The organism is Agrobacterium sp. GD03872 (genome assembly GCF_029840625.1).
Classification (GTDB): domain Bacteria; phylum Pseudomonadota; class Alphaproteobacteria; order Rhizobiales; family Rhizobiaceae; genus Agrobacterium; species Agrobacterium fabrum_A.
The window spans coordinates 451,198-508,868 of sequence record NZ_JAOCCY010000002.1; the positions used below are offsets into that span (position 1 = coordinate 451,198).

Below are 57,671 nucleotides of genomic sequence, written 5' to 3' on the forward strand. Positions count from 1 at the left end.
ATCGAGAAGTTGAAGAGATGTGTCCACGGCGTCGCGAACCTCGCCCTTCGTCGATACGTTCACACCATCGCGGTTGTCGAACGCTGTTTCGATGATGGTTTCGAGGGAGGTGAGATCCGTAAGGCTCATGGAAAATTCCTTAAAGTCGCGTGGTGTTCGTGGTCACGGATGGTCCCGCGCCGCTGGAAGGCTTTGGTCATTTGATCTAAGGGAGTGTTGGAAAGGCGTCAATGTGATTTGGGTGATTTGGCGCGTCAGACGAAAGGCATGGAAATGACACGACTGAAGAACGGCAAGTTGCGGCGCAAGGACGGAGTATGGGACCCGTTAAAGCGCAGCGCCGTGGACAAGCAGCAGGCCGAGGTCGTTCAAAAGACGCCGCAGTCGGATTCCCCGTCCTATCGGCTCGCCTATGTGGACATGGATTTCCTCTGCCGTGAGGAATTGCGCCCCGTCAGGCTGCAGCTGGAACTTCTGAAGACGGAAATGGCTCTCACCGAGCGCGGCATCAAATCCACCGTCGTGATGTTCGGCGGCGCCCGTATTCCCGAACCCGGCGGCGAGGCCTGGGCGGCGCGCAACGAGACGCAGAAGCGCAATCTGGAACAATCCTCGGTCTATTACGATGAGGCGCGCAAATTCGCCCGTCTCTGCACCGACTATGCCGCGAAATCCGACCACCTCGAATATGTCGTGGTCACCGGCGGCGGTCCGGGCGTCATGGAGGCGGGCAATCGCGGCGCTGCCGATGCCGGCGGCCCGTCCATCGGCCTCAACATCGTCCTGCCGCACGAGCAGGCGCCGAACCCCTATGTGACGCCGGAGCTGAGCTTCAACTTCCACTATTTCGCCATTCGCAAGATGCATTTCCTGATGCGGGCGAAAGCGGTGGTGATCTTCCCCGGCGGCTTCGGCACGCTGGACGAATTGTTCGAAGCGCTGACCCTGATCCAGACGAAGCGCATGGAGCCCATTCCGCTCATCCTGTTCGGCGAAAAATTCTGGCGATCGGTGATCAATTTCGAGTTCCTGGCGGATTTCGGCACCATCGCACCTGAAGATATGGACCTTCTGCATTTCGCCGAAACGGCCGACGATGCATGGAAAATCATCTCGGCCCATTACGAACACTGATTTATGCTTGGCGCGGCGATGTAATTTTAGGGCTTAATTAGCAAAGATCTTCTAATTTTGCCCCGTCGCGCTGCAGCGCACTGTCCCATGTGGACGGGCCTCCATGACGGAGATTTTCATCCGTTGCCGTCGCCTTTTCGGGCGGACGATTTGATCGAGGCCAAAATGTTCAATCTCCAAGTGAAGTCGCTTGCGACCAAGCTTATCCTTGTGACCGGCTGTGCCATCACCACGGTTCTTGTCGCATCGAATTCCTTTCTCATTTCCCAGACCAGCGAACGCGTCCATGCGCTGACCATGGAGCAGGCCAATACCGAGGCGCGCGCCATCGCCAACGTGATCGCCGCCGATGTCGGTGAACTCGGCAGCGCCGCACGCTCCATGGCCGGCGTCATCGGCCGCGCGCATCAGGCCAAATCGATGGATCGCCCCGGCATCGTCAACATCCTCAAGGCCAATGTCGAACAGAATGCCTTCGCTTTCGGAAGCTGGTTCTGTGAGCAGCTCGGGCTGTTTGACGGCCAGACGACGGAGATCGCCAACAGGCTCGATCTCGGCACCAATGCGACCGGCGCCTTCGCTCCCTACTGGTCGAAGACCCAGAAGGGCGACATCCAGTTTTCGACCTTCAAGAATGACTATGCCGCGGAATGGTATTCGCTTGCCGCCAAATCCGGCAAGGGCGCCATCACCCAGCCTTATCTCGCCGAAGGCACGGAAGTGCCGACAACCATGACGTCGCTCGCCTATCCCGTCATGTCTGACGGCAAGATGATCGGCGTGGCGGGCGTCGATATTTCGCTGGCCTCGCTGTCGCAGAAGCTGCAGGCGCTGCATCCTTTCGAGACCGGCCGCGTGACGCTCGTGTCGCAGGGCGGCCAGTGGCTGGTGCCGCCGACACCCGAACAGAACATGAAGGCCTATGACGGAGAAGGCGCAGGCACCGTCCAGGCTGCCATTACCTCCGGCAAGCAGGGTCTCATCGAAAATCTCGGACTTGATACGGACGCGCCCTATAACCGTCTCGTCTATCCCTTCGCCGTTCCCGGCCTCAATGCGACCTGGGTTGTGCTGGTGGATATTCCCCATCAGGCCCTGAACGCGCCCGTGCAGGAACAGACCTATATGATGATCATCGGCGCGATCGTCATTCTCGCCGCCGTCATTTCCGCGCTTTATTTCGCTGTCCGGCATTTTGTCGGCAACCCGCTCGCCTCGCTGGTTTCCGATGTCCGTACCCTTAGCGATAGACGTTATGACGTGCCCGTATCCGGGCAGGACCGTCGGGATGAAACGGGCGCCGTTGCAACGGCGCTGGAAGGTTTTCGCGCGAAGCTTGCCGGCATTCGCGAAATGGAGGCCGAAGCCTCCGCCCAGCGCGGCCACGCCGAGACGGAACGCCAGCGGTCCGAATTCGAGCGCAATGAGAACAGCCGCATGCAGCAGCACATTGTTGGCGTGCTGGGCGCCGGCCTCAATGCGCTTTCGCAGGGCAATCTGACCTACCGTATCGAAGACGAATTCCCGGGCGAATATGCGAAACTGCGCGCCGACTTCAACCTGGCGCTCGCCAGCCTCGAGGAAACCGTTTCAACGGTCAACGCAACCGTCGTCAGTATCGGCAACGGCACCGGTGAGATCACCCGCGCCGCCAGCGATCTTTCCCACCGCACGGAACAGCAGGCCGCAAGCCTCGAAGAAACTGCTGCCGCCCTTAACGAACTCACCGCGCAGGTCAATTCCAGCGCGGAAAACGCCGCAGAAGCGGCCGGAGCCGTCAGCCATGCCTGCGATGACGCCGGCAAGTCGGGCGAGGTCGTGCAGCAGGCGGTGAATTCCATGCAAGGCATCGCGCAATCCTCGGCGGAAATTTCCCGCATCATCGGCGTGATCGACGAAATCGCCTTCCAGACCAATCTTCTGGCGCTGAATGCCGGCGTGGAAGCCGCCCGCGCCGGTGATGCCGGCAAGGGCTTCGCTGTCGTCGCACAGGAAGTGCGTGAACTGGCGCAACGTTCCGCGACTGCGGCCAAGGAGATCAAAGGCCTCATCAACACCTCCGCCACCCAGGTGGGCGAAGGTGTTCAGCTGGTCGGTAAGGCTGGCGAGACGATGAAGAAAATCGCCGATCAGGTCCTGCAGATCAACCAGCTGATACGGCAGATATCGGCTTCGGCCAGCGAGCAGGCGGTAGGCCTGAAGGAGATCAATTCCGCCGTTACCCAGATGGATCAGGTCACCCAGCAGAATGCGGCGATGGTGGAGGAAACCACGGCGGCCAGCGTGACGCTGAACAGCGAAGCCGAAACGCTGAAATCACTCGTTGCCGGTTTCTCCGTCTCCGGCGGCCATTCCAGCCAGCAATTGCGCGCCACCGCTGCGGCGATGCGCGCGCCCGCCGCTCCGGCGCAGGCATCGGGTCGCCCGGCCGCGCCGCGCGCGCGTCCAAGAACCAGCGGCGCAAACGCGCTGGCGCAGGATGACTGGACGGAATTCTGACGCGCCATTGCCGCAAAACAAAAGGGGCCGCTGGTATCGCCAGCGGCCCCTTTTTCTTGACTGTGTTCCGTCACAGGCGGGCGAAACGTTCCGTGAGCAACTCGAAGAAACCGTCCGCATCCACATTGCGCATCACGCGGGCATTGGCGGGACGTTCCGTCACGCGCCACCAGTCCACCACCGTCATGCCCATGGTCAGCTCGGAATGGACCTCGATCTCGACATTGCACTCGCGGCCCTGAAACAGTTCGGGCTTGATGAGATAGGCAATGACGCTCGGATCATGCAGCGGACCGCCATCCGAACCGTATTTCTCGATGTCGAAACGTTCAAAGAATTCCAGCATTTCCGCCATGGCGATGGCAGGGCGTGTGCCGATGTCGCGGATGCGGCTGACCCGCTCCTTGGTGGTAAGGAGCTTGTGGGTGACGTCGAGCGGCATCATGACAACAGGCATGCCGGACCGGAACACGATGTCGGCGGCCTGTGGATCGACATAGATGTTGAATTCCGCCGCCGGCGTGATGTTGCCGCCCTCGAAAAAGCCGCCGCCCATCATCACCAGTTCCTTGACGCGGTCGGCAATCTCAGGCGCCTTCAGCAGCGCCAGCGCCACATTGGTCAGCGCGCCGAGCGTGCAGAGCGTCACGGTGCCGGCGGGTTCCCGCATCACCGTTTCGATGATGAAATCGACCGCGTGCTGCTTTTGCGCCTCCATGGTCGGCTCATCGAGAACCGGGCCGTCGAGGCCGGTGCTGCCGTGAACGTGCTCGGCGGTGATGGGCTTGCGCACCAGCGGCTTCTCGGCGCCCTCATAGACGGGAACATCGGTGCGTCCGCACAATTCGCAGATGATGCGGATGTTGCGGCTGGTCAGCTTCAGCGGAACGTTGCCGGCGACGGCGCACAATCCGAGAATGTCGATTTCCTCCGGGCTTGCGAAAGCGAGCATGATTGCCGCCGCGTCGTCCTGGCCCGGATCGGTGTCGATGATGATTTTTCTGCGTTCTGCCATGTCTTGCCCGCCGTTGAGATGAGCGCTTTTTTCGAGCGGCGGGTGCTCACTTGTCAAGCCTCATTCCTCCGCCTCGCCTTTGCCCGGTGTTCCGCCTTGCGCAACGCGGCTTGGCTTCCCATATTGCCTGTGCCGGTGCAATTGACCGGCAAGGTTGCCGGAAGCGGGACCGCGAAACGTCGCTTGGTTGCAAGGACAGAAGAGATATGAGCCGCATGACGCCATTCACCCACCCGCTTTTGCTGGGTTTTGATGCCATGGAAAAAACGCTGGAGCGCATGGCGAAGGCCAATGACGGCTATCCTCCCTACAACATAGAGCGCCTGCCGGGCGCCGAAGATGTGCCGGAGCGCCTGCGCATCACCATCGCGGTCGCCGGTTTTTCGCAGGACGATCTGGATGTGACGACGGCCGATAACCAGCTCGTCATTCGCGGCCGTCAGCAGGAGCAGGAAAAGCGGGATTTCCTTTATCGCGGCATCGCGGCACGCCAGTTCCAGCGGGTTTTCGTGCTTGCCGATGGCATGCAGGTTCGGGAAGCGTGTATGCGCAACGGCCTTCTTTCCATCGATCTGGTTCGGCCCGAAATTTCAAACGTGGTGAAGAAAATTAATATTTCCGTCTCAGAGTAGAACGTGAACGCCGGAATCGGACATGAATCGCTCGGCGTGAAGAAGGAGGCTGAAATATGCTTTTGAAAGAAGCGCATGCGCGTCTCACCCAATCCCAGCTCGCCCATATCGGCGAAGGAGAAGTGGGATATATCCGCAAGATCCGCGCGGAAGACGTCAGCCGCTGTTTCCCGGAAGCGCCCGATCTCGATCCGCAACTGGATCTCTGGGCGCTGTTCGGTGCAGACGGAACGCCGATCCTCCTGACCGATAATCGTTCGAGCACCTTCTTCAAGGCGGCGGAAGACGATCTGAGAACCGTCAGTCTGCACTAGAGCATTTCCAGGAAAAGCGAATCTCGGTTTTCCGCCCGGACATGCGACAAGACAAAGAGCTGAAGCGTTTTCGCGATTCGAAGAAAAGCGAAAACGTGCTTAAAGAAAAAGCCCGCCGGTTGAGCGGGCTTTCTGTTTACCGGATCAAAGGAACGGGCGGTCCGGCATGTCGTCGATGGAGATGACGCCGTCCTTGTTCGTGTCCAGCCGTTCGAACATTTTTTCGCCGGCGGCGGTGAATTCGGCCTTGCAGACCTGACCGTTCTCGTCGGTATCGGCCCAGCGGATCAGCGCGTAGCCCGCACCCCTGCCGCCATTCTTGCCCCAGCCCTGATGGCCGTTGCGGCCGCCATGCTCACGCTCGGCACGTCTTTCGGCGTGTTTGCCTTCAGAACTCTTGTTGCCGTCTTCGGCCTGGGCATCCTCGCGCTCGGGGGGCGGATTGGCGGCGCGGAAGGCCTCCATCTTGGCCTGGCGATATTCACGCATCTCCTTCGGCGTGATCGAGCCATCCTTGTCCTTGTCGATCTCGGTGAAGAGCGTATCCTGACGGGCGGCGAATTCCTCCTTGGAAATCTTGCCGTCCTTGTTGGTGTCGGCGACTTTCAGCAGGTAAACGAAAGCCGCTTCCTGGCGGATCGGCATGCGATCCTTGGCGCCCCTGCCGGGTGCGGCAAAACTGGCCGTTGCGGTGGTGCTGAGCACAAGGGCTGCGCCAAGGGCAGACAGGGCGATTTTTCGTGTGGTCATCGTCATTACCTTTCTTTGGTGTCCCTGAAGAGAAGATAGTGACGTCCGGTGAGCCTCACCACTTAAACATCCGTAAGGTGGATGAAGCTTCGGTAATGTTCGCTGCTCAGCCGGCGATGGTTCTTGTCAGGAAACCGGTCAGATCGTCGGTGATGTAGTCGATATGTGCATCCGTAACGGCGGGGATTTCCCAGCGTTCCATGATGATGCCCTCGAGATTTGAAGGAACGAGCAGCACGGTCTTCATGCCGAGCGCCTTGGGCGCCGCGAGATTGCGCGGCAGATCCTCGAACATCGCTGCCTTTTTCGTGTCGAGTTTCGCAAGCGCCGCAAATTTCTCATAGGTCGCGCTGGCCGGTTTCGGCAGATAGCCCGCCGCGACGATATCGAAAATATCCTCGAAATGATCGAGAATACCGAGCGCGCCGGCGGCCGCCTGCGCATGTTTGACGCTGCCATTGGTGAGGATGAACTTGCGGCCCGGCAAGGCCTTGATTGCTTCCCCCAGTTCCGGATGCGGTTTCAGCGCCGAATAGTCGATGGCGTGGGCGCGTTCCAGAAACTCGTCCGGGCTGATGCCGTAATGGATCATCAGGCCCTGCAGCGTGGTGCCGTGGTCATGATAATAGCGCTTCTGCAACACCCGGGCTTCTTCGGGGTCGAGCTTCAGAAGCTCCGCCACATAGGCCGTCATGTTGCGGTCGATCTGCGAAAACAGATTGATGTGATGCGGATAGAGCGTGTTGTCGAGATCGAAAACCCATTCGCTCACATGGGCGAAATCGGCGGCTTCGGGCAGGTTTTTAGGCTTTGTGTCCATGGGCTGCTTTATGCCCGTTTCGAATGCCGAAGAAAATCGAAAAGACGACGATTGGCCAGAAAATCGGGCTTGGCTGCGGCCTGCGGCGCATGATACCGCCAAGGCCATGGAACTCTGGATAGGCATCACTTTCGCGAGCGCGTTCTTGCAGAACCTGCGCTCGACCCTGCAGAAGCACCTCAAGGGCATGATGGGCACCACGGGCGCGACCTTCGTGCGCTTCGTGTTCGGCATGCCTTTCGCTCTCGCCTATCTTGCTTTCCTGCATTTCGGGCTCGGCCGCCCGCTGCCGGTGCCCAACGTGTCCTTTGCCGTGTGGGCGACGGTGGGCGCCATGGCGCAGATTGCCGCCACCTTCCTGCTGGTGCACCTGTTTTCCTTCCGCAATTTTGCGGTGGGAACGGCCTATTCCCGTACAGAACCGGCGCAGGCGGCGTTGTTCGCGCTTATTTTCATCGGGGAAAGCGTCAATGGCGGCACATTGGCTGCTATCGCCATTTCCGTCGCTGGTGTCATGCTGATTTCGGTGGCGCGCACGGAAGTCACGCCCGCTTCCTTCCTCACTTCGATCTTCAGCCGGACGGCGGGTATCGGCCTTGCCTCGGGGGCTTTCTTCGGCCTCTCGTCGGTTGCCTACCGATCGGCGTCGCTGGCGCTTGCGCCGAGCCTTCCCGCCCCGGATGCGATGATGCAGGCGGGCTTCACGCTCGTTGTCGTCATCGTCATGCAGACGGTGTCGATGTTCCTGTGGATCGTCTGGCGCGAGCGGGAAGAGTTGCGGCGGATCGCCAGGGTGTGGAAACCGTCGCTTGCGGTCGGTTTCGTGGGCGCCACGGCCTCATTCGGCTGGTTCACGGCGATGACCCTGCAGCAGGCCGCCGTGGTGAAGGCGCTGGCGCAGGTGGAGATGCTCTTCGCCTTCGCTTCGACCGTGCTTTTCTTCAAGGAGAAAATCAACCGGCTCGAACTCGCCGGCTGCCTGCTGATTGTCGTGGGCGTGCTGTCGCTGCTGGCGTTCGGCTGAATGCCCATCGTGGCGGACAGGCTTGCCGTCCGCCACCTGAAGCACATCAGGGCACGATGAGCGTGCCGGCGCCTTCGGTGAAGATCTCCAGAAGGACGGAGTGGGGCGTCTTGCCGTTGAGGATCACCACGCCCTGAACGCCGGCCTTGATGGCCTCGATGCAGGTCTCGACCTTCGGGATCATGCCGCCGGAAATCGTGCCGTCCTTTATAAGCGCACGCGCCTGGGAGACCGTCAGTTCCTTGATGAGTTCCTTGTTCTTGTCGAGAACACCCGGCACGTCTGTGAGGAACAGAAGGCGCGTGGCGTTAAGCGCACCGGCAATGGCGCCGGCGAAAGTATCGGCGTTGATATTGTAGGTGGCGCCGTCGCGACCGGGAGCGACGGGGGCGATGACCGGGATCATCTCCGACTTGGCGAGCAGGTCGAGCAGCGTGCGGTCGACTTCCACGACTTCGCCGACGAAACCGAGATCGAGAACGCGCTCGATATTGCTGTCGGGATCAATGACGGTCTTTTTCGCCTTTTCGGCAAAGACCATGTTGCCGTCCTTGCCGCACAGGCCGATGGCCCATTCGCCCGTCTGGTTGATGAGCGCGACGATTTCCTTGTTGATCGAGCCAGCCAGAACCATTTCGACGATCTCGACCGTCTTGGCGTCGGTGACGCGCAGGCCGCCCTCGAATTTCGATTCGATGCCCATCTTCGTCAGCATCGCGCCGATCTGCGGGCCGCCGCCATGCACGACGATGGGGTTTATGCCTGATTGCTTCAACAGGGCGATGTCTTCCGCGAACGCCTTGCCGAGTGTGGAATCACCCATGGCGTGACCGCCATATTTCACCACGATGGTCTTGTTCTCGTATTTCTGCATGAAAGGCAGAGCCTGTGCGAGCAGCCGCGCCTGAGTTTCGCTTTCGGAAGACGTCATCTAAAAACCTCGGTCTGTGGTGGCGGCTGTTGAGAGCCTGTCACCGCTCTAAAGCAAGTCTTTGACGGATGAAATAACCTACTGGCCTTATTGTGTCGGCAGCGGTCAATTTTCTTTTTTTGGGCGGTCTCGGCCCTGTAATGCGATTGACATAAAGGCCCAATGGGACCAGCCTTGCAGATGAGAGGAGAGGGGTTAATTCAGGGCGATATGGGATGTCGCGCGCCGTGGAAACGATGCTGACCTGAACGACCGAGGAGCGAGAGACCAGATGACGGCACCCGATCGAGACAAGCAAAGCGGTTTGCGGGACGAAGTCCTTGCGGGCGAATATGTGCTGGGTGCCTTGCCGCCGGAAAGCATGGCCGAGCTTGCAAAACGCGTCAAGCGCGACCGCCAGTTCGCGGCCATGGTCAGGCGCTGGCGGGACAATCTGGCGGAAACGGAATATCGCGAAAACGCGACCGTCGCCGCGCTGCTCGAGCGGGACCCCACCCGCTCCGGACTGCCTTTCAGGAGCCAGCCGCTGCGCGGTGGCAGCATGTTTGCCGCCATGCTTTCGGAGGTCTGGCACTCCGTGCGTTTCTGGCGGCTTCTGGCGCTGACGGCGATGCTGTGGACCGCCGTTCTGCTTTTTACCATCGCCTGAGCCCGGTAATTTCCTAGAGCGAGACCGTTCTGACGATTTCCGCGCGCAGCTCGTCCAGCCCGAATGATTTTTCCGATGACGTGGCGAGAACTTCCGGATAGGCGGCGGGCCGCTTGCGGATTTTCTCCAGCGTTTCGCCGATCAGCCGCGGAACGCCGGCATCCTTGATCTTGTCCGTCTTCGTCAGCACGATCTGATAGGACACCGCCGCCTTGTCGAGCAGGCTCAGAACCTCTTCATCGTTCTTTTTCAGGCCATGACGGGAATCGATCAGCACATAGACACGCTTCAGCGTCGCGCGGCCGCGCAGGTAGTCGAACACGAGCTTGGTCCAGGTATCCACCTGGTCCTTCGGGGCCTGCGCATAACCGTAACCGGGCATGTCGACCAGCGCCATCGGCGGCAGGTCGCCCGCTTCGCCGGAATAACCTTCCGGCACGAAGTAGTTCAGTTCCTGCGTGCGGCCGGGCGTGTTGGAGGTGCGGGCAAGCCCCTTGTGGCCCACCAGCGCATTGATGAGCGAGGACTTGCCGACATTCGAACGACCGGCGAAGGCAATCTCCGGCGGGCCTTCGGGCGGCAGGAATTTCATTGCGGGAACGCCGCGAATGAAAATCCAGGGTCGCCCGAACAGGGGCTTTTCGGTTGCCGTGCCGGTCTCACTCATTTCGATTGCACCGGCTTTCGCTTGAACAGCCCCTTGATGTTATCGAACAGCTCGATCTTGGCGCCCTGGCGCTTCATGATGACGGCCTGCTGGGTGATGGAGAGCGTGTTGTTCCATGCCCAGTAGATGACGAGACCAGCCGGGAAGGAAGCCAGCATGAAGGTGAAGATCAGCGGCATCCAGTTGAAGATCATCGCCTGCGTCGGATCGGGCGGCGTCGGGTTCATGCGCATCTGCAGGAACATGGTGATGCCCATGATCAGCGGCCAGACGCCGATCATCAGGAAGTGCGGCACATCATAGGGCAGAAGGCCGAACAGGTTGAACAGCGATGTCGGATCGGGCGCGGAAAGGTCGTGAATCCAGCCGAAGAACGGTGCATGCCGCATTTCGATGGTAACGTAGATGACCTTGTAAAGCGCAAAGAAGACCGGAATCTGCAGCAGCATCGGCCAGCAGCCGGCAACAGGATTGATCTTCTCTTCCTTGTAGAGCTGCATCATCGCCTGCTGCATGGCCATGCGGTCATCGCCATGCTTGGCCTTCAGCTCTTCCATCTTCGGCTGCACGCGCTTCATGTTCGCCATGGAAGCATATTGCTTGCTGGCGAGCGGGAAGAAGAGCGCCTTGACGACGATGGTGGTGAGCAGGATCGCCACGCCGAAATTGCCAAAATAACGGAAGAAGAAATCCATCAGTTTGAACATCGGCTTGGTGATGAAGTAGAACCAGCCCCAGTCGATCAGAAGGTCGAACTTCGGAATGGAGTAGGCGGCCTCGTAACCGTCGATCAGCGGCACTTCCTTGGCGCCGGCGAAGACGAGGCTCTTCAGTTCGATGGACTGGCCGGGCTCGACCGTCATCGGGTCACCCTTGAAATCGGCCTGATAGCTCGGCTGATTACCGGCAATGTGCGAATAGCGGGTTTCGAACGGCGTCGTCTGCGGCGGAACGATGGCCGCGGCCCAATATTTGTCGGTGATGCCGAGCCAGCCGCCTGTCGCCTTCGCAACCGTCACGGGAGCCTCTTCAACATCCTTGTATTTCTCTTCCGTCAGGCTGCCGTCCTTGCCCGAGACGCCGAGGAAACCTTCATGGATGACGAAGACCGGGGGAACTGCCGGCTTGTTATTGCGCGTCACGCGCCCGTAGCTGGCGAGGGAGATTGCAGCCTGTCCCGGGTTCTCGACCTTGTCGGCGACCGAGATCATGTAATGCTCGTCGATCGAAATCGCACGGGAGAAAATAACGCCCTTGGAATTGGTATAGGTGAGGGTGACCGGGGTGGTTTCCGTCAGCTTGTCGCCGCTTGCGAGCGTCCAGACGGTGGTCGGGCCGGGAACGCCGCCGACGTCCTGTGCCGCAACGTAACCGAGTTCGGTGAAGTAGCCGTCCTTGGTGTCGGAGGGCGAGAACAGGGTGATGATCGGGCTCGAGTCATCGACGGTCTCATGGTAATCCTTGAGCCGGATGTCATCGAAGCGGGCGCCGGTGAGGTTGATCGAGCCGGCGATGGCGTTGGTGTCGATTGCCACGCGCTGGGTTCTTGCAATCGACTCTTCGCGGGTCGCCGTGGCGGCGGTCTGCGGCGAAGAAGCAGGCGGTGCGCCTTCGACGGTAGCACCAGGTGCGGCGCCCGGCGCCGGCTGCTGTTGCTGCGTCGTCTGCTGCTGCGCCTGGCGGGCCTCTTCGGCGCGGCGCTGCTGCTCGATACGCGGATTCATGTAAAGGAATTGCCAGGCGAGGACGATGACAACCGAAAGGGCTATCGCGATGAAGTAATTACGGTTCTTTTCCATCATTCTTTCCTGGAGCGGGTCTCCTGGGACCGTTTCGGTTTCGCCGTTCCTTCAATTCGCTCGCCAAGGAGAGACTGAAGTTTCGGGAAGGCCGCATCGAGCACGTCCCTGCGGGCGACAATCACATAGTCATGACCGGGCTTCATTGCGAATCCGGCAGAAAGCCTGACGGCTTCCTTGAGACGGCGGCGCATGCGATTTCGCTCGACCGCGTTGCCTTGTCTTTTCGTTACGGTAAAACCGACGCGAGGCTCGGTTTCCGGGGCTTTCCGGTCAAGCACTTCCAGAAGAAACGTGCTCCCCCGCCGTTTTTCCCCCGCCTGAACGGCAAGGAAATCCGACCGGTTTTTAAGCCGGCCGGGCAGTTTTTTCGTCTCGCTCATGTGCCGGCGACTTTCACCGGGTCACAGAGGCGGCAATTAAGCCGAAAGACGAGCGCGGCCGCGCGCACGGCGGGCTGCGAGAACCTTGCGGCCGCCAGCGGTAGCCATGCGGGCACGGAAGCCATGGCGACGCTTGCGGACAAGCTTGGACGGTTGGTAAGTACGCTTCGACATTTATTTAATACCGCGGTGTGCGGCCCTTCTTGAATTTGCAACTATTTGCAAGAGCGTTTCGTTTTTTGCACGGCGAACCCCGCCTGGGCGAGCTTTCAATGGCCGAGCGTGCGCGGCTTATAAGGGCATAGGCCGAGCAAAGTCAATTGCCGAAGGGGTTTTCGCACTTCACCTTTTGCGGAAAAGCTCATGAAATTCGTTTCTCTGACGGGCGCAGCCGGCGCATTTCCAATCGCAATCGATAAAATCCGAAATTCTTTCTTAATGCGGCATTGATAAATCTTGTTACGCGAAAGTTATGCCAGCTTCCCATTTTCATCGCGCGGCTGGTTTTTGTTGGGGGAACGAAGTTGAGAATTCGCGGTCGTATCAATCTACTTGTCGGGCTGATGAGCCTCGTGGCCTGTACCATAGGCGGGCTGTCCATCTATGCGATCAACGAATTCTGGGTTCGTTCGCATCATTTCGAGGAAACGGCGGAAAGGGCCTACAAGGGTGAGGCGCTCAACCGTCTGGTGACCGCAGTCGTCATGGAGGCGCGCGGGGTCTATGCGGCAGCCGATGTGGCCGCAGCCGCGCCCTTTGCCGACGGTATGGTGAAAAACCTCGATGCCATGGAAAAGCTCATTGCCGACTGGGCGCCGCTCGTGCCTGCGGAGCAACAGGCGAGTTTCGACAAGCTTGTCGGCCGGTCGAAGGAGTTCCGGACCTTCCGTCTGGAAACCGTCCGGCTGGCGAAGGAAAGCGGGCCGCAGGCAGCGAGCCAGCAGGGCAACAACGAGGCGAACCGCGCCAACCGCAAGGCCTATCAGGCCGAGATCGACAGCATCGTGAAAAACGACCTTGCCGAACTGGACGTCGTTAAGACGGGCGTCGATTCTTTCAGTACCGCCATATTCTGGGCGATCGTTGCGGTAACGATTGCAGGCGTCGGCGCGGGAGCCGCGTTCGGCCTCTACATCGGCGCGCGGCAGCTCAGCGCGCCCATCCGCAGGGTTTCGCAAGTGATGAATGCCGTGGCCGATGGAAATCTGGATGCGGAAGTTCCTTATCTCGGACGCAACGATGAGATCGGCGAAATGGCTTCGGCCGTCGAGGTCTTCAAGAAGAACGGCCGCGAGGTGCGCCGCATGAATGCGCAGGAGACCGCCATGCGGGCCAAGAGCGATGACCTGCAGGCCGGCATGGCCGTTGTCGTCGACGCCGCCGCCCAGGGCGATTTCAGCCGCCGCATCAACAAGGATTATGGCGACGATAATCTCAATCGCTTTGCCGCATCCATCAATGCCCTGCTCACCGGGGTCGATAATGGCGTCTCCGAAACCAGCCGCGTTATCGAAGGCCTGGCGCGAGGCGATCTGACGGAGAGGATGGATGGCGAGTTCCGCGGCGTGTTCGCCGAACTTCAGGGGAACGTCAACGAGACGCTGACCAAGCTGCGCGAGACGATGCGCGAGGTGCGCGGCAGCACGGAAGGCATCAGCGGCAACGCCAACGAATTGCGCTCGGCGGCCGACGACCTGTCGAAGCGCACGGAACAGCAGGCGGCGGCGCTGGAGGAAACTTCGGCCGCCCTGGACGAGATCACTGCCGTTGTTCGCAACTCCACCGATCGTGCGCAGGAGGCCAGCGCCATGGTCGCCGAGACCAAGCGGAAGACGGAAGAATCCGCCAGTGTCGTGCGCGACGCCGTCTCCGCCATGGATCGCATCGAACATGCCTCGCGCGAAATCAGTCAGATCATCAATGTCATTGACGAGATCGCCTTCCAGACAAACCTTCTGGCACTGAATGCCGGGGTGGAAGCTGCCCGTGCGGGCGAGGCGGGCAAGGGCTTCGCCGTTGTCGCGCAGGAAGTGCGGGAACTGGCGCAAAGGTCCGCGACCGCTGCCAAGGACATCAAGGCGCTGATTACCAAATCCGGTGAAGAGGTCGGGCGCGGCGTGTCGCTGGTGCAGAGAACAGGTAGTGCATTGGGCGAGATCGAAACCCGTGTTCTCGCCATCAACGAGCACATCCATTCGATCGCCACGGCCGCCAGGGAACAGTCCACCGGCCTGCATGAGGTGAATACCGCCATCAACCAGATGGATCAGGTGACACAGCGCAACGCCGCCATGGTTGAGGAGACCTCGGCCGCGACCCACAAGCTGAGCGGCGAGGCGGACCATCTCGTGACGCTGCTGGGGCGCTTCAATGTCGGCGCCGAGACTGGACAGCGCAGCCATCGTATCGAGCAGCCCCTGAGGCCGATGACGGTCTCCACCGGGCCGGTGGCGGTCTCCGGCAGGACGCCGGCGGTGGCGTCTCCGGCCCGCAAATTGATGAACAGCGTCAGCCGCGCCCTCAATGCCCAGCCCGCCGCCGCATCGGCGCAGGGCGACTGGCAGGAGTTCTAAGCGGCCTCTGGTTCAAACCGGCTTACCTTTTAACGCCGCCCCTGCCGGGCGGCGTTTGTTTTTTCGACGATGAAAACGTTTGTTTTGCAGTGCATTGGAAAAATATCCATTAGGTCCTATTATCGTTATTGCATATAAACCGAGCCGTTTCATGCAAGCGGCGGCACGCATACAGGATCATGGCCCGGTGTTTTCTAAAGGCGTAGACAGCTTGGACCGCACGCAAGACGATCCGGTGCATTGCATGCCGGGATTGACCGCCGGTCTTTCTGGCCGGCTGCTGCTGCTGACCGTCATTTTCGTAATGATCGCGGAAGTGCTGATCTTCGTGCCTTCCGTCGCCAATATGCGTCTTTCATGGCTGCGCGACCGTCTGAATACGGCCGCCGCCGCCGGTGCCGTCATTGACGGTCTGCAGGCCGAACTGCCGCGAAACGTACAGAACGACACGCTGATGGCGACGGGGGCGAAACTTATCGCGCTGCGCAAGGACGGCACCTCGCGCCTGCTCGCCGTGGCGGAAACACCGCCTGGTGTCGATGAGCAATATGATCTTTCCGATGTTTCGCAGCTGGCGGCGGTGCGTGATGCCTTTTCCACCCTGCTGTTCGGCGGCAACCGCGTCATCCGCGTTTTCGATGTGGTCGGAGACAGCGACACCATCATCGAGCTGGTGATCGGCGAAAACAAGCTGCGGGCGGCGATGCTTGCCTATGCCCGCAACGTTTTCCTCATCTCCATCGTCCTGTCGCTGATAACGGCCGGCCTGATCTTCATCTCCATCAACCGCATCATGATCCGGCCGATACGCCGGCTGACGCTCGGCATGCAGAACTTCTCCGAGGATCCTGGCAATCCCGAGCGGATTTTCGTGCCAGAGGAGGGAACCGACGAACTGGCGGTTGCGGGCCGCCACCTCGCCGACATGCAGGCCGAGCTGCAGAAGACCCTGCGTCAGCAGAAGAACCTCGTGGATCTCGGCCTTGCCGTATCGAAGATCAACCATGACATGCGCAACATCCTGTCGTCCGCGCAGCTCATGTCGGACCGGCTTGTGGATGCCAAGGATCCTATGGTCAGGAGTTTCGCGCCGAAACTGCTGCGCACCATCGACCGCGCCGTGGCCTATACGGGCGAGGTTCTGGCCTATGGCCAGGCGACCGAAGGCGCGCCGAAACGCAAGATGGTGCAGTTGAGCCTGCTGGTGCGCGATGTGCGCGATATTCTGGCGCTCGACCCGGACGGCGGCATCGAGTTTCAGGACAGCGTGCCCCCGGAGCTCACGATCGATGCGGATTCCGAACAGCTCTTCCGGGTCATCCACAATCTCTGTCGCAACGCCGTGCAGGCGCTGCAATCCGATACGGTGGGTACCGCGTCCCGGCATCTTTCCATTTCGGCGCAGAGGGCCGGCAGCGTCGTCAGCATCGTCATCGACGACAACGGGCCGGGAATGCCGCGCAAGGCCAGGGAGAACCTGTTTTCCGCCTTCAGGGGATCGGCCCGCTCCGGCGGCACCGGTCTCGGGCTGGCCATTGCCCGCGAACTCGTGCTTGCCCATGGCGGCACGATCGCACTTGTCGAAAAGCCCGGCCCCGGCACGCAGTTCCGCATCGAAATCGCCGACCGCGCCACCCCGGTACAGGCGGCGAGAACCGCCTGAAAAACCCGCGCTGCGGCGCCCCCGCGCAATCATTCTGCGCGCCGGAATGGACACGGTATCAGGCCCGTGGAAAATGACCCTCATGGAATATTTAATATAATCAATATGATACGTGAATTGCTGCGGAAAAATGACAATTTCGGAGCGAAATCGCTTGCATTCGGAATAAGGACGTTTTAGAGGATCGCCACGCCACCGGAAACGACCGGAACGGCACGCACCCGTAGCTCAGCTGGATAGAGCACCAGACTACGAATCTGGGGGTCAGGAGTTCGAATCTCTTCGGGTGCGCCATTTCTCTTCCCCTGAAATCAAGTCCAGAAGTGCTGTTTTCGATCCCGCCTTCCGCAAGTTCGGCGTGACGGTTTTTGGTGATCGCTTGTCGGCCTGCCGTCAGAATTCAGGGACATATGATTCTCATCGCCGGCCAAACCGGCGTTGCCAGCCATATTCTCGGTGCCTGCAAATACGAGCTCCGAATATTTGCAAATGACCCCCAAAATATTAGTGGTTTTGTGTAGAGGCCTGTACCGCAGGGTTTTCCGATAGCCCGAGATTACCGGGCTTTCTTGTGTCATCGAAGTTTCCGCAAACCTTCGTCATATTGTCATACAATATAAGCATATGCGCTCCAGAAAAGGAGCGCAGAATGACGCCACAATCACTTGAACTTTCGGGCATCGGCAAAGGCTTCGGGGCTGACGATGTTTTGAAGGAGATCGATCTCTCCATCCGTCCCGGAGAGTTTTTGTCCCTTGTCGGCATGTCGGGCTGCGGCAAGTCCACACTTTTGCGCATCATCGCGGGGCTGGAAACGCCGGATCGCGGTTCGGTCTCGATCGGCGACCAGGATGTGACCGAGGTTGATCCGAGCGACCGCAATCTGGCGATGGTGTTCCAGTCCTATGCCCTCTATCCGCATATGAGCGTGCGCCAGAACATTGCGACACCGCTCAGAATGCGTCGTCTGCCCCTTGCCGCGCGCCTGCCGCTGGTCGGGCGGTTTGCGGCCCCGGCGGAAACGCTGAGGCAGATCGACGCCGCTGTCGAGCAGGCGGCCGAGACGCTGCAGATCGCGCATCTGCTGGATCGCAAGCCGGCGCAGCTTTCCGGTGGCCAGCGCCAGCGCGTGGCGCTCGCCCGGGCGCTGGTGCGTTCGCCTGCCGCCTTTCTGATGGACGAACCGCTCTCCAACCTCGATGCGAAGCTTCGCGCCCATATGCGTGAGGAACTGGCGGGCCTGCACCGCCGGCTTGGGGCAACCTTCATCTATGTCACCCACGACCAGATCGAAGCCATGACCATGTCCGACCGCATCGCGCTGATGTCGGAAGGCCGCATCGAGCAGCTCGGTACTCCGGACGAGCTTTACCGCAAACCGGCGACACTGACGGTCGCGCGTTTCATCGGCACGCCCTCGATCAACCTGGTGCCGGTCGAAATCGATACGCAGGGCAAGGTCACGGCTTTTGGACGCGATCTCGGCATCGAAGGCGCAGGCCGCGACGCCGGCCCGGCGACGCTCGGCCTTCGTGCCGAGGACCTGCATCCGGGCGAAGAAGGTTTCGCCGTGCGCGTGGTGCGCAGTGAAACCCACGGCGCTGACCGCTTTGTGAGCTGCCGCCTGCTGAGCGACGAGACCGTCGCCATCACCTTGCGTCAAGGTGCCGGCGAGGCGCTGGGCGCGGATGCGGGTGGTGTGATGACCCTTGGCTTTGCGCCGGAACGCGCGCATCTTTTCGCGGCCGATGGGCTGCGCCGCAAGGTGACGACGCGTGAACGGGTGCCGGCATGACGGCGGTCGATTTTTCCACGGCGGCGCGCGCGAAGGCCCGACGGCGACTGTCGAAGGCCGACCGGCGGATGATCTGGCGCGGCCTGATGTTTGCAGCGCCCGCAAGCCTGCTTCTCCTGGCTGTCTATATTGTGCCGATGCTCGTTCTGGCGGTCTTTTCGCTTACCGACTACCAGCTCGGTGGACTATCCGCCGGCTTTGTCGGTCTCGGAAACTTCTTCAAGGCGTTTCAGGATCCGGTTTTTCTACGAGCACTGATGAATACAGTCATCTATGCAGCCATCGTCATTCCCTTCGGCGTGTTTCTGGCGCTCGGCGCGGCTTTGCTCGTCTATCATCGCAAGCGCAGCCGCGCCTTCTGGGAAGTGGCCTATTTCCTTCCTGTCACCGCAACGCTTGTCGCCATGGCGACCGTGTGGCAATTCCTGCTGCACCCGTCGCTCGGACCGGTGAATGCGGCGATCAAATGGCTCGGTTTCGAGCCCGTCGCCTTCCTCTCCAACCCTGTTCTCCTCATTCCCACCATGGCGCTGATCGGCATCTGGCAGGTTCTAGGTTTCAACATGGTGCTGTTTCTCGCCGGCCTCACCGCCATTTCGAAGGATCTGCACGAAGCGGCGCGGCTGGATGGCGCCAAGAACCCGGTTGACCGGTTTCTGACCGTGACATGGCCGATGCTCGGACCGACCACCATGTTCGTCGTGGTCACCACCTCCATCTCGGCCTTCAAGGTGTTCGAGACTGTCGCCGTGCTGACCAAGGGCCGCTTTGGCTCGGAAACATTGCTGTATGTTCTCTATCTTGAAGGTTTTGAATATTCGAATACGGGTTATGCGGCCGCGCTGACCCTGATTTTTCTCGCGATCGTGCTGATCCTGTCGATCGGCCAGACGCTGCATATGGACCGGAAGGTGCACTACTAATGTCCGGGCTTCGCAAATATCTACCGCATCTCGTGCTCTCGCTCGGTGCTTTCGTCATGCTTCTGCCGTTCTACTGGATGGTACTGACATCCATCCGCTCCCCGGCGGAGGTCTTCAGTGTGTCATTCTGGCCGATCCCCGAGAAGTTCGACGCTGTCGAGAATTATTCCCGCGCAGCCGGCCAGGTGCCCATGGCACGTTTCATGCTGAACGGCGTCATCGTATGTTTCGGCATCCTGTTGGTGCAGATCCTGACATCGGTTCCTGCGGCCTATGCACTGGCTAAACTACGTTTTCCGGGGCGCAAGCTCTTGCTGGGTCTTGTCGTCGCCGCGCTTTCCGTGCCCATCCAGGCGCTGGCGCTGCCTCTCTTCGTCGGTCTCGCGGTGACGCAATTGCTCAACACCTATTTTGCGATGATGATGCCCTTTTTCCTGTCGGTTTTCGCCATCTTCCTCTTCAACCAGTCCTTCAGAAGCTATCCGGATGAGATCATCGAAGCGGCGCGCATGGACGGGTTTTCGGAAATGGAGATTTGCTGGGGCCTGGTCCTGCGCGGTTCGCTGCCTTCGCTTGCTGCGTTCTCCGTCTTCTCGCTCGTTGCCCACTGGAACGACCTTTACTGGCCGATGATCGTGATCTCCGACACAAATCTGGCTCCTCCGCCCCTCGGCATGATGTTCTTCGCGGATATCGAATCCGGCGCGAATTACGGTGCGCTGATGGCGGGTGCCACACTGATTACCGCGCCGATGGTGCTGTGCTTCCTCCTCGCACGGCGGCACTTCATCGCCGGTATTACCATGACCGGCGTCAAGTGACGCCGTTCAGACTTCCTCCTCCCAACCTCTCTGGAGACTGACATGAAACTCAACCGACGCGCTGTAATGGGCGGTCTGGCTCTTGGCATGGCTTTTGCGGGCCTCGCACAGCCGGTTCTGGCCGCTGAAGTCACGCTCAACGTTCTCTACAACCTGCCGGGCTTTACGAAGTTCCATCAGCCGCTGGCCGATGAATTCATGAAGAAGAACCCGGATGTGAAGATCAACTTCCTCGCGCCGGCCGCCGGTTACAACGAAGGCCAGCAGCAGGTTCTGCGCTCTGCCGTGACCGGCAATCTGCCTGATGTCTATTTCTCGGGCTACAATCTGACGGCGGAACTCGTTCACACGCTCGCGCCGCGCAACCAGATCACCGATCTCGGCCCGTTCATCCAGGCGGAAGGCGGTCAGGCTTTCCTCGACAAGAACTACAGCCCGAAGATGGCTGCACTCGGCCAGATCGACGGCAAGCAATATGGCCTGCCGGTCAACGCTTCCTCGCCGATCATCTACATCAACTCCGAGCTCGTGACCAAGGCTGGCGGTGATCCCGACAAGATGCCGACGACCTTCCCGGAACTCATCGCTCTCGCAAAGAAGATCAAGGCTCTCGATCCGAAATTGGCTGGCATGAGCTACGACATCAATGGCTGGGGCGACGATTGGCTGTGGCAGGCGCTCATCTTCGAACAGGGCGGAAAGCTCGTCGATGAAAAGACGAAGACCGTTGCTTTTGATAATGAAATCGGCCTCAATGCGCTGAAAATGACCCGCCAGTTCGTCACCGAAGGTGGCCAGAACCTGCTCGACTGGGATCAGTCCCGCCAGCAGTTCGGTGCAGGCCTCACCGGCTTCATCTTCTCGACCCCTGCCCATGTGCAGACGATTCAGGGGCTGGTCGGCGACCGCTTCAAGCTGAAGACGGCGACCTTCCCGCTCGACAACAAGGAAAAGGGCGGCGTTCCGACCGGCGGCAACTCGGCTGTTATCCTGACCCAGGAAAAAGCCAAGCAGGACGCCGCCTGGAAGTACCTGAAGTGGATCACCGGTCCGGAAGCGCAGAACACCATCGTTCGCATCACCGGCTACCTGCCGACCAACAAGCTGGCCACCGGCCCGGACTTCCTGGCGCCCTATTATGTCGAGAACCCGAATGTGAAGACTGCCTCCCTGCAGGCCGACCGTTCTCTGCCCTGGGGCGCTTATCCGGGCGGTGAGTCCGTCCGCATCTGGCGCACCCAGCGCGACATCATCGGCACCGTCATGCGCGGTGAGGTGACGCCGGAAGCCGGTCTCAAGCAGATCGTCGAGCAGACCAACGCCCTGATGAAATAAGCGAACTATCGAAAAGGCTGCGGGGAAATCCGTTCCCGCAGCCATTTTTGTGCGGAAAGATTGACATGAAGATCATCCAGATTACCGACACCCATCTCGTACCGCCGGGCATTGCGGTGAATGGTGTGGATCCCGAAAAACAGCTGCGTGCGGCTGTCGCCGATATTGTCGAAAAACACGCCGACGCCGATCTTCTGGTCATAACCGGCGATCTCTGCAATTACGGCGAGCCGGAGGCCTATGAGCTGCTGCGCGACATTCTCGCGCCCGTTTCGGTGCCAGTGCGGCTGATGCTCGGTAATCACGACCGTCGTCCGGAATTCGTGACGGCTTTTCCGGAGCAGCCGCGTGACGACAACGGCTATATCCAGTCCTTCATCGATACTGAATTCGGCCGCCTGCTGTTTCTCGACAGCCATGAGGCCGATGTCATCGGCGGTATGTATGGCGCGGATCGGCTGTCGTGGTTGGAAAACGCTCTTGAAGGTGCGGGCGACCTGCCGGCAACGATCTTCATTCACCACCCGCCGATGGATTGCGGTATCCGGCATTTCGCACATATCGGCATGCATGACAACGGCGCGGTCATGCGCCGCCTCGCCGCCCATCCGGCCGGTATCCGGCATATTATCTTTGGCCATATCCATGTGCCGATGGCGGGCACCACCGCCGAAGGCATAGCCTACAGCTCCGGTCAGGCCTGCGCGCACCGTTTCATCACCGATATCGATGTTGCCGATCCGCTGTGGACGGGCGGCAATCCCTGTTACAGGGTCATAAGCCTCGGTGTATTCGGGCTGCGTGCCTATGATGCGGAAGTCGGGCAGGTCGTGCTTGGTCAGGCCCCGGTCTGCGAAGGCCCCTGAGGTACGGTCATTCTGGCTGCGATGAGGCCCTTCGCCTCATCGCCTGCTGCCGGTGACGAGGCCTGGCGTCAGTCTTTTGCCGATTGCAAGGCTGCGATGGTGCAAGAGCCCCGCAGCCTGTCGCGTCGATGCGCCACTTGTGGTTTGTTGAACGGGATTTGATGCGTTGAAGCCATGGTTCTGTTCACGCCCTTGATCTATGTCAGTTTGATCGACGAAACTGCACGCCATAGTCACCGAAAGGTGGCCAGCCGAATGACGTGCCATCGTGATGACAGATCATGGAGAATTGCATGCTTGAAAAGCGTATCCGCAACGCATCCCTCTTGAACAGGATTGTCAGCGCCGAAGAGGCCGCCAGTCTCATTCAGGATGGCATGACTATCGGCATGAGCGGCTTTACGCGGGCAGGCGAAGCGAAGGCCGTGCCGCTGGCGCTGGCCGAGCGCGCCAAAACGAACCCCATGAAAATCACCCTGATGACCGGGGCATCGCTTGGCAACGATCTCGACAAGACCATGGTCGAGGCGGGCATGCTGGCGCGTCGCATGCCGTTCCAGTCCGATCCGGCTTTGCGCAAGGCGATCAATGACGGCAAGGTGATGTTCATCGATCAGCATCTTTCCGAAACGGTCGAGCAATTGCGCGGCGGCCAGATCCACGGGGTCGATATCGCCATTGTCGAGGCGGTGGCGATCACGGCGGAAGGCGGCATCGTGCCGACCACCTCTGTCGGCAATTCCGCGAGCTTCGCCATTCTGGCCGATAAGGTCATCGTCGAAATCAACCTGTCGCAGCCTGAGGTACTGGAGGGGTTGCACGACATCTTCATTCCCGCCAAACGCCCGACGCGCATGCCTATTCCGGTGGTGGCGACGGACAGCCGTGTCGGTCTGCCCTTCATTCCGGTGCCGCCGGAAAAAATCGCCGCCATCGTGCTGAGCGACAAGTCCGACAGTTTTTCCACGGTGTTGCCGCCCGACGATGAGACGAAGGCCATTGCCGGCCATCTCACCGAATTCCTGCTGAACGAGGTGCGTCACGGCCGCATGACCCATGAGCTCCAGCCGCTGCAGGCCGGCATCGGCACCATCGCCAATGCCGTGATGCACGGATTTATCGATACGCCGTTCCACGATCTCAAAATGTACTCGGAGGTCTTGCAGGATTCGACTTTCGAACTGTTCGATACGGGCAAGCTGTCTTTCGCTTCGGGATCATCGATCACACTGTCTTCCGCAATGAACGCGAAGGTCATGCCCCGCCTCGCCGACTACAAGAGCAGGTTGATCCTCCGCCCGCAGGAGGTCAGCAACCATCCGGAAGTCATCCGCCGCCTTGGCATCATCGGCATCAACACGGCGCTGGAATTCGATATTTATGGAAACGTCAATTCCACCCATGTGGGCGGAACACACATGATGAATGGTATCGGCGGCTCGGGCGATTTCGCCCGCAACGCCTATATGTCCATCTTCGTCACCAAATCCATCGCCAAGGGCGGGGCCATTTCCAGTGTCGTGCCGATGGTCAGCCATGTCGATCATACCGAACATGATGTCGATATCCTCGTCACCGAGACCGGGCTGGCCGATCTGCGTGGTTTGGCCCCGCGCGAGCGTGCGGCGGTCATCATCGCGAACTGCGTGCATTCCGATTATCGCGATGCGTTGATGGATTATTACCAGCGAGCTGCGGCGCGGGGCGGGCACACGCCGCATCTCATCGAAGAGGCCCTGTCCTGGCATAGTGCGCTGCGCGAAAAGGGCACTATGCTGCCGCATTCATAGGGCCGCCGTTTACGGATGCGTTGCTGAGGGTCTCGCCGATTCACCCGTAATTGGGTCTGTTTGGACACACCGGGGCGGAAATTATCCTGTACTGTGCTCAGGTTGCTGGCGCGGCAGTTCCGCCTCCGGTAGAAAATCCTCTCCCCCCGGCTGCTTTCCGGCTGCCCCTGGGTTGTAGGAGAGTGATGTGATGCCCATTCGCTTCGTGGCCATGATCGCCATTGTCGCCGTGCTTGCCAGCTGCGGGGGGCGGCCTATCGGGGTCATGACGCCAACGGGGCAGACTGTGGCGGGTACAACGCCGGTCAATCTTCTCGTCGCCACCACCCGCGCGCCATCGGAAAATACCGCCGTGCTGTTCGGCGGCGAACGTGGAACGGGTCTGAAGGTGGACGCAGTCACCGTGTCCATTCCTCCCGATGCCAATCGCAAGGTCGGGCAGGTGCAATGGCCGAAAAAACTGCCGCCGAACCCGCTGAAGGATTTCACCACGGTGGCGGTGGAGCCAATTCGGTCCGAGGCGGAGACTAGAAGCTGGATCGGCAGACATATCCAGAAGGACCGCCGTGTGCTGGTTTTCGTGCACGGGTTCAACAACCGCTACGAGGAATCGGTCTATCGCTTTGCCCAGATCGTCCATGATTCCGGCACGGATGTCGTCCCGGTCGTTTTCACCTGGCCGTCCCGGGCGAGCATTTTCGACTATAATTACGACAAGGAAAGCACCAACTACTCCCGTGATGCGCTGGAGGAGATGCTGACGCGTCTCGCCAGGGACAAGTCCATTGGTGAGGTCACCGTCATGGCCCACTCCATGGGCACCTGGCTTGCGGTGGAGGCGCTGCGCCAGATGGCCATTCGCAATGGCCGCGTCGATCCGAAGATCAGCAATGTCATCCTGGCTGCGCCGGATCTCGATGTGGACGTGTTCGGCCGGCAGTTTGCAAGCCTCGGCAAGACGCCGCCAAAATTCACCCTCTTCGTTTCGCAGGACGACCGGGCGCTCAGCCTGTCACGCCGCATTTCCGGCAATGTCGATCGTCTCGGCCAGATCGACCCGTCCGTCGAACCCTATCGCAGCGAGCTGGAAAAGGCCGGCATCACTGTGCTCGATCTCACCAAGCTGCAATCCGGCGACCGCCTGAACCATGGCAAATTTGCCGAAAGCCCGGAAGTCGTCCGGCTTATCGGCGACCGCCTCATCGCCGGGCAGACAGTGACGGATTCCGATGTCGGTCTGGGTGAGGCTCTGGGTGCGGTCAGCATAGGCGCCGCCCAAACCGTCGGAACGGCTGCCAGCGTCGTCGTCAGCGCACCGATTGCGGTGTTTGACCCGCGCACGCGGGAAAATTACGGCCGGCAGATGGAACGGCTCGGCCGCTCCATGGAAAACACCGTCGGATCGGTGGGCGATACGGCTGGTGCGGTTGTTGATGACGAGGCTCTTCAGCCCTCGAAACTGAACTGCAGCGCCGCCGCCAACCGCAACCGCACGGAATGCCGTAATCGCTGACAGATTTGTATACAGCTTGTATTTTTATCTATATGGTTCCGGCGAGCAACCCAATTTCCGGAGTAAGATCCCATGCGTTGGAAACGCACCCTCCAGCTTCTCGATGTTCATTGCGAAGGCGAAATCGGCCGTGTCGTCACCGGCGGCGCGCCGAAAATTCCGGGCAATACGGTGGCCGAGCAGCTTCACTGGATGAATACGGACCGCCAGGGCGAGGCGCTGCGCCGCTTCCTGACGCTGGAGCCGCGTGGCACGCCGATGGGCTCGGTCAATCTTCTCCTGCCGCCGAAGCACCCGGATGCACATGCTGCTTTCGTCATTCTCCAGCCCGATCAGGCGCATGCCAGCTCGGGCTCGAATTCCATCTGCGCCACGACCGCACTTCTGGAAAGCGGCATGGTGGAAATGCAGGAGCCGGAAACAGTTGTCATCCTCGAAACGGCCGCCGGTCTGGTCAGGGCCACGGCCACTTGCCGCGACGGGCGCTGCGAAAAGGTCAAGCTGACCATGGTGCCGTCCTTCGTGCATGAGCTGGATGTCAGCATCGACACGCCCGAATGGGGCAGGGTGACCATGGATATCTCCTACGGCGGCATCTTTTATGCGCTGGTCGATGTCCGCCAGATCGGCCTGACGATCGAAAAGGCCAATGCGGCCAAACTGGTCTCGGCGGGCATGATCCTGAAGTATCTGGTCAACCGTGAAATGACCGTCGTTCATCCGGAAATTCCGGCCATTTCCGGTGTCGCCTATGTCATGTTCCGCGATGTGGATGCGGATGGTTCCATCCGCACCTGCACCACCATGTGGCCGGGCCGGGCGGATCGCTCGCCCTGCGGCACCGGCAATTCGGCCAATCTCGCCACGCTTTATGCGCGCGGCAAGGTAAAGGTCGGAGACGAATATAAATCCCGCTCGATCATCGGTTCGGAATTCGATGTCGGCCTTTCCGCCGTTACCGAAGTGGCAGGCCGCCCGGCCGTCATCCCCACCATTGCCGGGCGCGGCTTCACCTTCGGTCTGCATCAGGTGGGTCTCGATCCCTTCGATCCGCTGGCCGATGGTTTCGCCATGACCGATGTCTGGGGGCCGGAAGCGGGCAACATCTGAAGCGTGCTTCAAAAAAAAGACATTTACAGCCGCCCGATGAACTTTGGCGGCTGTTTTCCCGCGGCAAAAGATGCTAAGCGGGCGCCAATTCCGTCATGCTCCGAGGTATCCCGATGAAGTCGCTCACCCTGCGCCGCCCTGATGACTGGCACCTGCACCTGCGTGATGGGGCAATGCTGGAAGGGGTGATCGGGGATACGAGCCGCCATTTCGCCCGCGCCATCATCATGCCGAACCTGGTGCCGCCGGTCGTCACCACGGCCGATGCCCGCGCCTATCGCGAACGCATCGTCAAGGCAATACCCGCGGGCGATCGCTTCGAGCCGCTGATGACCCTCTATCTGACCGAGGACACGCAGGCCGACGATGTGGAAGAGGGCAAAAAAAGCGGTCTCATCACCGCCGTAAAGCTCTACCCGGCCGGTGCGACCACCAATTCCCATGGCGGTGTGCGCGATTTCAACAAGGCCATGCCGGTTCTGGAGCGCATGGCGAAGATCGGCCTGCCGCTCTGCGTGCATGGTGAGGTGACGACGCCGGAAGTCGATATTTTCGACCGTGAGAAGGTGTTCATCGATACGGTTCTGGACCCTCTGCGCCAGCGCCTGCCGGAACTCAAGGTGACGATGGAGCACATCACCACCCGCGACGGCGTGGACTATATCAAGTCGTCCAAAGCCAACCTCGGCGGCTCCATCACCACCCACCATCTCATCATCAACCGCAACGCCATTCTCGTTGGCGGTATCAAGCCGCATTATTATTGCCTGCCAGTCGCCAAGCGCGAGGAACACCGGCTGGCGCTGCGGGCGGCCGCGACTTCGGGCGATGCACGCTTCTTCCTCGGCACGGATTCCGCCCCGCATGTCGACCCTGCCAAGGAATGCGCCTGCGGCTGCGCTGGCATCTATACCTCGATCAACACCATGAGCTGCCTTGCCCATGTCTTCGAGGATGAAAACGCGCTCGACAGGCTGGAAGCCTTCGCATCGCTCCACGGCCCGGCCTGGTACGGTCTTGCGCCGAACGAGGAGACCATCACGCTGGTCAAGCGCGAGGAAGCGGTGGCCTTTCCTGAAAAAATCGAGACGGGCGCCGGGCCGGTCACCGTATTCGATCCGATGTTCCCGCTCCATTGGGATGTAAGTTGATTTTTTAGTAACCGCCGGCACTGCCGGCGGTTTTGTTATGGTCCCCAGGCATTCGCCTTCGATGCTGCCTGTGGATGCCTGCAATGCTGAACCGAGACGTTGTGCTTTCCGAAAACCGATCCGGGTTTTCGGAGCGATAAACCAGGGCCGAAAAGGAGAACGCCTATGAACCATTTCACATTCACTGACCGCGCCGTCGTTGCGGAACTGGTTGCGAAGATGTTGTGGGAAATCAGGGCGGTCCACTTCAATTCCGAAAGCCCCTATACCTTCGCTTCGGGCATGAAGAGCCCGGTTTACATCGATATGCGCAAGCTCATCTCCTTCCCGCGCATCCGCTCGGCGGCGATGGATTTTGCGGCGGCGGCTGTCATGCGCGAGGCCGGTTTCGAGAAGTTCGACTGTGTGGCGGGCGGTGAGACGGCGGGCATTCCCTTCGCCGCTTTCCTTGCTGAACGTCTCGGCCTGCCGATGATCTATTGCCGCAAGAAGCCGAAAGGCCATGGCCGCAACGCCCAGATCGAAGGCCATATGCCGGAAGGCGCACGCGTTCTCGTCATCGAGGATCTGACGACGGCCGGCGGTTCGATGTTCACCTTCATCGACGCCATCCGTGCGGCGGGCGGCATCGTGGATCACGGTATCGCGCTGTTCTATTACGGCATCTTCGAAGAGGCTGAAGCGCGCTTCGCCAATGGCAATGTCAAGCTGCATTACCTGACCACCTGGCGCGATGTTCTGGCCGTTGCCCGGGCTGAAAAACTGTTCGACGAAAAGACCCTCTCCGAGGTCGAAGCCTTCCTCGATAATCCGCTGCCATGGTCGGCAAAACGCGGCGGTGTCAGCGAATTGCCGCAATCTTAATTTCGGATGCGGCCAGCCCGGTTTTGCGGCTGGCCTTCCGATCGATCTTCGTCTAAATCGATTTAAGTCCATTTGATTTGCTGTTTTGAGGAGGACCGTAATGATCCTGTGTTGTGGTGAAGCCCTGATCGACATGCTGCCCCGGCAGACGACGCTGGGTGAGGCGGGTTTTGCCCCCTATGCAGGCGGAGCGGTCTTCAACACGGCGATTGCGCTGGGACGTCTCGGCGTGCCGGCCGCCTTCTTCACCGGTCTTTCCGATGACATGATGGGCGATATCCTGCGGGAAACCCTGCGCGCGAGCAATGTCGACTTCAGCTATTGCGCGACGCTGTCGCGGCCGACCACCATCGCTTTCGTGAAGCTGGTGGATGGCCATGCGACCTATGCCTTCTATGACGAGAATACCGCCGGCCGAATGATCACCGAGGCGGAACTTCCGGCACTGGGCGCGGATTGCGAGGCGCTGCATTTCGGCGCGATCAGCCTTATTCCTGAACCGTGCGGCAGCACCTATGAGGCGCTGATGACGCGCGAGCATGAAAGCCGTGTCATCTCGCTCGATCCGAATATTCGTCCTGGTTTCATCAAGGACAAGCAGTCCCACATGGCCCGCATCCGCCGCATGGCGGCCATGTCTGATATCGTCAAATTCTCGGATGAGGACCTTGCCTGGTTCGGTCTGGAAGGCGATGAGGATACGCTTGCCCGCCACTGGCTGCATCATGGCGCGAAACTGGTCGTCGTCACCCGCGGCGCCAAGGGTGCCGTGGGTTACACCGCCAATCTCAAGGTGGAAGTGGCCTCCGAGCGGGTCGAAGTGGTCGATACGGTTGGCGCAGGCGATACTTTCGATGCCGGCATCCTCGCTTCGCTGAAGATGCAGGGACTTCTGACCAAGGCGCAGGTTGCGGCGCTGACGGAAGAACAGATCAGGAAAGCATTGGCGCTGGGTGCAAAAGCGGCAGCCGTCACGGTCTCACGCGCCGGGGCAAATCCACCCTTCGCGCATGAAATCGGTTTGTGATGGGTGCGGTTGAACCATCGTGAAAAGGTGGTTCAACACTCTCTCCGGCGTAAAAGCCGTAAAAAACCGTTATTTGGATATTATCAAGCTTGTGTCCGCTGTTTTTTCGCGAAACAAGCATCGCATGAGTGTTCCGAAAACCCATCCTTTCGATTTCGATCCCAGCTATGGCATGCAGCGCGAACAGCTTCTGGCCATCGCCCCGCCCGAAGCGCCGCCGGGCTTCGATGATTTCTGGAAAAAGCGTTATCGCCGCGCCTTCGCCACCGATCCGAGACCGGTGCTGCGCAAGAGCAGGCTCATCCACCCGCGCTGGCATGTCCTCGATATCTGCTACACCTCCACGGGCGGCTTTCGCATCGGCGGCTGGATGCTTCTGCCGCGTGAGGGACAGGTGCGCCGCGGGCTCGTTGTCGGTCATGGTTATGGCGGGCGCGGGGAGCCGGATTTCGATGTGCCGGTGGAAGAAACGGCCGTGCTGTTTCCATGTTTTCGCGGCCTGTCACTCAGCGCCTGTCCGCCGATTTCATCCGATCCGGCGCTTCATGTTCTCTATAATATCGATAGCAAGGACGATTACATCATAGGCGGCTGCGTCGACGATCTGTGGGTCGCCGTTTCCACCCTTGTCGCCCTTTATCCCTGGCTGGAAGGGCAGGTGGGTTATAGCGGCATCAGTTTCGGCGGCGGCATCGGCGCTCTGGCCATCCCTTTCGACAAGCGCATCGACCGCGGTCATCTGGTGGTCCCGACATTCGGACACCGGCCGTTCTGGCTGACGCTACCGACGATTGGCAGTGCGGATGCGGTTCAGACTTACCAGAAGACCCATGCCAATGTGCTTGAGACGCTGCGTCTGTTCGACGCCGCCTGTGCCGCAGCCCGTATAAAAGTGCCGATGCTGGTTGCGCCCGCGCTTTTTGACCCGGCGGTAGCACCGCCCTGCCAGTTCGCGGTGGCCAATGCGCTGCCGCAATCAAAATTTAATGAAATCTTCATCCTCGACGCCGGGCATTTCGAATACGCTGACAGCGCATCGCAAGATGCGGTCCATAAGGACAAGGTCAGACGGTTTTTCAAGGTGCCATGAAACGCGAATATCTCCGCTGGTATAGTCAAAGGCTCCATCGCGACATGGAGCTGTTAATATTCGGTCATTCTGGCGCCAAGGTGCTGATGTTCCCCACCCGCGACGGGCGCTTCTTCGAATATGAGGAGCTGGGCATCGTCGGCAGTCTGGCCGAGAAGCTCGAGGCGGGGCACCTTCAGCTCTATTGCATAGAGGGGCTGGCCAGAGAGACCTTTTATGCCGCCTGGCACCATCCCGCCGACCGCATTCGTCGCCATGCCGCTTTCGAAGAGTATATTCTGAACGAAGTGCTGCCGCTGATGGCTGAGAAGAACCCGAATAGTGACACGATTGTGCAGGGTTGCAGCCTCGGTGCCTTTCAGGCCGCCAGCCTCGTTTTCCGCCATCCGCATCTTTTTACCAAGCTCGTCGCCTTTTCCGGCCGTTATGATCTGACGATGAAGGTTGAATCATTCGGGGATCTGTTCGACGGCTATTATGACGACGAAGTTTATTTCCATATGCCCAGCCACTTTCTGCCGGGCCTTGCCTGCCCATGGCGGCTCGACAGCCTGCGCCGCATCGACATGGTTTTTACCATTGGTGATGCCGATCCGTTTCTGGACAACAATCATCAACTGAGCCGGGTCCTGTCGGACAAGCAGGTGGGGCATCAGATGCATGTCTGGGATGGCCGCGCCCACCGGGCGGGCGCGTGGCGCAAGATGGCGGCGCTGTATATTTGAGGCCGGGGCCGCGTCTCAGGCGAGGAGAAATTCCATCAGTGCATTCTGGGCATGCAGAAGAAACGCCTTCGCTGCCCGGCTTTGGCAGGCCGGGTGCGCCATGGCTTCGGCCGTCACTTCCCGACCGCGTGCGACCGGCGGGCAGGGTAAAAAGATCGCATCGGGTCGCATCCTGCCGAGAAGCGATGCGGATATGCGGTAATCCATCAGATGATGATCCGGGCCGGCGGGCCAGGAATCGGTAATGACCACATCCGCATCCAGCACTTCCGCCATGTCGGCGCTTGCCCGGAAGTTCGGATTGACAAGCGCGGCGTCGGTGACGTGCCATTGCTCGGGGTAAACCTGCGTGACCTGAATGGGCAGGGAAACCGAGGCTTCGACCCATGAGCGCAAAATATTGGCATCCGGCGCCACACCGACGATTTTGAGGCCGTCTATCCGGCCTCTTACGCTTTTGACATAGGCCAAATCGCCAAGCGTTTCGCATGGATGATTGGACTTGGTCCGCGCATTGACGACGGGCGCGCACATCGCGGCTGCAAGCGCCCGCAGGGTCGCGAGTTCTTTCGTGCGGACGATCAGCAGATCGAACCAGTTGTCGAGATAGCCCGCCAGATCGGCAATGTCTTCGCGGCCATTAAAGCTGATCGGTACGGTAACGCAAATGCCGCCCATCGCCTGAATACCGAGATCGAAGGCCGCGGTGTTACGCCAGCCTGTGTCGTCGACGATCAGCCCAACGCGTTTTCCCTTGAGGAGCTGCGGCATCGTAGCCTTTGACCAGTCCTCGGCCAGAGCGCCCGCGCGATCGATGATCGAGAAAACCGCATCCGCAGGCAGATCGTGAAACTCAAGAAAATCCTTGCTTGGCCGGAGCGGCATATGCGCCTCCAAAACGACATTCGATCAACGCTTTATTGAAAAAAGCCGGAAGTTCCCTTCCGGCTTTCGTAAATTGCGGCGTGTGAGGTTTACCCCGCCAGTCCCGCCAGCGCCTTCACCAGCCCCTGCGTCGAGCTGTCATGGCCGGCCGCACTTTCCTTGCCTTCCACGACGGGAAGCAGGCCGGTCGCCAGTTCCTTGCCAAGCTCCACGCCCCATTGGTCGAAGGAGTTGATGCGGAACAGCACGCCTTCGACGAAAACGCGGTGCTCGTAGAGCGCGATCAGGCGACCGAGCGCGAACGGCGTCAGCTTGTCGTAGACGAAGGTGATGGAGGGGCGGTTGCCGGTGAAGACGCGATGCGGCGCGATGAAATCGGCGAGTTTGTCTTCCATGCCCTTGGAGGTGAGCTGGGCTTTCGCTTCGGCGAGCGTGCGGCCCTTCATCAGCGCTTCGGACTGCGCCAGGCAATTGGCGATGAGAAGCTGGTGCTGGTGGCGCAGTTCCGGCTCGAAGCCGTTGGCGGCGATCATGAATTCCGCCGGAATGACGCTCGTGCCCTGGTGGATGAGCTGGTAGAAGGCGTGCTGGCCGTTGGTGCCGGGCTCGCCCCAGACAACCGGGCCGGACTGGCCTTCGACCGGCGTGCCGTCGATGGTCACACCCTTGCCGTTCGATTCCATGTCAAGCTGCTGCAGATAGGCCGGGAAACGCGAGAGCCGCTGGTCATAGGGCAGGATCGCCCGGGTCGGATAATTCAGCACGTTGCGATTATAAAAGCCGATGAGTCCGAGCAGCATCGGCAGGTTTTCGCGGATCGGCGCCTCGCGGAAATGCCTGTCCATGGCATGCGCGCCATCCAGGAACTTGCCGAAATTATCCGGACCGATGGCGATCATCAGCGGCAGGCCGATGGCCGACCAGATCGAATAACGCCCGCCAACCCAGTCCCAGAAACCGAAGATGCGGTCGCTTTCGATACCGAAGGCGGCCACTTTTTCCAGCGCGGTGGAAACGGCGGCGAAGTGATGCTTGACGGCTGCCTCACCCAGCTTTTCGGCGATGAAACGGCGAGCCGTCGCGGCATTCGTCATCGTCTCGATGGTGGTGAAGGTCTTCGAGGCAACGATGAAGAGCGAGGTCTCGGGGTCGATGAGCTTCAGCGTATCGGCAATATGGGCGCCGTCGATATTGGACACGAAATGCGTGCGCGGACCGTCATGGAAAGGCGCAAGCGCCAGCGTCGCCATGACAGGGCCGAGATCGGAGCCGCCAATGCCGATATTGATGACGTCGGTAATCTTCTTGCCGGTCGCACCCTTAAGCGCACCGGACCGGATGGCATCGGCAAACTTGCCCATAGCGGTAAGAACGGCGTTTACGTCAGGCATCACGTCCTTGCCGTCGACGAGGACCGGCGTGTTGGAACGGTTGCGCAGCGCGGTGTGCAGCACGGCGCGGTCTTCGGTGAAGTTGATCGCCTTGCCGGAGAACATCTCCTCGCGCTTGGCTTCGACACCGCCTTCGCGCGCGAGCTGTTCGAGAAGCGCGACAATCTCTTCGTTGACGGCGCATTTGGAGTAATCCATCAGCAGGTCATCGAATTGCGCGCTGAAACGGCTGAATCTCTTGTCGTCGGCCGCAAAGGCGGCGCGAAGATCGGTTGCGGCTGTGCTGCTTGCCGTTGCTTTCAGTTTTTCGATGGTGGCCTGCATCTCGTGCTCCTCGGCTTCCTGGAAGGATGAGGAAACTATTCTTTTTCAGGCGGCCAAATCAAGGCGACTTTGATAAAAGAAAAGAGCCACGACAAAAGAAAAGAGCCGGTCGCCCGGCTCTCCCCATTGTCCGGCGCAATCAGTTCAGATTGCGCAATTCGCGCCGCAAAATCTTGCCGACATTCGACTTCGGCAGCTCGGTGCGGAACTCGATGATCTTCGGCCGTTTGTAGTTGGTCAGGCTCTTGGCGCAGAAGGCCTTGAGCTCCGCTTCCGTCAGCGATTGGTCCTTTTTGACGACGAAAAGCTTGACGGTCTCGCCGGAATGTTCGTCCGGTACGCCGATTGCCGCGCATTCGAGGACACCCGGATGGCTGGCGGCCACTTCTTCCACTTCGTTCGGATAGACGTTGAAACCGGAAACGAGGATCATGTCCTTCTTGCGGTCGACGATCTTGGTGTAACCGCGCTCATCCATGAAACCCATGTCGCCGGAACGGAAGAAGCCGTCGGCGGTCATGGCTTTTGCGGTTTCGTCCGGCCGTTGCCAATAACCGGCCATGACCTGCGGACCGCGGATACAGATCTCGCCGACTTCGCCTGTCGGCAGGCTGTTGCCGTCCTCATCGCGAATATCGATTTCAGTGGAGGAGACCGGCAGGCCGATGGTGCCGCTGAACTCGGTTGAATCGAGACGATTGACGGTGGCAACGGGTGATGTTTCGGAGAGGCCGTAACCCTCGGCAATCGGGCAGCCGACGATGGAAAGCCAGCGTTCCGCAACGGGCCGCTGCACCGCCATGCCGCCGCCGAGGACGAGAATGAGCGACGACAGATCGAGCTTGCGGAAATCCTCATTGTTCATCAGCGCGTTGAAAAGCGTGTTGATGCCAGGGAAAACATGCGGTTGATAATGCGCCAGCTCCTTCACGAAGCCGGGAATATCGCGCGGATTGGCGATCAGCAGATTGTGGCCGCCGAGCGCAATGCCCATCAGCGAATTCACCGTCAGCGCGAAGATGTGGCAGAGCGGCAGGGCGCAGATGAAGTTGAGAACCTCCGGACGGTCCTTTCGCCCATTGAAGGCGGCGTCCAGCCAGAGGCTGATCTGGGCTTTGTTGGCGAGAAGATTGGCATGGGTGAGAACCGCGCCCTTGGATACGCCCGTGGTGCCGCCGGTATATTGCAGGAAGGCGATATCCTGCGCCGTGAGGCTCGCCGGTTTCAGGGAAAATCCCTGGCCTTCCTTCAGCATGGCCTTGAAGCTGATCGAGCCGGGAATGGCATAGGCAGGCACCAGTTTCTTGACCTTGCGGACCACCAGATTGACGATATGTCCCTTCAGGCCGAGGAGATCGCCCATCGCGGCGACGATCACATGCCGCACCGCGGTTTTGGGAACCGCCTGCTGGGCCACATGGGCGAAGTTCTCCAGTACGAAGATCGCCTTTGCGCCGGAATCCTTGAGCTGATGTTCCAGTTCGCGCGGTGTGTAGAGCGGATTGACGTTGACCACGACCATGCCCGCCCGCAGGATCCCGTAAACGGCGACGGGGTTTTGCAGGATGTTCGGCATCATCACGGCAACCCGGTCGCCCTTTTCCAGCCCCCGGGATTGCAGCCAGGCCGCCACGGCGCGGGTTTCAGCGTCCAGTTCCCGATAGGTCAGGGACTTTCCCATACTGGAAAAGGCCTTGCGGTCGGCAAATTGCGCACAGCTCTTTTCGAGAAGTTCGACAAGGGAGGCATGGGCGGATGCGGGAATTTCGGAAGGTACGCCCGGCGGATAGGATGCCAGCCAGCGCTTTTCCGCGCTGGCATTTTCCGGGTGTCCCAGGGACAGTTCACTCATGCTTCTCCTCCCAGAGTCTGTGTCGCGCCGCGCATTCCTTGGAGTGCGTGAAGGGCGCTTTCGGCTGCCTGTTGGTCACGAGGCTCCCGCAATCGACCGGCCCGATCGGCCGGGTTGAGGGAACCACATGTGGCGTCACCGGATCGACCGCTCCTCTTGCTCCCCGGTGACGAATGATAGACGCGTAATCCCTTGACGTCCATCTCGTCAGCAAAACCTATTTAACTCTAACGTAAACGTCAATATTGCTGCCGCACATCTCGCCGACTCGTGAAGGGAAATGCATTTTTCCCGGCTTTTTTGACTTTAATCCTGATTTGAGCGATCAACATAATTCGCAAAGCAGGGCAGGATTGGAAATGGCAGGCAGGGCAGCGCTGGAACTGAAATCGGTCGGGAAAAGATTCGCCGATACGGATGTACTGTCCGATATCGATCTTTCCGTCGAACGCGGCGAAATCATTTGTCTGGTGGGACGCTCCGGCTGTGGAAAGTCGACCCTGCTGCGCATCGTGGCGGGCGTGGAGACGCCGGACCACGGCAGCGTTTCGCTGAATGGCGCTGTCGTTGCCGGTTCCAATGTTTTCGTCGAGCCGGAAAAGCGCAATATCGGTTTTGTCTTTCAGGATTACGCGCTGTTTCCGCATCTGACCGTCGAGCAGAATGTCATGTTCGGTCTCCGGTCTCTGCCGAAGGCGGAGGCCCGCAGCCGCGCTGCCGAAATGATCGAACATGTGCACCTGCAGGAACTGGCGAAACGTTATCCGCATACGCTTTCGGGCGGCGAGCAGCAGCGCGTGGCGCTTGCCCGCGCGCTTGCCCCGCAGCCCGGCCTGTTGTTGATGGACGAGCCCTTTTCCAATCTGGACAGGGGGTTGCGCGACAATGTGCGCGAGGAGACGCTCGGCCTGTTGCGGCAACTGGGCACCACGGCGATCATGGTCACCCATGATCCGGAAGAGGCGCTTTCCGCAGGCGACCGTGTGGTTCTGATGCAGAGCGGGCGCATCGTGCAGAGCGGCACGGGTTATGAAATCCACGACAATCCCAAAACCCGCTATGCCGCCGATTTTTTCTGCGCCTTCAACAAGATCGAAGGCCGGGTAAGGCAGGGTCGCGTCGAAACGCCGCTCGGGCCTCTCGGCGATGCGTCCGATCTGCCTGATGGTCTCGCCGCCATTGCCTATGTTCGCCCCAATGCGATTTCGATCATCGAGGACAACGCCGCGAAAGAGGGGATTGCCGGCGAAATATCGAGCCGTGTCTTCCTCGGAGAGATCGAGCAGCTTGGCATAGCCGTGCCCGGACTGCCGGCCGATCTGCGCGTCAGGACGATGCAGCGCACACCCGCCCGCACCAAGACGGTGCGCTTCGGTATCGATCCCAAGGGCGTGCTTATATTTACCTGAAGTTGAATGAGCGGATTTGCTTATTTATTCCCGCGCCATTTTCAACTCTTGGTGATTAAAATCGCCCGAATTATAGAGAAATAAAACTTGATTTGAGCCGTCATGTATGATGTTTGCTCCCCCTATATTGCCGCTATCGGAGAGGGAGACAGAACATGATGAAATTTACGAGATTTACCCTGCTTGCCAGCACGGTTGCCTTTGCGGCCGGAACGGCCGGCGCTGCGGAACTCAACATCTACACCACCCGCGAACCGGGCCTGATCCAGCCGCTTCTGGAATCCTTCACCGCATCGAGCGGCGTCAAGGTCAACACCGTGTTCCTGAAGGACGGTCTTGCCGAGCGCGTTCTGAGCGAGGGCGCGAGCTCGCCTGCCGACGTTCTGATGACGGTGGATGCCGGCAACCTCGTCGATCTCGCTGAAAAGGGCGTCACCCAGGCAGTTGAATCCGAAACCCTGACGAAGGCTGTTCCCGCTGAACTTCGCGACGCCAAGGGCCATTGGTTCGCGCTCTCCATGCGCGCCCGCGTTCTCTATGCGGCGAAAGACCTCGATCTCGCTTCCTTCAACTATGAAGACCTGGCGGATGCCAAGTGGAAGGGCAAGGTCTGCATTCGCGCCGGCCAGCACCCCTATAACACGGCGCTGTTTGCCGACTACATCGCCCATTACGGCGCTGAAGGCACCGAGAAGTGGCTTGCCGGCGTCAAGGAAAACCTCGCCCGCAAGGCAGGCGGCGGCGACCGTGACGTTGCCAAGGATATCCTCGGCGGCATTTGCGATATCGGCATCGCCAACTCCTATTATGTCGGCCTGATGCGCTCGGGCAAGGGCGGCGAGGAGCAGGTGAAGTGGGGCGACGCCATCAAGGTGGTTCTGCCGACCTTCAAGAACGGCGGCACGCAGGTCAATATCACCGGTGCGGCCGTGGCCAAGAATGCACCGAACAAGGCGGAAGCCGTCAAGCTGCTGGAATATCTCGTCTCGGACGAAGCCCAGAAGATCTATGCCGAAGCCAACTACGAATATCCGGTCAAGCAGGGCGCGGCTCTCAACGAGATCGTCGCTTCCTTCGGTGACCTGAAGATCGACAACAAGCCGCTCACGGAAATCGTTTCGCATCGCAAGCAGGCGAGCGAACTGGTCGACAAGGTCGGTTTCGACAAGTAAGGCCAGTCAACGACAACAAGGTGGAAGGCGTTCGCACCCGCGGGCGCCTTTCCGCGTATTTTCTAAAAGCACATGAACCCAGACGCCATCCAGCCATTGACACCACGTGCGCGCACCAGGTTTTCATCCTCCTTCTGGTGGTTGTGCCTCTCGGTGCTGGCGGTCTGCGGCTCCATGGTGCCGGTTCTGGCGCTTGTCTCGCAGGCCTTGCAGGGTTCCGAAGGTCTGTGGGCGCATCTCGGCTCGACCGTTCTTTTGACGGCGCTGCCGGATACGGCAATCCTCCTCGCCGGTGTCGGGCTGCTGGCCGGTGTCGTCGGAACCTATGCCGCCTGGCTGGTCACCGCCTATGATTTTCCCGGGCGAAGACTGTTGGAATGGGCGCTGCTGCTGCCGCTGGCCATGCCCACCTATATCGTTGCCTATGCCTATCTGGATATCCTGCATCCCATCGGGCCGGTGCAGGGCGCGATCCGCTGGCTGCTTGGCTATTCCAGCCCGCGCGAATTCCGCCTGCCGGACATAAGGTCCATGACAGGCTGCATCGTCCTTCTCGGTTTCGTGCTGTTTCCCTATGTCTATATTCCCGTGCGCGCCATGTTTCTGACGCAGGCGGGCAACCTGCTGGAGGTCGCCCGCACGCTCGGCGTTTCCCGGCGCGCGGCATTCTTCAAGGTCGCAGTGCCGCTCGCGCGCCCGGCGATTGCGGTCGGCATCAGCCTTGCCCTGATGGAAGCGCTGAACGATATAGGCGCATCGGAATTTCTCGGCGTCCGCACGCTCACCGTTTCCGTCTACACCACCTGGGTCACGAAATCCGATCTGCCTGGTGCGGCGCAGATCGCGCTTTCCATGCTGTTCATCGTTGTCGCCCTCGTGGCGCTCGAGCGCTGGGCGCGGCGCAAGCAGCGTTATGCGGTTTCAGCTCAAAAAAGCAGGGAACTGGAGCCGCAGCGGCTCACCGGTCTCAAGGGCTGGTTTGCCTTCGCGCTCGGCAGCCTGCCGGTCCTGATCGGTTTTGTGGCGCCGGCGAGCTATCTCGTCATCGAGGCATGGAAACGGTTCCGTTTCAGCGGCCTCTCTGCCCGCTTTGCCGATGAGGCCTTGAACACCATCGTCTTTGCCGGGCTGGCGACGGTGATCACCCTGATCCTCGGTCTTGCCGTCGCTTACGCGATGCGTCTTGCCCCGGGCCGTCTTTCGCTCTGGTCCTATCGTCTGTCCACCGTGGGCTATGCGGCCCCCGGCACGGTCATCGCCATCGGCGTGCTGATCGCACTCGGCGGTTTCGACAGATTTGTCGATCAGGCCATGCGCGACTGGTTCGGCATCTCCACCGGCCTGATTTTCATCGGCAGCGGCGCCGCGCTGATCTATGCCTATTCGGCACGGTTCCTCACCATTGCTGCAGGCGGTGTCGATGCCGGTCTGAGCCGTATCCCGCAATCCTTCGATCATGCCTCGCGAACGCTCGGGCGATCCGCGACGCAGACATTCCGCCAGATTCATCTGCCGCTTTCGAAAGCGTCGCTTGCGGCGGCGGCGCTGTTGATCTTCGTTGATTGCGTCAAGGAGCTTCCCGCCACGCTTCTGCTGCGGCCACTCAATTTCGAAACTTTCGCAACACATCTTTATGGAGAGGCTGCGCGCGGCACCTATGAAGAGGCGTCTATCGCAGCATTGGCGATTGTCGTCATCGGCGTGCTTCCGGTCATGCAGCTTGCGAGGATCGGCCGGCGCAAAAGCTGACAGTGAGCGCCGCCTGATAAATGAGAGGCGCAAAACTGTGCGAGAAGCCAATAAGCTTCAAATCCGCCCCGAAAACGACAAGCATCCCGCCTTAATCTTGATGTAAACACTCATCTTAATTGAGGTGCGGCGGCCTGTCGGATATGGATATCGGTCGCGATCTGTTCGGGGCATATCTTGAAAAATTTGCATGGGATGTTTTTGAGCCGCCTGGCTTTGGGGACGGCTGCGGTTGTCTTGATGGGGCCTGTTGCAGGTCACGCGCAGGAAACGACCGTTCTGCGGGAAATCACCGTCGAGGGGCAGGGCGCGGAAAACGCGACAGGTCCGGTCCGGGGCTATGCTGCGAAGAAAAGCGCGACCGGTTCGAAAACTGATACTGACACCAGGGATATTCCCCAATCCGTATCGGTTGTCGGCCGCCAGGAAATGGATGATCGCGGCGCGGTGACCAAAATCGATGAGGTGCTGCGTTATACCCCCGGTGTGACGGCGGAACCTTTCGGCACGGACCCGGATACGGACTGGTTTTACATTCGCGGCTTTCAGGCCACCCAGACCGGCGTGTTTCTGGATGGTTTGAACCTGTTCAGCTACGGTTTCGGCGGCTTCCAGATGGATGCCTATGGTCTGGAGCGTGTGGAAATTCTGAAAGGTCCGGCCTCGGTGCTTTACGGCGGCGCCAATCCCGGCGGCATCGTACAGATGGTCCGCAAGCGCACGCAGGATGAGCCGGTGCGCGAAACGGAAATTGGCATCAATAATTTCGGCAATGCCTTTTTCGGCTTCGATCTCGGCGACAAGGTCGATGGTGAAGGCGTGTGGAAGTACCGCGTCACCGGCAAGGTCTCCGGCGGCGACAATTACACCGATTATTCCGAGGATCTTCGCGGCTTCATCATGCCGCAGATCACCTTCGAGCCGGATGCACAGACAAGTGCGACGCTCTACGGCTATTTCTCGGCGCTCGATCAGGTGCATGTCGGCAACGGCTTCCTGCCCTATGTCGGCACCGTGGTCGATGCGCCGTTCGGCAAGCTCGACCGCAAGGCATTTTATGGCGAGCCGGATATCGACAATGGCCGCGTCTACCAGTCGATGGTCGGCTACGAGGTCAGCCATGAATTCGACAATGGCTGGAAGATCAGCCAGAACGCCCGTTATGGCCACCTCTACAAGCACGAGACCGGGCCCTATCCGGGCGGCTGGGCCAATGCCGACACCAATGGCCAGCCGATCCTCGACCCCGCCACCAACGACTATATGCTGACCCGCTTCGGTTATGACGGTGTGTCGAAGGTTGACAGTTTCGGCGTCGATAACCGCGTTGAAGGCCAGTTCGATACAGGCGCGGTCAATCATTCGCTGCTCTTCGGTCTCGACTATAAATATTACCGGCTGGATCAGGTGCAGGCCTGCTGCGGATCGAATGCAATCGGTGCGCTTAACCCGGTCTATGGCTCGACGCAGGGAACGAATTTCGTTTATGCCGACAATATCGTCACCCAGCAGCAGATCGGCATCTACGCCCAGGACCAGCTGCGTTTCGGCGATGGCTGGCTGGTCACGCTGAACGGCCGTTACGATTATGTCGATACGGAGCTGAACAACAGGCTGCCGACGGGCCTCTCCCGCCGCTCCAATGACGATGCGCTGAGCGGCCGCGCCGGTCTCGCCTATGAATTCGACAATGGCCTGACGCCCTATGTCTCGGCGGCCACCTTCTTCAATCCGCTCATCGATACGCTTGCGGATGGCACTCCCGCTTCGCCGGAGGAGGGGCACCAGTTCGAGGCCGGTATCAAATACGAGCCGACCTTCTTCGACGGCAGCATCACGGCCTCCGTCTTCAAGCTGGTCAAGGACAATGCCATCGTGTCCTATACGGCGGGCGGCGTGACCACGAGCGGCCAGTTCGGGCAGGTGGAATCCACCGGCTTCGAGCTGGAGGCCAAGGCCAATCTCACCGACAACTGGAAGGCGCTTGCTTCCTATTCCTATACCGATCTCGAGATTACCCGCGATGCCAACCCCGACCTGATCGGCAAATCGCCATGGATCGTGCCCGCCCACACCGCCTCGCTGTGGCTGGATTACGCCTTTACCACCGATGCGCTGGAAGGCCTCAGCCTCGGCGGCGGCGTGCGGTATCAGGGCAAATCCTGGGCCGATGCCGCAAATACGCTGCGCGTGCCGGATGCCGCCGTCTTCGATGCCGCAATCCGCTACGAGAAGAACGACTGGACCGCATCGATCAACGTCGCCAATGTCTTCGACAAGGAATATGTGAAGAGCTGCGCCGGCGTTTCCGTCTGCGGCTGGGGTGACAGCCGCACCATCACCTTCAAGCTTTCCAAGAAGTGGTGAGGCTTGGCCAAAGGCCGGCAGTTGCGGGAAATATAGTTTGCCACTATAAACATGAATAGATTTATCATGTTTATAGTGGCGCCATGGCGCCCTGCGGGATCGAGAGGCCATGGCTTTCCGCGTGCGGATGGAAAATGAGATTGAGGGCTTTGCCGTCATCGGCGGCCCGCGCTCGCGGGTCTGGAACGGCATCGTCGCCGATCTCTGGGATGTGCGTTGCGCCCCGAAGGCGGGCGGCCGTTATGTCGGCAAGGATCCGCGTTTCGTTTTCCTGCTGGATATGGACGGGACGGATGACGGCCGGTTCATGATGAACCGCTGCCGCCGCGACAATTACGGTTCATCCAGGGCGAATCGCATTTCCTTCGTGCCCGCCGATCTGGATGTGCATGCCGAACTCAGCAACGTTTCCTTCGTGCGCCATCTCGACCTGCATTTCGATGCCGGATTGCTGGGTGCCCGGCTGGTGCAGGGCTTCGATCCGCATGGTCTGCTCGATCCGCACCTGATGTTCGAGGATGAGCGCCTGCTGGCGCTGGCGCGGCTGATTGCGGCCGAATGCGATAATCCCGATCCGCTGCACGACCTCTATGGCGAAAGCCTCGTGCTGGCGCTGCTGACGGACTTCCTCAAGGTGAAGCGGGAGCCGGTCAGGAAACGCAGCAAGCTTGCCGCCTGGCAGTTGAGGGCGGCAACCGACTATATCCGCGAACATTGCCTGCGGTCGATCCGGCTGGAGGAACTGGCGGAACTCACCAACCTGTCGCAATCCCATTTCAGCCATGCCTTCAAGGCCTCCACCGGCGTGCCGCCGCATCAATGGCAGATGCAGGCCCGCATCGATCGCGTCAAGGAACTGATGATGCGGCCCGACATGGCGCTGACCGATATCGCCATCGCCGCCGGTTTTTCCGATCAGGCGCATTTCTCCCGTGTCTTCCGCAAGATGGTCGGCGTTTCTCCCTCGGTCTGGCAGAAAATCCGCCAATAGGCGACTTTCGGGTTCCATGTTCCTTCAAAAAAATACTCGCCGCAGCGCCTGAAACGCCGCGGAACGAATTGTCCGTGCCGGGGTTTACGGAACGTGACATCAACGAGGAAAATCAAGGAGGAAAGGCATATGATGCATCAGGAAACCCGCACCGGACAGGACCCCTATGTCAAGGATACGCCGAGCCTGATCGCCAGTGACAAGGTGGAAGGCACTCGCGTTTATGGCGCTGACAGCAAGCATATCGGTTCGATCCAGCGCATCATTCTGGAAAAACGCGGCGGCCGCGTGGCTTATGCGGTGTTGAGCTTCGGCGGCTTCCTCGGGATTGGCGACGACTATTATCCGCTGCCATGGGAAAAGCTGCACTATGACGAAGAGCTCGATGGTTACCGTATCGATCTTACCAAGGAGCAGATCGAAAACGCGCCGCACTTCACCAACCTTGATGATGACGATCTGCTCTACGCCAAGGACCGGAAGGTCTACGACTATTACGGCGTTGCGCCATATTGGATGTAAGGCCGTCAGAAGGGTGCGCCCGGCCGCTTGATGCCCGGAAGCGCCGCATATAAAGGAACGGCTCCCTTTCAGGAGCCGTTTTCGTTCTAAAAGATCAATGCGGGTTTTTCTGCATCTCGGAAACCGCATCGGTAAAGCACTTGCGCGCTTCCTCCGGCGATTTTCGCCCGTCGAGGGCGGCGCGGCAGGCGCTTCTTGCTCTCACAAAGCTCAGGCCGCCGATCTTCGGCCAGCCTTCGGTCAATAATGCCAAGGCTTCGGAGGGGCCGACGATAACGCTCTTGCCATTCGCCTCAAGATTGACTTCGACAGGTTCTGTCCATTTCTCGTTCTTCATCGTGCACCTCCCAGAGCAACGCGATCCCGAAACACACCCGACAGCGAAGCAACCCATCAACGCAGTCGTGTGTCGCTACCCATTAGGATATGCGCAAGTGATCGAATTGACAACGGTGATCAGCGGAAGCCGAAAAACGACAGGATCGCCAGAACGATGACGACGAGTCCGACGATGTAGATGATCTGGTTCATGATTTTCTCCTTGGCTGGTGTCATCACCATAACGTGAGGAGGAGGGCGAGGTTCCAGCATCCGATGAGAATTTAATCACGTACTAAAATGTTGCAGGCATCCCATCGCCGGACAGGACGCGGATGTTACTTCCGCAGAATCACCCAGATGGCGTGAATAATGCCGGGAACATAGCCGCACAGCGTCAGGAGAATGTTAAGCCAGAATTGCAGGCCGAGCCCGACCTGAAGAAACACGCCGACGGGCGGGAGGATGATGGCGATGAGAATACGAATGACGTCCACGATGAGGGGCTCTCCGGTTGTTTATGAACTGCCGGAGAACGTGTTGCGGGCGGTTTGGTTTCAAAAGTTTTGATTATCGAGGAATTGGTGGAAGCCTAGAGTATCTTCTGACCTTCCACCGCCGCTTTGACAATACAAAGGGACAACACGGACTATCAAAGTCTGTAATGAGGCTGAGATAGCCGATCGCCTTGATCAGTCCGGATAAATTGCCCGACCATTGGGCAATATGACCGGTGCGTTGCGTACATCGCGGCGACCTCCGCTGCTAGGCTCCGTCCGGGGCTGTGGCCGATCGCGCCATTCGTTTGCGCTCCGGTCCGGGCCCCTGTCCCTGTCACGTCGATCCCGCCACTCTCTTCGTTCTCCCCAGTGACGGCGGTCGTAATCCCGGTAGTAGCGGTCACGGTCATAGGATCGATAGTAGACACCGCTCGTATAGTAGCCCCCGCCGCGATAGCCGGGATCATCGACGCATCCGGTCAGAACGCCCAGCGACACCAGACAAATTGCTGTGCTCAATAGTTTCATGATTTCTGCTCCCAATAACCGACTAAAAACGCGTGGCGAAGTCCGCGGTTCCATTGGTGAATATCCTGACGCAAGCGCTCTTAACCGGACCTGAACAGGCAAGCGGCGGTTCAATTCAGCGGCAAGATGGCGATGTCATGTCGAGAGCCATCATGTTGCGGCTACGCTCCGTGTTGCGCAGCTCGCGGCAAGGCTGCCCAAGGCAATGATTGGAAATCTTGAAGTCATTGGGATTTGGGAAAAATGGTGCCGCTTACGTGACTCGAACACGTGACCCCGTCATTACGAATGACGTGCTCTACCAACTGAGCTAAAGCGGCCCGATTGTGATCCGTTTGCTGCGGATCAGCTTCATGGCGGGCTGATACAGGCAATGCCGACGGATTTCAAGCCTTGAATGTGCTGGTTTTGAAATTTCCGTAAAAAGCTTTGCCTGTCCACTGTTTACCCGTGACTTCAGCCTTTGTCGCAGATGCGCGTTCTGGCCGCTTCATATTCGCTTGCCAGCCGATCGACGAGCGATGCCACCGGTTCCACCGCCTTGACGGCGCCGATGCCTTGCCCCGCGCCCCAGATGTCCTTCCAGGCCTTGGCGCCGCCGGTGGCCGTTTCGAAATCCATTTTCGAAGGATCGGCCTCTGGCAGATTGTCAGGGTCCAAACCGGAGGCGGTGATCGAGCTTTTCAGGTAGTTGCCGTGTACGCCGGTGAAATAATTCGAATAAACGATGTCCTTGGCCTGCGCGTCGACGATCGCCTGTTTGTAGCCTCCGGAGGCGCGTGCCTCTTCGGTGGCGATGAAGGGAGAGCCGATATAGGCCATGTCAGCGCCCATGGCCTGCGCCGCGAGGATGGAGCCGCCATTGGCGATGGCGCCGGCCAGAAGCAGCGGGCCGTCGAACCATTCGCGGATTTCCTGAACGAGGGCGAAGGGCGAAAGCGTGCCCGCATGTCCGCCCGCACCGGCCGCCACCGCAATCAGCCCATCCGCGCCCTTGCGAATGGCTGAGCGGGCATGGCGATCGTTGATGACGTCATGCAGCACGATGCCGCCATAGGAATGCACGGCCGCATTGACCTCCGGCACCGCGCCAAGCGAGGAAATCACCACCGGCACCTTGTATTTCACGCAGAGGCCGAGATCGTGTTCCAGCCGCCGGTTGGACATATGCACGATCTGGTTGACCGCAAAGGGTGCGGCCGGGCGCTCGGGGTTGGCCCGGTTGTGTGCGGCAAGCTCTTCGGTAATCATCGCCAGCCACTCGTCGAGCTGGCTTTCAGGCCGTGCATTCAGTGCCGGGAAAGCACCGATGACGCCTGCCTTGCACTGCGCCAGTGTCAGTTGCGGATGTGAAATAATGAATAGCGGTGATGCTATGACCGGAAGACGCAGATTGTCTTTCAGCACGGACGGCAGCATGTCTCCTCCCACGAATTACGTTTACGCGCACGTAAGTCAATATCGCGTTCAGAAGCAGATTGGAAGCGAAAACAGCGTGGCATTCGCCTCTCGAATCTGCGTTCGTAGCGCCACAATGGATTGATTTTCCCCAAGGCAATCCGGTCTTTATCACAAACGATGCTTGCGGAGGGGCGGCATAGCCGTTACCGAATCGTGAAGATATGGCGCAGCGCCGCATATTTTTGCAAAGCGCAACAGGACAAGGATCGGTCGTGAGCGGACTGGAAACGGCAATCAGAAATGCTCTGGAAAAATCGGACAGATCGAACGCCGAAGTTCGTGCACGGATTTACCAATCCTCCCGTCAGGCACTGGAAGCGGGGCTGCGCAAGCAGGGCATAGATGATCCGCAGGTTGTCGCCCAGCAGCGGCAGCGGCTCGAAAGCCTGATCCACCTCATCGAAAATGAAGAGCGCAACCGTCTTCTGGACAGGGTGGAACAGCAATTGCGTCCGCCTGCGCCGGAAGTTCCGGGACGGAACGATCACTCGGTTGATCCTGTTTCGCAGCCGCCCCATCAGGACAATATGGCCGTCGAGCCGGAACTGCGCGGGGAAACGCGCGACATACGCCCCGGCGCTGCCGTTGCATCAGAGCCGCTGAATGCCGGGCGGCGCGGCGGAAAGCCGCCCAGGCGCGGCTCCAGTGCGGCTGATGCGTCGCTTGCTTTCCGTCCGGAAGGCGCGGTTGGCCGCCGCAAGCGGCGCGGGCTTTTTGCCCGGCTTTTCATCTATGTGACACTTCTGGCCTTTATCGGTTTCGGCGCCTGGTGGGTCTATTCCTCCGGCCTCCTCCTGTCGCCCGCGCAGCGCGACACCAGCGTGCCCAATCCCCCGGCGCAGGTGCAGGCGGAGGATTTCAACGGCGCGGAGCCCGCGCCGAGCCTTTCGGCCGGCCGCGGTTTTTCCGATGACTGGGTTGAGGTCTTCAATGCCGAGCGTGGCAATTCCGGTGTTTCCGCCGGCCCGCGCGCCAATGTCGAAAACATCGCCACACCCGCCGGCAAGGCTATAAAGATAACCTCGAGAAGCGTGGCGCAGGATGGCGCCGTCAGCGTCGAGGTTCCGGTAGAGGTCATGCGGGACATGGCGGGCAAGTCGTCCACCATTTCGATCACGCTGCAATCTTCCAGCGACCGACAGACGCAGGTTTCCGTCGCCTGCGATTTCGCAACATTGGGCGATTGCTCCCGTCACCGCTTCACCGCCACGGCCGAGCGTGCCGACATGCTGCTGAATACGACCTTCGAGCGGTCGCTCGCCCCCAACGCGCCGGGCAGGATCTTCATCAACAGCGATATCGACGGCAGCGGCCGGCCGGTCAATCTTTATTCCGTCCGCATTCTGCCGGGCCAATAAGGAAAAACGGGCGCCTCGAACGGCGGCGCCCGTCAGCGTCGGTCCTATTTGAGAAAGTCCGGCCCCGATCCCAAAATCTTGTCGTCGATCTCGCCGATCGCCTTGCTGTCCTTGCCCTCATAGTCGAGCGCGAGAAGAATGTGGCGGATGAGGTTCACCCGCGCCCGGCGCTTGTCATTGGCGCGCACCACCGTCCAGGGCGCGGCATCGGTATGGGTCTTTTCCAGCATCTCGTCGCGCTTTTGCGTGTAGTCGTCCCACTTCGTCAGCGCGGCTATGTCCATATCCGAAAGCTTCCAGCATTTCAGCGGGCTGTGGCGGCGATCATGGAACCGCTCGATCTGCGTTTCTCGGCCGATGTCGAGCCAGAACTTGAAAAGATGAATGTCCTCATGCACCAGCATCTTTTCCAGGCGCGGGGTTTCCTTGAGGAAGCGTTTGTGTTCTTCCGGCGTGCAGAAGCCCATGACCGGCTCGACCCCGGCGCGGTTATACCAGGAACGGTCGAAGAGCACGAATTCGCCGGCCGTCGGAAAATGCGAGATGTAGCGCTGGAAATACCATTGGCCGCGTTCGGTTTCGGTCGGTTTGGTCAGCGCCACCACGCGGGCATAGCGGGGATTGAGATAGGCTCTGGCCGCGAAGATGGCGCCGCCCTTGCCCGCCGCATCGCGGCCTTCGAAAACCGCCATGACCCGTTTTCCCGTGGCCTGCAGCCAGAACTGCACCTTGACCAGCTCCACCTGCAGCGCCTCCAGGTCGGCGTCGTAATCCTCGCGCTTCATTTTCTTGTCGTAGGGAAAATCGCCGGCGGAAAGTTTCTTTTCCTCCACCCAGTCGGGAAGAACCGGATCGTCGATGTCGAAGCTGCGCAGCTTGCCGCCAATGGTGATCTCGACTGTCCGCTTCTTCGTTTCTTCGCCCATGGTTTCCTCCTGATGTTGTTGTGTAAAGGCAACTCGCCGCCAATGAGTTCACATCCATTGCCAGAATTCAAGTGAAACAGGACCGGTTGACCGGGGTGCGGCGGCGGGAACGATTGCGACGTCGATTTTGCGCATATACGTTGTGGAAAATGCGCGACGATGAATCTCTGTCATGAAGCTGGCCTATGAGATTGCGACGCGCTGTCAGACGAGAGTGGAAAGCAGGCTGAAATGGCAGTCATGGAAGGCGATGGTGGATTAAGGCTCTTGGGAAGGAAGCTCGGCCGAAACTGGTTGCCCGTTCTCGTCGTCAGCATGCTTGCCGTCGTGGCCGTCGCGGAGCTCAATACGCCCTATATGCCCGCCGCCCTGTGGCTTTGCGCCGTCATCGCCATCCTCACCGTGCGGGATGGGCCTGCGGCCGTTTCCGCAAAGGATGGAGATGCGGCAGAGGAGACTGATGAACCGGAAGTGCCCGGCGAAAGCGTCATTTCCGGCGTGAGAGCCGGCCTTGCGGTTCTGGATACCCCCGTCTTCATCGTCGATAAGAATGCCAGCGTGCTGTTTCAGAATGGTGCAGCGGAACGCGCCTTCGGCCAGCTTCCGCCCGGCGCGCATATTTCCGCCCGGCTGCGTTCTCCCGGCCTGCTGGATGTCATACGCGAAACGATCACCACCGGTCAGCCCAACCAGGTCGAACATTCGGAGCGTTTCCCCTCCGAGCGGGTCTTCATCGTCCGCATCGCCCGCGCGGATATGGGAGAGGGGGCGGGCCCGCCATTCTACATCCTGTCGTTCCGCGACGTTTCCGAGCTCCGCCGCATCGACCGCATGCGCAGCGATTTCGTCGCCAATGCGAGCCATGAGTTGCGCACGCCGCTCGCCTCCCTGCGCGGCTTCATCGAAACCATGCAGGGGCCGGCGCGCAACGACCCGAAGGCGCAGGAACGTTTTCTTGCCATCATGCTGGACCAGGCGACCCGCATGAGCCGGCTGGTGGACGATCTGATGTCTCTTTCGCGGCTGGAATTACGGGCAAACATCGCGCCGGATCAGAAGGTCGATCTCGTTCCCGTCATCGGCCATGTCCGCGATGCGCTGCTGCCGCTTGCCGACGAGCTGGACGTGACCATCACGCTGCACCTGCCGGACCACCCGGCGGAAGTGCAGGGGGATCGCGACGAGCTGGTGCAGGTATTCCAGAATCTCGTTGAAAACGCTTGCAAATATGGTCAGGAAGGCAAGGTCGTGGATGTCTGGTTGCGGGCCGAGACCGGCAAGCCGGTGGAAGTGAGCGTCGTCGACAAGGGGCCGGGTATTCCGGCCGAACATGTGCCGCGCCTGACCGAGCGTTTTTATCGTGTGAGCGTTGCGGACAGCCGCTCGAAAAAGGGCACGGGCCTGGGGCTTGCCATCGTCAAGCACATCCTTACCCGCCACCGCGCCCGCCTCATTATTAAATCCGAACTCGGCAGCGGCACGGACTTTACCGTCAGATTTTGACATAAAGGACGTGTCGGGTTTTAAAATCGCTAAAATTTATAATTTAAATCAATAATTTAGTTTGTCACAAATCTTTCATCGAAGTGACATAAAAGGATGTGGCTACGGTGGTTAAGAAAAGATCGCCGAGCGCAAGCTAAGAGCGAGTGTCGCTATCGGCTGCGTCCACAACAAAGCCCACGACGGGAGAGACAAATGAACATCGTTAAATTTTCCGCAGCAGCTCTGGTGGCTTCTGTCGCCTTCGCTGGCGCCGCCGCTGCTCGCGACCAGATCCAGGTTGCCGGTTCCTCCACGGTTCTGCCCTACGCCAAGATCGTTGCCGAGACCTTTGCCGAAACCTTCCCGAACTTCAAGGCTCCGGTTGTTGAGTCCGGCGGCACGGGCGGCGGTCTGAAGGCGTTCTGCTCCGGCGTTGGCGAAGGCACCATCGACATCGCCAATGCTTCGCGCAAGATCAAGAGCGACGAACTGGCCGCCTGTAAGGCTGCTGGCGTTGCCGACGTTCAGGAAGTGAAGATCGGTTACGACGGTATCGTCTTCGCGATGGACTCCTCCAACAAGGACATCAAGCTCGAGCCGAAGGATCTTTACCTCGCTCTCGCCGCTGAAATCGTCAAGGACGGCAAGCTCGTTGCCAACCCCTACAAGAAGTGGTCCGAAGTCAACAAGGAACTGCCTGACGTAGCGATCGCCGCTTACATTCCGGGTTCCAAGCACGGCACGCGCGAAGTCTTCGAAGAGAAGATCATGGCTGACGGCTGCAAGGAAGCCGGCGCAACCGACGCCATCAAGACGCTCGTCACCGACGCCAAGCAGGCTGCTGCAAAGTGCATCGCAGTCCGTAAGGACGGCGCTGCTGTCGACATCGACGGCGACTACACCGAAACGCTCGCCCGTATCGACGCCAACAAGACCGGCCTCGGCGTTTTCGGCCTGGCTTTCTATGAAAACAATGCTGACCGTCTGAAGGTCGCGACCGTTTCGGGCGTCGTTCCGTCCACCGAAACCGTTGCCAGCGGCAAGTACCCGGTTTCCCGCCCGTTGTTCTTCTACGTGAAGAAGGCTCACCTGGGCGTTATCCCGGGTCTTAAGGAATATGTCGAGTTCTTCGTCTCCGACGACATGATCGGCCCCGATTCCCCGCTCGCCAACTACGGCCTGGTTGCCGCTCCGGACGCAGAGCGCGAAAAGATCCGCCAGGACTTCGCTGCCGGCGGCACGATGTAATAAAAAGAGGGGTGCGGCCAGCCGCGCCCCTCATCCCGCTCCGGGTCCACTCCGTTTCGGCGATGGTCTCCGGTTGACAGCTCCTATTCATCGCCATCCACATGATTGTCGATGGATGACAGATGGATAGGATGTATCAACCTTGACGCTTGCCAGGCTTTGATACAGTCAGGCGGCAGGCATCTCTGGATGGTCCAGCGGTCTCGTTTTGATGACTTTTTGATTTGCCCATATCGCACCGTGCTTTCGAGGCACGCCGAGGGAACTCTAATGAACACATCGATCCTTTTGCTGATACTGGCGCTGATCGGCATCGGCAGCTATCTGCTCGGCAGCCGCCGCGCCGTTGCCCTGTCCGGTGGGCGTCCCTCCAGCATGCATTCGCGTGCCGGTTACCACGGTACCTACGCTGTCGTCTGGGCGGTGTTGCCCGCGGCTTTCATTCTCTGTGCCTGGCTCATTGCCAGCCCGCTGATCATCACCTCGGCGGTGCGCGGCAATTTCCCTGAAGATGTGCGCGCGCAATCCGAGGCGCAGCAGAGCCTGACCTATGGCATGGTGACCTCGATCGCCCGCGGCCTCCAGCGGCTGACGCCGGAGGAAACGGCGCAGGTCGAGACGGATACGGCGGCTGTCCGGCCGCTTCTGGCAGCGAAAGGTGTGGCAATCGCCGGCGATCCCGAGCGGTTCATGGTCGATGCCGCCCACACACTCAACGCCATGACCTCCACCAGCCGCATCGCGATGATCGCCATCGTGCTGGTCGCTGCACTCGGCGGCGCCGCTTATGCGCTGCGTGCGATTGCACCGCGCTTCCGGGCGCGCAACCAGGTCGAGAAGGTCATTCTCGCAGCCCTGCTCGTCGCCTCGTCCATCGCCATCCTGACGACCATCGGCATTGTCCTTTCGATGCTGACCGAGGCGATCCAGTTCTTCACCATGGTCCCGGCGCACCAGTTCTTCTTCGGAACGGTATGGGATCCGCGGTTTGCGGCGGCCGGCGCCACGGACTCCTCCGGCCAGTTCGGCCTGATCCCGCTGCTTGCCGGCACGCTTTACATCGGCTTCGTCGCCATGCTGGTTGCGGTTCCGGTCGGCCTGTTCTCGGCGGTCTATATGGCGGAATATGCCTCGCCTCGCTTCCGCTCGATGGCAAAGCCGCTGCTCGAAGTGCTCGCCGGCATTCCGACCATCGTCTACGGCTTCTTCGCGCTCACGACGGTCGGTCCTTTCCTCAGAGACATTTCCACGCAGATCAACGGTCTGGCGACGGGCAACTACGCCAACTTCATCCAGGCGCAGAGCGTCATCACCGCCGGCTTCGTCATGGGCATCATGCTGATCCCCTATGTGTCGTCGCTGTCGGACGACATCATCACCGCCGTGCCGCGCTCGCTGCGTGACGGTTCCCTCGGCCTTGGCGCCACGCGCTCCGAGACAATCAAGAGGGTCATTATTCCGGCCGCTCTTCCCGGTATCGTCGGCGCCGTGCTGATGACGGCGTCGCGCGCCATCGGCGAAACCATGATCGTGGTTCTTGCCGCGGGTGTTGCCGCCCGCCTGCAGCTCAACCCCTTCGAGCCCATGACCACCGTGACGGTCAAGATCGTCAGCCAGCTCACCGGCGACCTTGAATTCACCTCGCCGCAGACGCTGGTCGCCTTCGCGCTCGGCATCACGCTTTTCGCCATCACGCTTTGCCTGAATATCTACGCGCTTTACATCGTGCGCAAATACCGGGAGCAATATGAATGACCGACATCGTTTCTCCCGCAGCCGGCGCAAGCGCCGGCAACAAGGCCATACGCCGTGATATCGGCATCAAGCGCCGCTATGCCGCCGAACGCCGCTTCCGTGCTTACGGAATGGCAGCGATTTCCTTCGGCCTGCTTTTCCTCTTCCTTTTGCTCTGGTCGGTCGTTTCCAAGGGTTACACCGCCTTCCAGCAGACGATGATCACCGTTCCGGTCGAGTTTTCCGAACAGATCATCGATCCGAGGAACGAGCGCGCCACCAACCCGGCGAAGCTGATGACGGCCAATTATCCCGTTGTCGCCCGCGATGCGGTCGCCAAGGTTCTCGGCGTCGCGCCGACGGACCGCACCGGTCTTCGTGCCGTCAACCTGCTGATCTCCGACAGCGTGCGCACGCAGCTTCGCGACATCGTCGTCGCCGATCCCGCCGTCATCGGCACCACGCGCACCGTCACGCTCCTGGCGTCGGGCGACGTCGACAGCGCCTTCAAGGGTCAGGTCGATCTGACTGCGGATGAGGCCAATCGCCGTATCTCCAACCAGCAGCTCGGCTGGATGAACCAGCTCGCCGAAAGCGGCCAGCTCGGCAAACACTTCAACACCGGCATTTTCGTCAACGGCGCATCGAGCCGTCCGGAAGCCGCGGGTGTCGGCGTGGCGCTCATCGGCTCCTTCTACATGATGCTGATCGTGCTGGTGCTGTCATTGCCGATCGGTGTCGCGGCCTCCATCTATCTCGAGGAATTCGCCCCGAAGAACCGGTTGACGGATCTGATCGAGGTGAACATCAACAATCTCGCGGCTGTTCCCTCGATCGTTTACGGTCTGCTCGGTCTCTCGGTCTTCATCAACTTCATGGGCTTTCCGCGTTCGGCTTCGCTGGTCGGCGGCCTTGTCCTGACGCTGATGACCCTGCCGACCATCATCATCGCGACCCGCGCTGCCCTGAAAGCCGTGCCGCCGTCGATCCGCGCCGCAGCCCTAGGTCTCGGCGCCTCCAAGATGCAGACGATCTTCCACCACGTGCTGCCGCTCGCCATGCCCGGCATCCTGACCGGCACCATCATCGGCCTTGCCCACGCGCTGGGCGAGACCGCACCGCTGCTCCTGATCGGCATGGTGGCATTCGTCGCGAATTACCCGACAACGCCGATGGACCCGTCCACGGCCCTGCCGGTGCAGATTTACATGTGGGCGAACGAAGCTGAACGCGCCTTTGTCGAAAGAACATCTGGCGCTATCATCATCCTGCTTTTGTTCCTCATCGTCATGAATGTTGGCGCAATCCTGTTGCGTCGCCGCTTCGAGCGGCGCTGGTAGAGGGAGATTGAGCAATGAACATGTTGTCGGAAGCAGCAGTTGAAAAGGCGCTGGACAAGAAAATGAATGAAGTTTCATACAAGATGATCGGCAAGGACGTTTCGGTTTATTACGGCGAAAAGCGCGCGCTTTACGACGTGAACCTCAACGTTCGGGAAAATACGGTGACCGCGCTTATCGGCCCGTCCGGCTGCGGCAAATCCACATTCCTGCGTACCCTGAACCGTATGAACGACACGATCGACGGTTGCCGGGTTACCGGCAAGATCACGCTCGATACCGATGATATCTACGATCAGGCGATCGACGTCGTGGAGTTGCGCGCCCGCGTCGGCATGGTGTTCCAGAAGCCGAACCCCTTTCCGAAGTCGATCTACGAAAACATTTCCTATGGCCCGCGCATCCATGGCCTCGCCCGTAACAAGGCGGATATGGACCAGATCGTTGAGCAGAGCCTGCAGAAGGCGGGTCTCTGGAACGAAGTGAAGGATCGTCTGCACGAATCCGGCACCGGTCTTTCCGGCGGCCAGCAGCAGCGTCTTTGCATTGCGCGCGCCGTTGCCGTCAGCCCGGAAGTGATCCTGATGGACGAACCCTGCTCGGCGCTGGACCCGATCGCGACTGCAAAGGTCGAGGAGCTGATCCACGAACTGCGCACCAATTACACGATCGTCATCGTCACGCACTCCATGCAGCAGGCGGCGCGTGTTTCCCAGCGCACGGCCATGTTCCATCTTGGTCATCTTGTCGAGGAAAACGAAACCGACAAGATGTTCACCAATCCGGACGACCAGCGCACGCAGGACTACATCATGGGCCGCTTCGGCTGATCCCGGCCGACGCTTCATTAAAACTGAACAAGACTGGTGCCTCTGCGTGCCCGCTTCCGGGCACGCGCATGCAGGCCAAGCCGGAGGACTAGACCATGACACAGACAACGACCCATTCGCATATCCTGTCCGTCTATGACGACGAATTGAAGTTTCTGACGCGCCGCATCGCCGAAATGGGCGGCCTTGCGGAACAGATGTGCGCCGATGCCGTGCGCGCGCTCGTCAATTCCGACGCCGCGCTCGCCCAGAAAGTCATTTCCGACGATACGATCCTCGATCATTCCGAGCGGGAAATCGGTGACAAGGCCATCGTCACCATCGCCAGACGGCAGCCGGTCGCATCCGACCTTCGCGAGATTATCGGCACCCTGCGAATTGCCGGCGATCTCGAGCGTGTCGGCGATCTCGGCAAGAATACCGCCAAGCGTGTCATCGCGGTTGCCGGAACGGGCGTTCCGCGCAAGCTGGCCCGCGGTATCGAGCACCTGTCCGAATTGGCGCTGGTGCAGCTCAAGGAAGTGCTCGACGTTTATTCCACGCGTTCCGCCGAGAAGGCCAACGCCATTCGCGAGCGCGACGAAGAAATCGACGCCATGTATACGTCGCTCTTCCGTGAGCTTCTGACCTACATGATGGAAGACCCGCGCAACATCACCACCTGCACGCATCTTCTGTTCTGCGCCAAGAACATCGAGCGTATCGGCGACCACGCCACCAATATCGCCGAGACGATCTATTACATGACCACCGGCAGTCAGCCGGAAGGCGAGCGTCCGAAGGACGACAGTTCCAACACGCTCGGTTCGGTGACCGAGTAACAGACAGGCGAAGGCTTGCGGAGTTAGCATATGGTGCCCAAGATTGCAGTTGTGGAAGACGAGGAAGCGCTGAGCGTCCTGCTTCGTTACAATCTCGAGGCTGAGGGATACGACGTCGACACGATACCGCGTGGAGACGAGGCGGAAATCAGGCTGCAGGAACGCATTCCGGATCTTCTCATCCTGGATTGGATGCTACCCGGCGTTTCCGGTATCGAACTGTGCCGTCGGCTCAGAATGCGGCCGGAAACCGAACGCCTGCCCATCATCATGCTGACGGCGCGCGGCGAGGAAAGCGAAAGGGTTCGCGGTCTTGCCACCGGCGCCGACGATTATGTCGTCAAGCCGTTCTCGACACCGGAACTCATGGCCCGCGTCAAGGCGATGCTGCGCCGCGCCCGCCCCGAGGTTTTGTCTTCGGTGCTGAAATGCGGCGATATCGAACTGGATCGCGAGACCCATCGCGTTCACCGCAAGAGCCGCGAAGTGCGCCTCGGGCCGACGGAGTTCCGCCTGCTGGAATTCCTGATGACCTCTCCGGGCCGGGTATTCTCTCGTTCGCAACTGCTGGATGGCGTCTGGGGTCACGATATCTAT

At 59.9% G+C, this 57,671-nt stretch carries 51 protein-coding genes and 2 tRNA genes (2 of these 53 only partly in view); 36 read left to right on the forward strand and 17 right to left on the reverse strand.

Annotated elements, in window-relative coordinates; translation table 11 throughout:
• Positions 1–129 carry the 5' end (the start) of a 2,3,4,5-tetrahydropyridine-2,6-dicarboxylate N-succinyltransferase gene (gene dapD, locus N5D22_RS06180; RefSeq protein WP_003520045.1) on the reverse strand. Its footprint begins 726 nt before the window's first position, so the window shows 129 of its 855 coding nt (coding positions 1–129); it begins with the start codon at positions 127–129; its stop codon lies off the left edge, out of view.
• Between the two features lie 144 nt (positions 130–273).
• On the opposite strand from dapD, the gene N5D22_RS06185 reads away from it, so the two are divergent.
• Together N5D22_RS06185 and N5D22_RS06190 are read left to right on the forward strand one after the other, a co-directional pair.
• Positions 274–1,134 carry an LOG family protein gene (locus N5D22_RS06185; RefSeq protein ID WP_279655045.1) on the forward strand — a complete coding sequence of 287 codons (861 nt, stop codon included), beginning with the start codon at positions 274–276 and terminating at the stop codon, positions 1,132–1,134.
• Positions 1,135–1,299: 165 nt separating this feature from the next.
• A complete protein-coding gene (locus tag N5D22_RS06190; RefSeq protein WP_279702614.1) occupies positions 1,300–3,633 on the forward strand; it encodes a methyl-accepting chemotaxis protein in 2,334 nt (777 codons plus the stop codon).
• A 70-nt stretch (positions 3,634–3,703) separates the two neighbouring features.
• On the opposite strand, the gene N5D22_RS06195 is transcribed toward N5D22_RS06190, so the two are convergent.
• Positions 3,704–4,648 (reverse strand): nucleoside hydrolase, encoded by a 945-nt coding sequence (locus N5D22_RS06195; protein WP_279654814.1) that lies wholly within the window; start codon positions 4,646–4,648, stop codon positions 3,704–3,706.
• A gap of 206 nt (positions 4,649–4,854) precedes the next feature.
• Here N5D22_RS06195 and N5D22_RS06200 point away from each other — a divergent pair, with 206 nt between their 5' ends.
• Entirely contained in the window at positions 4,855–5,280 is a 426-nt protein-coding gene (locus N5D22_RS06200) for an Hsp20 family protein (RefSeq protein ID WP_279654815.1), read from the forward strand.
• Positions 5,281–5,336: 56 nt separating this feature from the next.
• A complete protein-coding gene (locus N5D22_RS06205; protein ID WP_279654816.1) occupies positions 5,337–5,594 on the forward strand; it encodes a DUF1150 family protein in 258 nt (85 codons plus the stop codon).
• 144 nt (positions 5,595–5,738) lie between these two features.
• Here the strand turns inward: N5D22_RS06205 and N5D22_RS06210 are convergent, their stop codons facing one another.
• Positions 5,739–6,350, reverse strand: coding sequence for an EF-hand domain-containing protein (locus N5D22_RS06210; protein ID WP_279654817.1), 612 nt, complete (start codon positions 6,348–6,350; stop codon positions 5,739–5,741).
• 100 nt (positions 6,351–6,450) lie between these two features.
• A complete protein-coding gene (locus N5D22_RS06215) occupies positions 6,451–7,164 on the reverse strand; it encodes a pyrimidine 5'-nucleotidase (protein WP_279654818.1) in 714 nt (237 codons plus the stop codon).
• Between the two features lie 106 nt (positions 7,165–7,270).
• On the opposite strand from N5D22_RS06215, the gene N5D22_RS06220 reads away from it, so the two are divergent.
• A complete protein-coding gene (locus tag N5D22_RS06220) occupies positions 7,271–8,188 on the forward strand; it encodes a DMT family transporter (protein WP_279654819.1) in 918 nt (305 codons plus the stop codon).
• A gap of 46 nt (positions 8,189–8,234) precedes the next feature.
• Here N5D22_RS06220 and argB read toward each other — a convergent pair whose 3' ends face one another.
• Positions 8,235–9,119, reverse strand: coding sequence for an acetylglutamate kinase (gene argB, locus N5D22_RS06225; RefSeq protein ID WP_279654820.1), 885 nt, complete (start codon positions 9,117–9,119; stop codon positions 8,235–8,237).
• A gap of 271 nt (positions 9,120–9,390) precedes the next feature.
• On the opposite strand from argB, the gene N5D22_RS06230 reads away from it, so the two are divergent.
• Positions 9,391–9,768 carry a hypothetical protein gene (locus tag N5D22_RS06230; RefSeq protein ID WP_279654822.1) on the forward strand — a complete coding sequence of 126 codons (378 nt, stop codon included), beginning with the start codon at positions 9,391–9,393 and terminating at the stop codon, positions 9,766–9,768.
• Between the two features lie 13 nt (positions 9,769–9,781).
• On the opposite strand, the gene yihA is transcribed toward N5D22_RS06230, so the two are convergent.
• The 4 genes from yihA to rpmH are packed head-to-tail and all read right to left on the reverse strand — an operon-like array spanning position 9,782 to position 12,791.
• Positions 9,782–10,435 (reverse strand): ribosome biogenesis GTP-binding protein YihA/YsxC, encoded by a 654-nt coding sequence (yihA, locus tag N5D22_RS06235; RefSeq protein ID WP_279654823.1) that lies wholly within the window; start codon positions 10,433–10,435, stop codon positions 9,782–9,784.
• Positions 10,432–12,234, reverse strand: a complete 1,803-nt coding sequence (gene yidC / locus N5D22_RS06240) for a membrane protein insertase YidC (RefSeq protein WP_279654824.1) — start codon at positions 12,232–12,234, stop codon at positions 10,432–10,434. Before yidC ends, yihA begins: the two co-directional genes overlap by 4 nt.
• Positions 12,234–12,617: a ribonuclease P protein component gene (gene rnpA, locus N5D22_RS06245; protein WP_279654825.1), complete on the reverse strand. Its 384-nt coding sequence runs from the start codon at positions 12,615–12,617 to the stop codon at positions 12,234–12,236. The genes yidC and rnpA overlap by 1 nt, the downstream gene beginning before the upstream one ends.
• Before the next feature lie 36 nt (positions 12,618–12,653).
• Positions 12,654–12,791 (reverse strand): 50S ribosomal protein L34, encoded by a 138-nt coding sequence (rpmH, locus tag N5D22_RS06250; protein ID WP_003493611.1) that lies wholly within the window; start codon positions 12,789–12,791, stop codon positions 12,654–12,656.
• Between the two features lie 350 nt (positions 12,792–13,141).
• Between rpmH and N5D22_RS06255 the strand changes: the two genes are divergently transcribed.
• The 16 genes from N5D22_RS06255 (at position 13,142) to N5D22_RS06330 (ending at position 31,863) form a co-directional block, all read left to right on the forward strand.
• On the forward strand, positions 13,142–15,190 hold the full coding sequence (locus N5D22_RS06255) for a methyl-accepting chemotaxis protein (protein WP_279654827.1): 2,049 nt from the start codon (positions 13,142–13,144) through the stop codon (positions 15,188–15,190).
• Positions 15,191–15,434: 244 nt separating this feature from the next.
• Positions 15,435–16,853: a HAMP domain-containing sensor histidine kinase gene (locus N5D22_RS06260; RefSeq protein ID WP_279655046.1), complete on the forward strand. Its 1,419-nt coding sequence runs from the start codon at positions 15,435–15,437 to the stop codon at positions 16,851–16,853.
• Between the two features lie 217 nt (positions 16,854–17,070).
• A tRNA-Arg gene (locus N5D22_RS06265) sits at positions 17,071–17,147 on the forward strand.
• Between the two features lie 355 nt (positions 17,148–17,502).
• The gene (locus N5D22_RS06270) at positions 17,503–18,648 is read left to right on the forward strand and encodes an ABC transporter ATP-binding protein (protein WP_279654828.1); all 1,146 of its coding nucleotides are present in this window, start codon (positions 17,503–17,505) and stop codon (positions 18,646–18,648) included.
• The gene (locus tag N5D22_RS06275; RefSeq protein WP_279654829.1) at positions 18,645–19,571 is read left to right on the forward strand and encodes a sugar ABC transporter permease; all 927 of its coding nucleotides are present in this window, start codon (positions 18,645–18,647) and stop codon (positions 19,569–19,571) included. Before N5D22_RS06270 ends, N5D22_RS06275 begins: the two co-directional genes overlap by 4 nt.
• Positions 19,571–20,392, forward strand: coding sequence for a carbohydrate ABC transporter permease (locus tag N5D22_RS06280; protein WP_279654830.1), 822 nt, complete (start codon positions 19,571–19,573; stop codon positions 20,390–20,392). The genes N5D22_RS06275 and N5D22_RS06280 overlap by 1 nt, the downstream gene beginning before the upstream one ends.
• 42 nt (positions 20,393–20,434) lie before the next feature.
• A complete protein-coding gene (locus N5D22_RS06285) occupies positions 20,435–21,727 on the forward strand; it encodes an ABC transporter substrate-binding protein (protein ID WP_279654831.1) in 1,293 nt (430 codons plus the stop codon).
• A gap of 65 nt (positions 21,728–21,792) precedes the next feature.
• The gene (locus N5D22_RS06290; RefSeq protein WP_279654832.1) at positions 21,793–22,593 is read left to right on the forward strand and encodes a phosphodiesterase; all 801 of its coding nucleotides are present in this window, start codon (positions 21,793–21,795) and stop codon (positions 22,591–22,593) included.
• Positions 22,594–22,886: 293 nt separating this feature from the next.
• On the forward strand, positions 22,887–24,383 hold the full coding sequence (locus tag N5D22_RS06295; RefSeq protein ID WP_279654833.1) for an acetyl-CoA hydrolase/transferase family protein: 1,497 nt from the start codon (positions 22,887–22,889) through the stop codon (positions 24,381–24,383).
• Between the two features lie 190 nt (positions 24,384–24,573).
• A complete protein-coding gene (locus N5D22_RS06300) occupies positions 24,574–25,896 on the forward strand; it encodes an alpha/beta hydrolase (protein ID WP_279654834.1) in 1,323 nt (440 codons plus the stop codon).
• Between the two features lie 72 nt (positions 25,897–25,968).
• The gene (locus tag N5D22_RS06305) at positions 25,969–27,006 is read left to right on the forward strand and encodes a 4-hydroxyproline epimerase (RefSeq protein WP_279654835.1); all 1,038 of its coding nucleotides are present in this window, start codon (positions 25,969–25,971) and stop codon (positions 27,004–27,006) included.
• A 113-nt stretch (positions 27,007–27,119) separates the two neighbouring features.
• Positions 27,120–28,157 carry a dihydroorotase gene (pyrC, locus tag N5D22_RS06310; protein WP_279654836.1) on the forward strand — a complete coding sequence of 346 codons (1,038 nt, stop codon included), beginning with the start codon at positions 27,120–27,122 and terminating at the stop codon, positions 28,155–28,157.
• A 165-nt stretch (positions 28,158–28,322) separates the two neighbouring features.
• On the forward strand, positions 28,323–29,021 hold the full coding sequence (locus tag N5D22_RS06315; RefSeq protein WP_279654837.1) for an orotate phosphoribosyltransferase: 699 nt from the start codon (positions 28,323–28,325) through the stop codon (positions 29,019–29,021).
• A 100-nt stretch (positions 29,022–29,121) separates the two neighbouring features.
• Positions 29,122–30,048 (forward strand): carbohydrate kinase, encoded by a 927-nt coding sequence (locus N5D22_RS06320; RefSeq protein WP_279654838.1) that lies wholly within the window; start codon positions 29,122–29,124, stop codon positions 30,046–30,048.
• 124 nt (positions 30,049–30,172) lie between these two features.
• Positions 30,173–31,138 (forward strand): acetylxylan esterase, encoded by a 966-nt coding sequence (locus tag N5D22_RS06325; RefSeq protein WP_279654839.1) that lies wholly within the window; start codon positions 30,173–30,175, stop codon positions 31,136–31,138.
• Positions 31,135–31,863: an alpha/beta hydrolase-fold protein gene (locus N5D22_RS06330; RefSeq protein ID WP_279654840.1), complete on the forward strand. Its 729-nt coding sequence runs from the start codon at positions 31,135–31,137 to the stop codon at positions 31,861–31,863. Before N5D22_RS06325 ends, N5D22_RS06330 begins: the two co-directional genes overlap by 4 nt.
• A gap of 15 nt (positions 31,864–31,878) precedes the next feature.
• Here the strand turns inward: N5D22_RS06330 and N5D22_RS06335 are convergent, their stop codons facing one another.
• From N5D22_RS06335 to N5D22_RS06345, 3 genes are all read right to left on the reverse strand, one after another.
• Positions 31,879–32,748, reverse strand: a complete 870-nt coding sequence (locus N5D22_RS06335) for an ornithine carbamoyltransferase (RefSeq protein ID WP_279654841.1) — start codon at positions 32,746–32,748, stop codon at positions 31,879–31,881.
• Positions 32,749–32,837: 89 nt separating this feature from the next.
• The gene (gene pgi / locus N5D22_RS06340) at positions 32,838–34,463 is read right to left on the reverse strand and encodes a glucose-6-phosphate isomerase (protein ID WP_279654842.1); all 1,626 of its coding nucleotides are present in this window, start codon (positions 34,461–34,463) and stop codon (positions 32,838–32,840) included.
• A 139-nt stretch (positions 34,464–34,602) separates the two neighbouring features.
• Positions 34,603–36,315: a long-chain fatty acid--CoA ligase gene (locus N5D22_RS06345; protein WP_279654843.1), complete on the reverse strand. Its 1,713-nt coding sequence runs from the start codon at positions 36,313–36,315 to the stop codon at positions 34,603–34,605.
• A 359-nt stretch (positions 36,316–36,674) separates the two neighbouring features.
• On the opposite strand from N5D22_RS06345, the gene N5D22_RS06350 reads away from it, so the two are divergent.
• The 6 genes from N5D22_RS06350 (at position 36,675) to N5D22_RS06375 (ending at position 44,525) form a co-directional block, all read left to right on the forward strand.
• Positions 36,675–37,724 carry an ABC transporter ATP-binding protein gene (locus N5D22_RS06350; RefSeq protein ID WP_279654844.1) on the forward strand — a complete coding sequence of 350 codons (1,050 nt, stop codon included), beginning with the start codon at positions 36,675–36,677 and terminating at the stop codon, positions 37,722–37,724.
• A 155-nt stretch (positions 37,725–37,879) separates the two neighbouring features.
• Positions 37,880–38,896, forward strand: coding sequence for an extracellular solute-binding protein (locus N5D22_RS06355; protein WP_279654845.1), 1,017 nt, complete (start codon positions 37,880–37,882; stop codon positions 38,894–38,896).
• A gap of 72 nt (positions 38,897–38,968) precedes the next feature.
• The gene (locus tag N5D22_RS06360) at positions 38,969–40,645 is read left to right on the forward strand and encodes an iron ABC transporter permease (protein ID WP_279654846.1); all 1,677 of its coding nucleotides are present in this window, start codon (positions 38,969–38,971) and stop codon (positions 40,643–40,645) included.
• A gap of 177 nt (positions 40,646–40,822) precedes the next feature.
• The gene (locus N5D22_RS06365; RefSeq protein ID WP_279654847.1) at positions 40,823–43,012 is read left to right on the forward strand and encodes a TonB-dependent siderophore receptor; all 2,190 of its coding nucleotides are present in this window, start codon (positions 40,823–40,825) and stop codon (positions 43,010–43,012) included.
• A gap of 109 nt (positions 43,013–43,121) precedes the next feature.
• Positions 43,122–44,003 (forward strand): AraC family transcriptional regulator, encoded by an 882-nt coding sequence (locus N5D22_RS06370; protein ID WP_279654848.1) that lies wholly within the window; start codon positions 43,122–43,124, stop codon positions 44,001–44,003.
• A 129-nt stretch (positions 44,004–44,132) separates the two neighbouring features.
• Positions 44,133–44,525, forward strand: a complete 393-nt coding sequence (locus N5D22_RS06375) for a PRC-barrel domain-containing protein (protein ID WP_279654849.1) — start codon at positions 44,133–44,135, stop codon at positions 44,523–44,525.
• A 94-nt stretch (positions 44,526–44,619) separates the two neighbouring features.
• Here N5D22_RS06375 and N5D22_RS06380 read toward each other — a convergent pair whose 3' ends face one another.
• The 4 genes from N5D22_RS06380 to N5D22_RS06395 form a co-directional block, all read right to left on the reverse strand.
• The gene (locus N5D22_RS06380) at positions 44,620–44,862 is read right to left on the reverse strand and encodes a DUF982 domain-containing protein (protein ID WP_279654850.1); all 243 of its coding nucleotides are present in this window, start codon (positions 44,860–44,862) and stop codon (positions 44,620–44,622) included.
• A gap of 319 nt (positions 44,863–45,181) precedes the next feature.
• Positions 45,182–45,340, reverse strand: a complete 159-nt coding sequence (locus N5D22_RS06385) for a YqaE/Pmp3 family membrane protein (RefSeq protein WP_279654851.1) — start codon at positions 45,338–45,340, stop codon at positions 45,182–45,184.
• Between the two features lie 775 nt (positions 45,341–46,115).
• Positions 46,116–46,191: transfer RNA gene (locus tag N5D22_RS06390), tRNA-Thr, on the reverse strand.
• A 136-nt stretch (positions 46,192–46,327) separates the two neighbouring features.
• The gene (locus N5D22_RS06395) at positions 46,328–47,290 is read right to left on the reverse strand and encodes a nitronate monooxygenase family protein (protein ID WP_279654852.1); all 963 of its coding nucleotides are present in this window, start codon (positions 47,288–47,290) and stop codon (positions 46,328–46,330) included.
• A 254-nt stretch (positions 47,291–47,544) separates the two neighbouring features.
• Here N5D22_RS06395 and N5D22_RS06400 point away from each other — a divergent pair, with 254 nt between their 5' ends.
• A complete protein-coding gene (locus tag N5D22_RS06400) occupies positions 47,545–48,690 on the forward strand; it encodes a hypothetical protein (protein ID WP_279654853.1) in 1,146 nt (381 codons plus the stop codon).
• Between the two features lie 44 nt (positions 48,691–48,734).
• On the opposite strand, the gene ppk2 is transcribed toward N5D22_RS06400, so the two are convergent.
• The gene (gene ppk2, locus N5D22_RS06405) at positions 48,735–49,616 is read right to left on the reverse strand and encodes a polyphosphate kinase 2 (protein WP_279654854.1); all 882 of its coding nucleotides are present in this window, start codon (positions 49,614–49,616) and stop codon (positions 48,735–48,737) included.
• A 240-nt stretch (positions 49,617–49,856) separates the two neighbouring features.
• Here ppk2 and phoR point away from each other — a divergent pair, with 240 nt between their 5' ends.
• The 7 genes from phoR to phoB form a co-directional block, all read left to right on the forward strand.
• A complete protein-coding gene (gene phoR, locus N5D22_RS06410) occupies positions 49,857–51,119 on the forward strand; it encodes a phosphate regulon sensor histidine kinase PhoR (protein WP_279655047.1) in 1,263 nt (420 codons plus the stop codon).
• Positions 51,120–51,314: 195 nt separating this feature from the next.
• The gene (locus tag N5D22_RS06415; RefSeq protein ID WP_279654855.1) at positions 51,315–52,349 is read left to right on the forward strand and encodes a substrate-binding domain-containing protein; all 1,035 of its coding nucleotides are present in this window, start codon (positions 51,315–51,317) and stop codon (positions 52,347–52,349) included.
• Between the two features lie 270 nt (positions 52,350–52,619).
• Entirely contained in the window at positions 52,620–54,104 is a 1,485-nt protein-coding gene (gene pstC, locus N5D22_RS06420) for a phosphate ABC transporter permease subunit PstC (RefSeq protein ID WP_279654856.1), read from the forward strand.
• Positions 54,101–55,423, forward strand: a complete 1,323-nt coding sequence (pstA, locus tag N5D22_RS06425) for a phosphate ABC transporter permease PstA (RefSeq protein WP_279654857.1) — start codon at positions 54,101–54,103, stop codon at positions 55,421–55,423. Before pstC ends, pstA begins: the two co-directional genes overlap by 4 nt.
• Positions 55,424–55,437: 14 nt before the next feature.
• Positions 55,438–56,253, forward strand: coding sequence for a phosphate ABC transporter ATP-binding protein PstB (pstB, locus tag N5D22_RS06430; protein WP_003519986.1), 816 nt, complete (start codon positions 55,438–55,440; stop codon positions 56,251–56,253).
• A 95-nt stretch (positions 56,254–56,348) separates the two neighbouring features.
• Positions 56,349–57,074 carry a phosphate signaling complex protein PhoU gene (gene phoU / locus N5D22_RS06435; RefSeq protein WP_279654858.1) on the forward strand — a complete coding sequence of 242 codons (726 nt, stop codon included), beginning with the start codon at positions 56,349–56,351 and terminating at the stop codon, positions 57,072–57,074.
• A gap of 30 nt (positions 57,075–57,104) precedes the next feature.
• Positions 57,105–57,671: the 5' portion of a phosphate regulon transcriptional regulator PhoB gene (phoB, locus tag N5D22_RS06440; protein WP_003493692.1), read on the forward strand. Its footprint extends 117 nt past the window's final position; only the first 567 of its 684 coding nucleotides appear in the window; its start codon is at positions 57,105–57,107; the stop codon falls past the right edge of the window.

Coding starts and splice junctions, on each gene's coding strand:
- rnpA (WP_279654825.1), bottom strand. CDS start 12,617: ATGAGCGAGACGAAAAAACTGCCCGGCCGGCTTAAAAACCGGTCGGAT.
- N5D22_RS06275 (WP_279654829.1), top strand. CDS start 18,645: ATGACGGCGGTCGATTTTTCCACGGCGGCGCGCGCGAAGGCCCGACGG.
- N5D22_RS06195 (WP_279654814.1), bottom strand. CDS start 4,648: ATGGCAGAACGCAGAAAAATCATCATCGACACCGATCCGGGCCAGGAC.
- N5D22_RS06230 (WP_279654822.1), top strand. CDS start 9,391: ATGACGGCACCCGATCGAGACAAGCAAAGCGGTTTGCGGGACGAAGTC.
- N5D22_RS06375 (WP_279654849.1), top strand. CDS start 44,133: ATGATGCATCAGGAAACCCGCACCGGACAGGACCCCTATGTCAAGGAT.
- N5D22_RS06290 (WP_279654832.1), top strand. CDS start 21,793: ATGAAGATCATCCAGATTACCGACACCCATCTCGTACCGCCGGGCATT.
- N5D22_RS06270 (WP_279654828.1), top strand. CDS start 17,503: ATGACGCCACAATCACTTGAACTTTCGGGCATCGGCAAAGGCTTCGGG.
- argB (WP_279654820.1), bottom strand. CDS start 9,119: ATGACGTCTTCCGAAAGCGAAACTCAGGCGCGGCTGCTCGCACAGGCT.
- N5D22_RS06260 (WP_279655046.1), top strand. CDS start 15,435: ATGCCGGGATTGACCGCCGGTCTTTCTGGCCGGCTGCTGCTGCTGACC.
- pyrC (WP_279654836.1), top strand. CDS start 27,120: ATGAAGTCGCTCACCCTGCGCCGCCCTGATGACTGGCACCTGCACCTG.
- phoR (WP_279655047.1), top strand. CDS start 49,857: ATGGAAGGCGATGGTGGATTAAGGCTCTTGGGAAGGAAGCTCGGCCGA.
- yihA (WP_279654823.1), bottom strand. CDS start 10,435: ATGAGTGAGACCGGCACGGCAACCGAAAAGCCCCTGTTCGGGCGACCC.
- N5D22_RS06315 (WP_279654837.1), top strand. CDS start 28,323: ATGAACCATTTCACATTCACTGACCGCGCCGTCGTTGCGGAACTGGTT.
- N5D22_RS06330 (WP_279654840.1), top strand. CDS start 31,135: ATGAAACGCGAATATCTCCGCTGGTATAGTCAAAGGCTCCATCGCGAC.
- N5D22_RS06205 (WP_279654816.1), top strand. CDS start 5,337: ATGCTTTTGAAAGAAGCGCATGCGCGTCTCACCCAATCCCAGCTCGCC.
- N5D22_RS06335 (WP_279654841.1), bottom strand. CDS start 32,748: ATGCCGCTCCGGCCAAGCAAGGATTTTCTTGAGTTTCACGATCTGCCT.
- rpmH (WP_003493611.1), bottom strand. CDS start 12,791: ATGTCGAAGCGTACTTACCAACCGTCCAAGCTTGTCCGCAAGCGTCGC.
- N5D22_RS06300 (WP_279654834.1), top strand. CDS start 24,574: ATGCCCATTCGCTTCGTGGCCATGATCGCCATTGTCGCCGTGCTTGCC.
- N5D22_RS06220 (WP_279654819.1), top strand. CDS start 7,271: ATGGAACTCTGGATAGGCATCACTTTCGCGAGCGCGTTCTTGCAGAAC.
- N5D22_RS06415 (WP_279654855.1), top strand. CDS start 51,315: ATGAACATCGTTAAATTTTCCGCAGCAGCTCTGGTGGCTTCTGTCGCC.
- N5D22_RS06370 (WP_279654848.1), top strand. CDS start 43,122: ATGGCTTTCCGCGTGCGGATGGAAAATGAGATTGAGGGCTTTGCCGTC.
- N5D22_RS06295 (WP_279654833.1), top strand. CDS start 22,887: ATGCTTGAAAAGCGTATCCGCAACGCATCCCTCTTGAACAGGATTGTC.
- ppk2 (WP_279654854.1), bottom strand. CDS start 49,616: ATGGGCGAAGAAACGAAGAAGCGGACAGTCGAGATCACCATTGGCGGC.
- pstA (WP_279654857.1), top strand. CDS start 54,101: ATGACCGACATCGTTTCTCCCGCAGCCGGCGCAAGCGCCGGCAACAAG.
- yidC (WP_279654824.1), bottom strand. CDS start 12,234: ATGGAAAAGAACCGTAATTACTTCATCGCGATAGCCCTTTCGGTTGTC.
- N5D22_RS06350 (WP_279654844.1), top strand. CDS start 36,675: ATGGCAGGCAGGGCAGCGCTGGAACTGAAATCGGTCGGGAAAAGATTC.
- N5D22_RS06360 (WP_279654846.1), top strand. CDS start 38,969: ATGAACCCAGACGCCATCCAGCCATTGACACCACGTGCGCGCACCAGG.
- N5D22_RS06325 (WP_279654839.1), top strand. CDS start 30,173: ATGAGTGTTCCGAAAACCCATCCTTTCGATTTCGATCCCAGCTATGGC.
- N5D22_RS06185 (WP_279655045.1), top strand. CDS start 274: ATGACACGACTGAAGAACGGCAAGTTGCGGCGCAAGGACGGAGTATGG.
- N5D22_RS06395 (WP_279654852.1), bottom strand. CDS start 47,290: ATGCTGCCGTCCGTGCTGAAAGACAATCTGCGTCTTCCGGTCATAGCA.
- pstC (WP_279654856.1), top strand. CDS start 52,620: ATGAACACATCGATCCTTTTGCTGATACTGGCGCTGATCGGCATCGGC.
- N5D22_RS06345 (WP_279654843.1), bottom strand. CDS start 36,315: ATGAGTGAACTGTCCCTGGGACACCCGGAAAATGCCAGCGCGGAAAAG.
- N5D22_RS06215 (WP_279654818.1), bottom strand. CDS start 7,164: ATGGACACAAAGCCTAAAAACCTGCCCGAAGCCGCCGATTTCGCCCAT.
- N5D22_RS06210 (WP_279654817.1), bottom strand. CDS start 6,350: ATGACGATGACCACACGAAAAATCGCCCTGTCTGCCCTTGGCGCAGCC.
- N5D22_RS06190 (WP_279702614.1), top strand. CDS start 1,300: ATGTTCAATCTCCAAGTGAAGTCGCTTGCGACCAAGCTTATCCTTGTG.
- N5D22_RS06305 (WP_279654835.1), top strand. CDS start 25,969: ATGCGTTGGAAACGCACCCTCCAGCTTCTCGATGTTCATTGCGAAGGC.
- N5D22_RS06280 (WP_279654830.1), top strand. CDS start 19,571: ATGTCCGGGCTTCGCAAATATCTACCGCATCTCGTGCTCTCGCTCGGT.
- pgi (WP_279654842.1), bottom strand. CDS start 34,463: ATGCAGGCCACCATCGAAAAACTGAAAGCAACGGCAAGCAGCACAGCC.
- N5D22_RS06285 (WP_279654831.1), top strand. CDS start 20,435: ATGAAACTCAACCGACGCGCTGTAATGGGCGGTCTGGCTCTTGGCATG.
- N5D22_RS06320 (WP_279654838.1), top strand. CDS start 29,122: ATGATCCTGTGTTGTGGTGAAGCCCTGATCGACATGCTGCCCCGGCAG.
- N5D22_RS06380 (WP_279654850.1), bottom strand. CDS start 44,862: ATGAAGAACGAGAAATGGACAGAACCTGTCGAAGTCAATCTTGAGGCG.
- phoU (WP_279654858.1), top strand. CDS start 56,349: ATGACACAGACAACGACCCATTCGCATATCCTGTCCGTCTATGACGAC.
- pstB (WP_003519986.1), top strand. CDS start 55,438: ATGAACATGTTGTCGGAAGCAGCAGTTGAAAAGGCGCTGGACAAGAAA.
- N5D22_RS06355 (WP_279654845.1), top strand. CDS start 37,880: ATGATGAAATTTACGAGATTTACCCTGCTTGCCAGCACGGTTGCCTTT.
- N5D22_RS06200 (WP_279654815.1), top strand. CDS start 4,855: ATGAGCCGCATGACGCCATTCACCCACCCGCTTTTGCTGGGTTTTGAT.